Consider the following 56,671-nt stretch of genomic DNA (forward strand, 5'->3'; position numbering starts at 1 on the left):
ACGAGATCGGCATGGGCGACAACATCTGGCTCGGCGACCGCGACGCCGTACGCACCCCCATGCAGTGGACCCCCGACCGCAACGCCGGCTTCTCGACGTGCGATCCCGGCAGGCTCTACCTGCCGACCATCATGGACCCGGTCTACGGCTACCAGGTCACCAACGTGGAAGCCTCCATGTCCTCCCCGTCCAGCCTGCTGCACTGGACCCGCCGCATGATCGAGATCCGCAAGCAGAACCCCGCCTTCGGTCTCGGCTCGTTCACGGAACTGCAGTCCTCCAACCCGGCGGTCCTGGCGTTCCTGCGCGAGTACGGCGACGACCTGGTGCTGTGCGTGAACAACTTCTCCCGCTTCGCCCAGCCCACCGAACTCGACCTGCGGGCCTACGACGGACGGCACCCCGTCGAGCTGATCGGCGGAGTGCGTTTCCCCGCCATCGGTGAACTGCCGTACCTGCTGACCCTGCAGGGCCACGGCTTCTACTGGTTCCGGCTCACCCGAGTCGCATCCCGCATCGGCCGCCGCCGCTGACCCGTCCGGCGCCGAGGAAAGGACGCGTCACCCATGCCGAAGACCATCACACCCCGACCGCGCACAGCCACCGGCATCGACGGGCCCCTGGCCTCGCTGGGCGACCTCCTGCGCGAGTGGCTGCCGCGGCAACGGTGGTTCGCGGGCAAGGACCGGCCCGTCACCGATCTGTCGGTGCTGTCCACGACCGAGCTGTTCCCGGGGTGTCTGCACCTGCTGGTGCACGCCTCGCACGTGCCGGTGCCCACACCGGGCGGCACTCCCCCGCCCGGGGACTGCTACCAGCTGCTGCTGGGCCTGCGCCGGCACCTCGCGCCGCGCCTGGAACGGGCGTTCATCGGGCGCGCCCAGCAGGGCCCGCTGGCCGGGCTCGCGGTGTACGACGCGCTGCACGACCCGCGCTCCGCCGACCTGCTGCTGGAGCGGCTGCGGCAGCCCGGCACGGCGGGCCCGCTGCGGTTCGAGGCGGCACCGGGCGCCCAGGTGCCCGGCGGTCTGCCGCCACGGCTGCTGGACGCCGAGCAGTCCAACTCCTCCATCGTGTACGGCGACGCCTACATCCTGAAGGTGTTCCGGCGGATCCAGCCGGGCGTCAACCCGGACCTGGAGGTGCCGGCGGCACTGGCCGCGCAGGGCTGCGCCCGGGTGCCCGCGCCGGTGGCCTGGTTCACCACGACCGCACCGAGCCGGGCCACCCTCGGGGTGCTCCAGCCGTTCCTGCCGGACGCCACCGACGGCTGGTCGCTGGCGCTCAGCGCGCTCGCGGCGGGCGACGACTTCACCACCGAGGCCCGCGCGCTGGGCCGGGCCATGGCCGAGGTGCACCTGGCGCTGGCCGACGCCTTCCCGCCGGCCGGACCGGGCGAGAACGGCCGTACGGCCGAGGCGATGTGCGCGCGGCTGGACGCCGCCGCGCACGTGGTCCCCGGGCTGCTGCCCTTCGTGCCCGGCCTGAAGGCCGCGTTCGGGGCGCTCGCCACCTGCGACACCGGGCCGCCGGCCCAGCGCATCCACGGCGACCTGCACCTCGGGCAGGTGCTGCGGGCCGGCCGCGACTGGTTCGTCATCGACTTCGAGGGTGAACCGTCGCGTCCGCTCACCGAGCGCCGGGCCCCGCAGTCCCCCCTGCGTGACGTCGCCGGGATGCTGCGCTCCTTCGACTACGCGGCCCGGCAGCGCCGCCCCTGGCGACCCGAGTGGGCGCGCCGCTGCCGGGAGGCGTTCTGCGCGGGCTACGCGGCCCGCGCGGGCTGGGATCCACGCAAGAAGCACGCGCTGCTGCGCGCGCACGAGACGGACAGGGCGGTCTACGAGGTGCTGTACGAGGCGAGACACCGACCGGACTGGCTGCCGGTCCCGATGGCGGCGATCAAGCGGCTCGCCGTGTGGGGAGGCTGAACCATGGCACTGCGTGACACCACACGTCCCGAGGCCGCCGGGCCCGTGCCGCCCGCGACCGTCCCGCTGGACGCGGCGGACCGCGGCCGGCTGCTGGCCGGCGCGCACCACGACCCGCACGCCCTGCTGGGCGCCCACCCGGTGCCGGGCGGCACGCTGTTCCGGACGCTGCGCCCGAACGCCCGGGCGGTGAGCGTCGTGATCGACGGCGCGCGCACGGAGATGTGGTCGGAGGGCGACGGTCTCTTCGCCACCGTCCTGCCCTGCCCGGCGATCCCGGCGTACACCCTGGCAGTGACGTATGACGACGCCGAGCTGGAGGTGGAGGATCCCTACCGCTTCCTGCCCGCCCTCGGCGAGCTGGATCTGCATCTGATCCGGGAGGGCCGGCACGAGCAGCTGTGGCGGGCGCTCGGTGCCGAGCCGATGGTCCACGAAGGGGTGGCCGGCACCCGGTTCACCGTGTGGGCTCCGAACGCCCAAGGGGTGCGGGTGGCGGGGGACTTCACGTACTGGGACGGCACCCAGTACCCGATGCGCTCGCTCGGCGCGTCCGGGGTGTGGGAGCTGTTCCTGCCCGGGATCGGCGAGGGCACCCGGTACAAGTTCGAGATCACCTCCCGGTACGGTCACCGTTTCCTGAAGGCCGACCCGATGGCCCGGTGCACGGAGGTGCCGCCGGACACCGCGTCGGTCGTGACGGCCTCGCGCTACGAGTGGGGTGACACCGAGTGGATGACGCACCGCGGTGACACGCCCGTGCACCAGGCGCCGTTCTCGGTGTACGAGGTGCATCTGCCGTCCTGGCGGCCCGGCCTGTCTTACCGTCAGCTCGCCGAGGAACTCCCCGCGTACGTGAGGGGCATGGGCTTCACGCACGTGGAGCTGATGCCGGTGGCCGGACATCCCTTCAGCGGCTCCTGGGGCTATCAGGTCACCTCCTACTACGCGCCGACCCCGCGGCTCGGCACGCCGGACGACTTCCGGTACTTCGTGGACGCCTGTCACCGGGCCGGCCTCGGCGTGATCATGGACTGGGTGCCGGCGCACTTCCCGAAGGACGACTGGGCGCTGGGCCGGTTCGACGGGGACGCCCTGTACGAGCCGGGGAACGCCCTGCGGGCGGAGCACCCGGACTGGGGGACGTACGAGTTCGACTACGGCCGTACCGAGGTGCGCAACTTCCTCGTCGCCAACGCGGTGTACTGGTGCGAGGAGTTCCACATCGACGGGCTACGGGTCGACGCCGTCGCCTCCATGCTCTACCTGGACTACTCCCGTGACTCCGGCCAGTGGGAGCCCAACGTGTTCGGCGGCCGGGAGGACCTCGACGCGGCCGCCTTCCTGCAGGAGATGAACGCGACCGTGTACCGGCGCTGCCCGGGCGTGGTGACCATCGCCGAGGAGTCCACGGCCTGGGACGGCGTGACCCGGCCGACGGACGGCGGCGGCCTCGGGTTCGGGCTGAAGTGGAACATGGGCTGGATGCACGACTCGCTGGAGTACATCCAGAAGGAGCCGGTGCACCGCAAGTACCACCACGACGAGATGACCTTCTCGATGGTGTACGCCTACAGCGAGAACTACGTCCTGCCCATCTCCCACGACGAGGTGGTCCACGGCAAGCAGGCGCTGGTGTCGAAGATGCCCGGCGACTGGTGGCAGCGGCGCGCCAACCACCGTGCCTACCTGGGCTTCATGTGGGCGCATCCGGGCAAGCAGCTGTTGTTCATGGGGCAGGAGTTCGCCCAGGGGGCCGAGTGGTCCGAGGCGCACGGCCCCGAGTGGTGGCTGCTCGGCGACGACTACCACTCCGCGGGCGACCACCGGGGGGTCCAGGACCTGGTCCGGGACCTGAACACGGTGTACCGCGGGACGCCGGCGCTGTGGCAGCGGGACACCGACCCGGCGGGCTTCCGGTGGGTGCTGTGCGACGCGGCGGACGACAACGTACTGGCGTTCCTGCGGTTCGCCGCCGACGGCGGGCCGCTGCTCGCGGTGTCGAACTTCTCCCCCGTCGTCCGGCACGGCTACCGCCTGTGGGTGCCCGGCGACGTCCCCGCCTGGCGGGAGGAACTGAACACCGACGACGTCCGGTACGGCGGGAGCGGGGTCGGCACCGGGGCTCCGGTCAAGCCGCAGGACGGTTTCCTCGAAGTGACGCTGCCACCGCTCGCCACCGTCTGGCTGGCACCCGAGCGCTGAGGGCCGCAGGTGTCGGCGGCCGTCCGAGGGGCAGTCGGGGTCGTACAGATCCCTGACTGCCCCTTGTGGCACGGACAGAAGGGCGGCACGTGGTGCGCACCGTCGGAGTGGAGGAGGAACTCCTTCTGGTCGATCCGGACAGCGGCGAGCCGAAGGCCCTGGCGGCGGCCGTCCTCGCCCGCGCGGCCCAGGACGATCCCGGGCAGGACGTGTTCGAGAAGGAGCTGTTCGGGCAGATGCTGGAGTTCGCCACGCATCCGCAGTCGGACATGGGGGCCCTCGGCGAGGAGATCGTCCGCTGCCGCAAGGAGGCGGCCCGGCACGCCGGGCAGATCGGCTGCGGTGTCGCGGCACTGGCCACCTCGCCCCTGCCGGTCAGCCCCTCCCTGAGCGTGAACGAGCGCTATCAGTGGCTGGCCGAGCGGTACGGGATACCCACCTGGGACCAGCTCGTGTGCGGCTGCCATGTGCATGTGTCGGTCGAGTCCGACGAGGAGGGCATCGCGGTCCTCGACCGGATCCGCCCGTGGCTGCAAGTGCTGCGGGCGATCAGTGCCAACTCCCCGTTCTGGCAGGGCCGGAACACCGGTTACGCCAGCTATCGCAGCCGGGTGTGGAACCGCTGGCCGTCGGCCGGGCCGACCGAGCTGTTCGGGTCCGCCGAGCGGTACCACCGGCAGGTGGCCGACATGGTGGCCACCGGGGTCATCCTGGACGAGGGGATGGCGTACTTCGACTCGCGGCTGTCCGCCCGCTACCCCACCGTGGAGATCCGGGTGGCGGACGTCTGTCTGTGCGCGGAGACCGCCGTACTGATCGCGACGCTCGTCCGTGCCCTCGTGGAGACGGCCGCGGGCGAGTGGCGGGCGGGACGGCCGGCGCCCGATCCCCGGGTGAGCCTGCTGAGGCTGGCCGACTGGCAGGCCGCCCGGTTCGGGCTGGAGGAGGATCTGCTGGACCCGGTCACCCTGCGGCCGCGGCCCGCCGCCCGGGTGCTGGACTCGCTGCTGGAGTACGCCGGAGACGCGCTGACCGGGAGCGGCGACGCGGACCGCGCCGCGCGGGCCGTCGAGGAGCTGCTGCGCCGGGGCAACGGCGCGCGGGAGCAGCGCGCGCTGCTGGAGCGCACCGGCAGCCTGCGGGACGTCGTCACCGAGTGCGTGCGGCGTACGCAGGGGTGAGCGTCCCGCCGGGCGTGGTTCAGAGGATCAGGACGAGGGCGTAGACCAGGAAGAACGCCGCTATCAGCACGACCAGCAGCAGGATCAGCGTCAACGGTGTCCTGGCCCAGCCCCTGTGCCGGGCGTCCGGTTGACGGGGCCCGGCTTCGGGCAGGCTGCTCTCGGCGGGCGGGGTCTCACCCGGTGGCACGCCCCCGCCTGGCTCGAGACCGGTGGTCCGCTCGGGTTCCGGATCGGGGTTCACATGACTCATGTCTCCCGAGTCCCCAGAACACGCCCACATCATCAGCCGATCACGACTTCCCCGTTCCCGTCACCGAACGCGCTTACCTGGGCTACATTCGAGCACCGCCGACACCGAGCCGATCGGCGGAGTGACCCTCCGTACACCAGGAGCAGCGCATGCGCGACGTCGCCCTCGCTCCCGCTTTCACCCCGCCGCTCACCGGCGGCCTCGCCGACAGCGTCTTCGTGACGGCGGACCGGAATCCGACGCTGCCGGTGCTGGCGCGCCGCACCGGTCCCGCCGCGACCGGATGGGAGGAGGTGACGGCGGTCGAGCTGCGGGACGAGGTGGTCGATGTGGCCAAGGGCCTGATCGCCGCCGGAATCTCGCCCGGCCACCGGGTGGCCCTGATGGCGCGGACCCGTTACGAGTGGACGGTGCTGGCGCACGCGCTGTGGGCCGTGGGCGCCGAGGTGGTGCCCGTCCACCCGGCCTCCTCGCGGGACCAGGTCGAGTGGATCCTGCGGGACGCGGGCTGTGTGGCCGTGGTCGTGGAGGACGAGCAGGGCGTCATGACCGTCGGTACCGTGTGCACCCGGCTGCCGCGGCTGCGGCACGTCTGGCAGCTGGACGCGGGTGCCGTGTCCGACCTCGTCGAACGGGGCGCGGTGGTCCCGTACACCACGGTGGAGTCGCTGCGCCGGATCGTGCTGCCGGACTCCACGGCGGCCGTCGTGTACACCTCCGGCACGTCGGGGCATCCGATGGGCTGTGCGCTCAGCCACCGGGGCCTGGCCTACCCGTGCGACACCCTGCTGGCCGGCTGGGCGCACACCGCGGCACCCTCGGGGGAACAGCCGTCCGTGCTGGCCTTCCTGCCGTTCTCCCACGTCTACGGCATGATGATCATGCTGATGTGCGTGCGCGGCGGAGTGCTGATGGCGCATGAGCCGGAGCTGACCGAGACGGCGCTGGCGTCGGCCCTGAGCACGTTCCGGCCGACGTACCTGTACGGCGTGCCGTCGGTGTTCGAGCGGCTGTACAAGACGTTCCTGCGCACCGCCCAGGAGGCGGGCCGGGGCGCCCTGTTCGAGCGTGCCGCGCAGACCGCGCGGGAGTTCGCCGCGGCCGAGGAGCGCCGGCGGCTGGGCACCGGACCGGGCCCCGGGCTCGAACTCAGGCTGCAGCACGCCCTCTTCGAGCGGACGGTGTACCGCAGACTGCGGGCCGCGCTCGGCGGCCGGGCGGTGCGGGGCACCTCCGGCGGCTCCGCGCTGGGCCGCGAACTGTGCCTGTTCTACGAGGGCATCGGGATCTTCCTGCACGACGGGTACGGGCTCACCGAGGTCTCCGGCGGGATCACCATGCAGCCGCTCGGCCGGGAGAAGTCCGGGACGGTGGGGATGCCGCTGCCGGGCACCGAGGTCCAGGTGGCCGACGACGGGGAGATCCTGGTGCGCGGGCCGTCCGTGTTCCAGGGCTACATCAGCGACGAGGCGGCGACCCGGGCCGCGCTGCGCGGCGGCTGGCTGGCCACCGGTGACATCGGGCTGCTGGACTCCGAGGGCTATCTGACGATCACCGGGCGCAAGAAGGACATCATCGTCACCAGCGGCGGCAAGAGCGTGGCGCCGGCCCTGCTGGAGCAGCGGCTGCGCATGCACCCTCTGGTCCACCAGGCGGTGGTGATTGGCGACGACCGGCCCTGCGTCGGCGCGCTGATCACGCTGGACCCGGACTTCCTCGCGCACTGGCGGGGTTCCCTGGCGCTGCCGGGCGATCACCCGGGCCGGGAGGCCCGGGAGGAGAACGCGCTGCGCGAGGAGATCGCTCGGGCCGTGGCCTCGGCCAACAGCGCGGTGTCCCGCGCGGAGTCCATCAGGGTCTACCGTGTCCTCCAAGAACCGTTCGCACTGGACAACGGGCTGCTCACACCGTCCATGAAGCTGCGCCGGGACGCCGTCGTGCGGCACCACGCGGCCGAGATCGAGGCGATGTACCAGGCGCGTTCCCGGTCACGGCCGGTCGTGCGGGACCCGGCCGACTGGGACGAGACGGACGACGTCTTCCGTTGAGGAGGGGCAGCCGGGGGCGGACGGGCCGAGCGGAGACGGATAGTCCGCGCGGCGGGGGGAACCCGCAGCGGAGCGAGAGATCAGCAACGACGACCGTTCTGGTCGGATGGGCCGGTGGCCCTGCCCGGCCGGGGCCGGGGAATGCGAGATGGTGACGGAGCCGCGCTGGGACGACACACCTTCCTCGGAGGAGAGCTACGAGCGTTCGTTCTCCTTCCCCGGTGAGCTGCGCAATGTCACGGGGGCGCGGCTCGCGGCGGAGGAGTTCCTGTGCGCGCTCGCCCGGCACGCGCCGCCGGGCGCCCACGAGTACTGGGACGACATCCTGCTGGTCGTCACGGAGCTCGCCGCCAACGCGATCCAGTACGCGCCCGGCCCGTTCGATCTGCGGCTGCGCCGCACGTTCGACGGGGTGCATGTGACGATGCGCGACACGAACCGGACGGCACCGGAGCCGCGGCCCTTCCATCCGCACACCGGGGGCGGCGGCATCGGCTGGCACCTGGTGCACACGCTGTGCACCCAGGTCAGTGTCGTCGTGCACGACGCCGGCAAGGACATCCACGCGTTCCTGCCCTGGTGACGGGTGTTCGACGTGTAGGTGTGCGTCAACCGGTTACTCCACCCCGGGTGGGGGCATGTTGATCCCCACGCGTTCGTCTGCCTGCCGCGCACAGCTGGCGGAACGGCTGGAGGCACGGTGGGATCGGTGGGGTGCTCAGCGGTCCGGGGCGGGCGAGCGGCGTCGAGTCGGACCGCCTGGAGCCGCAGAAAGGGATGGACACCGTGACACGACCCAGGATCCTGGTGGTCGGCGCCGGTTTCGCCGGAGTCGATTGCGTCCGCCGCCTGGAGCGGAAACTCGCCCCTGACGAGGCCGACGTCACCCTGGTGACGCCGTTCGCCTACCAGCTGTATCTGCCGCTGCTGCCGCAGGTCGCCTCCGGCGTGCTCACGCCGCAGTCGATCGCCCTGTCCTTGCGCCGGAGCAAGAAGTACCGCACGCGGATCATCCCGGGCGGTGCGATCGGTGTGGACCTGAAGTCCAAGGTGTGCGTCATCCGCACCATCACCGACAAGATCGTCAACGAGTCCTACGACTACATCGTGCTGGCACCGGGCAGCGTGACCCGCACCTTCGACATCCCCGGCCTGACCGATCACGCCTTCGGGATGAAGACGCTCGCCGAGGCCGCCTACATCCGCGACCACGTCATCGCGCAGCTCGACCTGGCGGACGCCAGCGAGGACCCGGCCGAGCGGGCCGCGCGACTGCAGTTCGTGGTGGTGGGCGGCGGATATGCGGGCACCGAGACCGCGGCCTGCCTGCAGCGGCTGACGCACGCCGCCGTGCGGCGCTATCCGCGGCTGGACCCGGGGCTGATCCGGTGGCATCTGATCGACATCGCGCCGCGGCTCATGCCGGAACTGGGCGCCAAGCTCGGCCGCAGCGCCCAGGAGATCCTGAAGCGGCGCGGCATCGACGTCTCGCTCGGCGTCTCGATCGACAAGGCCGGCCCGGAGGAGGTCACCTTCACCGACGGCCGGGTGGTGCCGACACACACCCTGATCTGGACGGCCGGTGTGGTCGCCAGCCCGCTGATCGCCACGCTAGGCGCGGAGACGGTCAAGGGCCGGCTGGCGGTCACCGCCGAGATGTGCCTGCCGGGGCACGACGGGGTGTTCGCGCTCGGCGACTCGGCGGCCGTGCCGGACCTGGCGAAGGGGCAGGAGGGCGCCGTCTGCCCGCCCACCGCGCAGCACGCCATGCGGCAGGGCAGGAAGGTCGCCGACAACGTCATCGCCGCACTGCGGGGGCTGCCGCTGCAGCCGTACGAGCACAAGGATCTGGGGCTGGTGGTGGACCTGGGCGGCAAGGACGCGGTGTCCAAGCCGCTCGGCGTCGAGCTGCGCGGGCTGGCGGCGCAGGCGGTGGCCCGCGGCTACCACTGGTCGGCGCTGCGCACCAACGTCGCCAAGACCCGGGTGCTGACCAACTGGCTGCTGAACGCGGTCGCGGGCGACGATTTCGTCCGCACCGGCTTCCAGGCGCGCAAGCCCGCCCGGCTGAAGGACTTCGAGTTCACCGACTCGTACCTGACGCCGGAACAGGTACGGGCGCGCGTGGGCGACACCGCACCCGATCGGCCCTGAGGCGATCGGGATCACCCCGGGACCGCCGGTCATCGCGCACCGGACCGGCGGTCGTGTCGGGTGATCCACACGGCCGGTCGCCCGGCTGAGGCCGGAGCACGGACTCGGCCACGGCCATGCGGGCGCCCCGGCGGCCCGCGGTCCCGGCCGAGGGCGGGCAGGGCCCCTGGCTCGATCAGGCCGGGCGGCCCTGGCGCCGCTTCCCCAGTGCCTGCAACGGCGCGCGAGGTATCCCCATCACGGGACCCCGCTCCGTGCCCCGGCCGGTGCAGACGAAAGTCCCTCACCGGGGCCCGCGTGCGATGCTGGGGCGGAGATCGTTTTCTGGAACGGGAGAGAGCACGGCGGCGTGAGCGCAGCGGCACGGTCGGGACGGGTACGGATGTGGGACCGGCTCGCGGCGTCGGATCCGGGGCTGCTCCGGCTCACCGCGGGGCTGCGCACGGTCACCGCCATCGCCCTGACCCTCGCGGTCCTCGCCGTGCTGCGCGTCCCGGTGTCCCAGCTGGTCGCCGGGGCCATCGCGGCGATGGTCGCCACGTTCGCCATCCGGGAGAAGCAGTGGGGCCCGCAGGCCGTCACGCTCGCGCTGGGCCTGCCGATGGCGCTGGCCTCGGTGACCCTGGGCGCGTTGCTCAACCGATGGGCCGTCGTGGGCGACGTGTTCTTCGTCGTCCTCATCTTCTGCGCGGTCTACGGCCGCCGGTTCGGCGACCGGGGCACGGCGCTGGGGCTGATCGGCTTCCAGGTGTACTTCCTCTCCCTGTTCGTGGGGGCGACGCCCGCCGGGCTGCCCGCGCTGTACGGCGTCATCGGCGTGGCGTTCGTGTGCAGCGCCGTCGCCCGGTTCGTGCTGCTGCCGCAGACGCCGGCGGGCACGCTGGACCGGCTGCGGCGGGCCTTCCGCGCCCGGCTCGCCCAGCTGCTCGCCACGCAGGTCGAGTTGCTGGACGCCGGGCCCGACGACGTGGAGAAGGTGCTGGAGGAGCTGCGCACCGGTACCGCGCGGCTGCACGAGACGGCGCTGATGATCCAGGGCCGGCTGGAGGACGGCACATCGGACCCGGCCGTGGCCCGGCTGCTCCAGCGCCGCATCGCGGACGCCGAGATCGCCGCCGAGCGGCTCGGTCTGCTGCTGCTCACCGCGCGCAGTGCCGAGCGGACCGACACCCTCACCCTGCATCTGCCGGGTGCCCCGCTGCCCTCCGGCGGCGAGCTGCCGGTGCGGGACGAGGCCACGGCCGCGCTGCGCCGGGACCTGAAGGCGCTGCGGGTGCTGATGCTGCGGCCGGCCGGCGAGGCGTCGGGGACCGCGCTCGCCCAGGTGCGCAACCGGCTGCTCGGCTATCGCGAGGAGGAGAACCTGCCCGAGGCCGCCCCGGCCGTGCAGGACGTCTTCCGGGGCCTCGGCGAGGCCGCGCGGGCCGCGATGGGTCTGCGGGTCGCGCTGGAGGGGCCGCAGGACGAGTCGGACGACTCCCCGGCGACCGCCCGCTCGCGGGAGGAGCTGGACGCGGAGGACGCCGCGATCGAGATCAGCGAGGAGAGCGAACCGCAGGAGGCGGAGCCGGCCGGTCTGAAGCGGCCCACGACCCGGGCCGCGGTCCAGGTGGCCGTCGGCTCCTCGCTGGCCATCGCCGGCGGTGAGCTGCTGTCCAGCCAGCGCTGGTACTGGGCGGTGCTGACCTGCTGGATCGTGTTCATCAACACCGCCTCCACCGGGGAGATCCTGGTGAAGGGCTACCGGCGGCTGCTGGGCACGGTGCTCGGGGTGGTGGCCGGCATCGGGCTCGCCGGGCTGGTCGGGCACCACACCTGGACGGCGTTCGCGCTGGTGCTGGTGTTCATCTTCGTGATGTTCTACACCGCGCCCCTGTCGTACACCCTGATGTCGTTCTTCGTCACGGCGATGCTGGGGCTGCTCTACACCCTGCTGAACACGTACAGCACCTCGGTGCTGGTGCTGCGGATCGAGGAGACGGCGCTCGGCGCGGCCTGCGGGGTGATCGCGGCCGCGCTGGTGCTGCCGGTCCACACCGACCGCCGTACCAACGACCTCCTGGTGGCGGCGCTGAACCGGCTCGCCGAGGTCACCCGGGGCGCCGTCGACCAGCTGAGCGGCGGGACCGGCGGTGACCTGGTGGAGCAGGCGCGCGAGCTGGACCAGGCGCTGGCGGACCTGCGGGCGGCCACCCAGCCGCTGACCCATCCGATCACACCGCTGCGCTCACGCCGGGACACGGCCCGGTACGTGGTGGCGCTGCTGGAGACCTGCGCCTACCACGGCCGTTCCCTCGCGGCCACGGCCGAGCTGCTGCCGACGCATCCGTCGATCGCGGCGGATCCGCGGCTGCGCGGGGCGTGCGGGCGGATCGTGCACAACATCGAGGCGATCGCCGCGCATGTGGCGGACCCGCGGTCCGCCGAGGAGATCGAGACCGGCCCCAGCATCGCGTCGATGCTGGAGCCGGGCAGTCTGCGCACCCCGCGCTACGGCCGGGTGACCGACCGGGTGCTGCGGCATCTGCAGCGGCTGGACGAGGCGGTCTCGGGGCTGGCCCGCCCGCTGGGTGTGGCCGGCGGGCCCGCGCAGCCGCGGAGGTGAGCGCTCACCGCCGGTCGGCACCGGGGTGGCGGCTGCCCAGCACCTCGTCGCGGACGCGGGCGCAACTGCGGCTGATCAGCCGGGAGACGTGCATCTGGGAGATGCCGAGCCGGTCGGCGATGCGGCTCTGGGTCATGTCCTCGAAGAAGCGCATGTAGAGGATGGCCCGCTCGCGCTCGGGCAGCCGGCGCAACCCCTCCTTGGCGGCCTCGCGGTCGACCACCACGTCGTAGGAGGTGTCGGTCTCGCCGAGGGTGTCGGCGAGGCTGTAGCCGTCGTCGCCGGTGGACAGCTCGGCGTCCAGTGAGAGGGTGCTGAAGCTCTCCAGCGCCTCCAGTCCGGCGGTCACCTCTTCCTCGGTGAGGCCGGTGTGGGAGGCGATGGCCGCGACGGTGGGCTCGGGGCTGCCGGGGTGCTGGGTGAGTTCGCGCCGGGCCACCCGTACCCGGTTGCGCAGTTCCTGCACCCGGCGCGGCACCCTCAGGGCCCACATCCGGTCGCGGAAGTGCCGCTTGACCTCTCCGGTGATGGTCGGCACCGCGTAGCTCTCGAAGGCCCCGCGGGACGGGTCGAAGCGGTCGATGGCCTTCACCAGGCCGAGCGCGGCCACCTGCCGCAGATCCTCGACGGACTCGCCGCGGTCGCGGAACCGGCCGGCGATCCGGTGGGCCATGGGCAGCCAGGCGGTGACGAGTTCGTCGCGTAGGGCGTCCCGCTCCGGACCGTCGTCCAGTTCCGCCAGCCGGGCGAACTGCTCGGCGGTGTGGGGGGCGTCGTCGTGGTTCCGTCGACCGGACGCCGGGGCGCCGGCGGGGGCGGTCGCGCCGGGACGGCTTGTCGACATGTCGGTCAGCATGCGGAATCGCTCCTGAACGTGGTTTCAGGGCATGGACGGAACGCGGGTTCCGGGTCCTGGCCCGAACGGTGGTGTCAGGGGTCGCCACGGGGCTGAGCCGCCGGGTCCGCCGAGGAGCGGGCCCAGACAGCGGTCGTGTCTCCCCGCTGAGCGCGCGCCTCCGGTCCGAAGCACGAGGTTCCGTCTGCCCCCCGGTCATGCGCGCAAACGCCGAGCGGCGGAACTTCGGGTACCGCTTCAGTTCAGCGGTACGACGGCGGTGATGCACTTGCCGCCGCGGGGCAGCTCGGCCACCCGGACGTCGCGGGCCAGCCGGCATACGATGGGCCAGCCGCGGCCGCCCGGCCGGGTGCGGCCGCGCTCGTCGGCGGCCTGGAGGGCCACCGGCAGTTCGTCGCTGCGGTCGCTGACCGAGACCCGGACGCCACCGGCGTCGACCTCGACGTCGAAGCCGGTGATGCCGCCGCCGTGCAGCAGGGCGTTGGTGGTGAGTTCCGAGGTGACCAGCAGGGCGTCCGCCACCGCCTCGGGCGGACACGCGAGGGCGCGGGCCCGGCACCGTTCGTGCACCACCCGCTCCACCGTTCTGCGGGCCTCGGCCGGCCGGCCCGGCACCCGGCGGTGCGTGTCCGGCAGGGTCGCGGAGGAGCGGGTCCGGTGGTTGTCGAGCATCCTTTCCTCCCTGGACGGTGCCCGGGTTGTGTTGCTCTCTCCTTTCGGCTGACCTCCGAAGCCGCCCTCAAACACTCTCGGTGCCGCTGCCATCACCTGGATCGGGGCGGGTACCCGCCCCCGTATGACGGATGTGGTGGACGCGGACGAGTTGTTGCGGCGGATCCGGCGGGGCCGGGAGCACGCGGCCGCACAGGAGCGGGCCTGCCGGGAGCGGGCCCGGAGCCTGGCGGCGACGGACCCGGAGGGTGCGCGGGAGGCGGCGGACCGGGCGGTGGCCTTCGAGGCGGTGCTGCGGGTGCTGGAGGAGATCGTCCGCCCGGGCGGGGCGCCGGAGCGAGCGGACGGAGTGAAGCAGGTCACCTGACCCGTACTGAGTTACCGGTCAGTGCACAAGATGGTTTATTGTTCATCCATACGTGATGCGGGAGTGGCGCGGAACCGTCCTTCCCCCCTCCCACGCGTCACCGCATACGGCCCTGGCTGGCTTCCCCCGTCCAGCCAGGGCTTTTTGCCGCCCGGAGGGCGACAGGGGGCCGCCGGGCCGCCTCCTTCGAGGTGCTCGGGGCGGCGGCAGCGGCTGAAATGGGCTTAAGCACAGCACCGCAACCGCCGCCGGTGAGGAGCCCCGCGCCATGACCAAAGCGATCAAACTGCTCACCGCCCTCCCCCAGGCGCAGCGCGAGCGCCTCATGGAGGTGGCCAAGGAGGTGTCCTTCGCGGAGGACACCCGCATCTTCGAGGCGGGCGGCACGGCCGACCGGTTCTGGGTGATCCGCTCCGGTGCCGTCCATCTGGACCAGCAGGTCACCTCCCGGCAGCGGGTGACCGTGGCCTCGCTCGGCGCGGGAGACCTGCTCGGCTGGTCGTGGCTGTTCCCGCCGTACCGGTGGGACTTCGGCGCGGTGGCCTTCAGCAACGTAAGGGCCTACGAGTTCGACGGGCCGTCGGTGCTCGCGCTGTGCGTGGAGGATCCGCTGCTCGGGCTCTCGGTGGTCCGGACGGTGGCCGAGATCCTCGCCAACCGGCTGGAGACGACCCGCGGGAAGCTGATGGACCAGTACACGATGCGCCGGGCGCGGGGACCGCTGTAGGCCGTCAGACGCGGTAGCGGCGCAGTGCGGGGACGGCGCAGGCCAGGGCCAGCATCACCACGACGACCAGGGCTCCGCCGCCCGCGACGGCGGCGCGTGGGCCGAACGCCGCGCCGGCCGTGCCGTGCAGCACGTCGGCCAGGCGCGGGCCGCCCGCGACGACCACCGTGAACACCCCCTGCATCCGGCCGCGCATCTCGTCCGTGGCGGCCGACAGCAGGATGGCGCCGCGGAACACCATCGAGACCATGTCGGCGACCCCGGCCGCGGCGAGGAAGAGCACGGCGACCCAGAGGTTCCCGCTCAGTCCGAACCCGGCGATGGCCACGCCCCAGGCGACGACCGCCCCGATGACCATCGGGCCGTGCCGCCGGGCCCGCGAGAACACGCCGGAGAACAGGCCGCCGAGCACCGCGCCGACCGGGATGCCGGCGAACAGCACACCGAGGGCGACGCCCTCGCCCCAGGAGCCGTACGTCTGCGCCGCCAGCTGCGGGAACAGGGCACGGGGCATGCCGAACACCATGGCCACGATGTCGGCGAGGAAGGACAGCAGCAGCACCTTGTGCCGGGAGATGTACCGGAAGCCGGCCGCTATCTCGCGCACCCCGGCCCGGCGGGCGGCCGAGCCGTCGAGCGGCGGCAGCGCGGGCAGCCGGTGGACGGCCCACACGGTCACGCAGAGCGCCAGCGCGTCGACCAGATACAGCTCGGGCAGCCCGATCACCGGGATGAGCACGCCGGCGAGCAGCGGGCCGGCCACCAGGCCGGTCTGCATCACCGTCGAACCGAGCGCGTTGGCCGCGGGCAGCTGCTCCGCCGGCACCAGGCGGGCGATGGAGGCGGTGCGGGCGGGCGCGTTGAGCCCGAAGAACGCCTGTTGCAGCGCCAGCAGGACCATGAGGACGCCGACCGAGTCCAGGCCGGTGACGGCCTGCGCCCAGAACAGCAGCGAGGTCACCGCGATACCGGTGTTGGTCACCAGCAGCAGTTTGCGGCGGTCCACGGTGTCGGCGACCGCCCCGCCCCACAGCGCGAAGGCGACCATCGGCACCAGCCCGGCCAGGCTCGCGTAGCCGACCCAGGCCGAGGAGTGGGTGATGTCGTAGATCTGCTTGGGTACGGCGACGGCGGTGAGCTGGCTGCCGACGGCGGTGACGATGGTCGACGACCACAGGCGCCGGTAGGCGGGTATGCGCAGCGGGCGGGTGTCCATCGCCCAGCGGCGCCAGCCGCGCCGGGGCGGGGCCTCGTCCGCCGGCGCGTCGGTATCGGTCTCGGTGGTGCTCTCGCTGGTGTCCACGGATGTCCTGGTTGCTCGTTACATCTTTTCGCTTCGCGAACCTAACTATCACAGCAACACCCGTGTGCGACGAACGGATTCCTCAGGATCCGGCCACCAGGGTCGCGCCCAGGGCCAGCATGGTGACCGCGACCAGGCCGTCCAGGACGCGCCAGGCACCCGGGCGGGCCAGGAACCGGCCGAGGAGGCGGGCGCCGAAGCCGAGCGCGGCGAACCAGCACAGGCTGGCGAGCGCGGCGCCGAGCCCGAAGGTCCAGCGCAGCGGGCCCCGGTCGGCGGCGATGGAGCCGAGCAGGAACACGGTGTCCAGGTACACGTGCGGGTTCAGCCAGGTCATCGCCAGACAGGTGAGCACCGCCCGGCGGCGCGAGCCGGCCGCCTCGCCCTCCGCGCGCAGCCCGGTGCCGACGGGCCTGAGGACCCGGCGGGCGGCCAGGGCGCCGTAGCAGAGCAGGAAGACACCGCCGACGATCCCGATCGCCCGGAGCGCGCCCGGCCAGGCCACCACGACCGCGCCGACCCCGCCGACGCCGAGCCCGATGAGCAGCGCGTCGGACAGGGCGCAGATGCCGACCACGGCGAGGACCGCGTCCCGGCGCACCCCCTGGCGCAGGACGAAGGCGTTCTGGGCGCCGATGGCGACGATCAGGGAGAGGCCGGTGCCGAATCCGGCGGCCGCGGCGGTCAGGGCGTGGGTCATGCCCCCGACGGTAGAAAGACGCCGCGGACAAGTACAGCTAAAGATTTTTACGTACCCTTAGCGTTCATGATGACAGAGCTGCCCCTGGAGCAGGTGCGGACGCTGCTGGCCGTGGTGGACGAGGGCACCTTCGACGCGGCCGCCGTCGCCCTGCACGTGACGCCGTCGGCGGTCAGCCAGCGGGTGAAGGCCCTCGAACAGCGCACCGGCCGGGTACTGCTCCAGCGCACGAAGCCGGTGCGGCCCACCGAGTCCGGCGCGGTGCTGGTCCGGTACGCGCGCCAGCTCGCCCGGCTGGAACGGGACGCCTGGGGAGAACTGGGGCTGAGCGGCACCGGGGAGCCGACCCGGGTGTCGGTCGCGGTGAACGCGGACTCGCTGGCGACGTGGTTCCTGCCGGCCCTCACCCGGGTCGCGGGCCTCTGCTTCGAACTGCACCGGGAGGACGAGGACCACACGGCGGCGCTGCTGCGGGAGGGCCTGGTGATGGCGGCGGTGACCTCCTCCCCCGACCCGGTGCCGGGCTGCACGGTCCGTCCGCTCGGCCGGATGCGCTACCTGCCGGTGGCCGCCCCCGGGTTCATCACGGCCCATCTCGACGGGCGGCCCATGCCGGAGGCGCTGTCCCGGGCGCCGGTAGTGGCCTTCGACCGCAAGGACGACTTCCAGGACGGTTTCGCGCGCCGGCTCGGCGGGCGGCCGGCCGGCCCGTTCCGGCACCATGTGCCCACCTCGGAGGGGTTCCTGGACGCGGTCGCCGCGGGACTCGGCTGGGGCCTGGTCCCGGAGGTGCAGGCCGGCCCCCTGCTGGACCGGGGACGGCTGGCCCTGCTCACCCCCGGCGAGTACATGGACGTCACGCTCCACTGGCAGCAGTGGAGGCTGGACTCCCCCGCGCTGGCGGCCCTCGCCGACGCGGTGACCGCGACGGCGGCGGAGACACTGCGCCGCTGAGCCGCCCGGGGCCCGCGGCGCCGTGACGGGAAGGTCCCACGGCGCGACGAATTCGGGCGAGTCAGCACAAGGCGGGCGCTTGGCGGTCCGGGGCGGAGTACCGTGGTCGCGCGGTGGCGCGGCAGCCCGGGGGCAGGTGGCCCGCCGGTCCCAACTCCCCGTCACCGGTGCCCGGTCGGGCGGCGCCGTGCTCTGCGCGCCCCGCTTCCCGGCCTGTTGACCGCCCCCGGCCCCGCGCGGGCGTCGGCGCCCCGCGGCGACCGGCGCCCGATGGTCGCCCGATCCCCTCCGGTTGTCCCGTTTCACGTCTTGTCCCGTTTCACGTCGCGCCGACCGGTCACCCGACCCCGGAGAACGCATGCGGAACGCATGCCACAGGGCACGGACGACTTCGATCCGAATCAGGAGACTTCGATGGACAACTGGCGCACTCACGCCGCTTGCCGACACGAGGACCCCGATCTGTTCTTCCCGATCGGCACCACCGGGCCCGCCCAGGTGCAGGCCCAGCAGGCCAAGGCGGTGTGCGGGCGATGCCCGGTCCGCGAACAGTGCCTCGACTGGGCGCTGGACACGGGACAGAGCATCGGCGTCTGGGGCGGTACGACGGAGTTGGAGCGGCGCGCGCTGCGGCGCCGGGCACGCTCGCGCCCGCGCTCCGGCTGACCGGGCTCGGCCGGCCGGCTCCGGTACGGGCAGCCCTCAGGCCTCGTCGGCGGACGGCGCCATGGCCGGCAGCCGCAGCGTGAACACCGCGCCCGCCCCCGGCTCGCTCGCGGCCGCGGCCGTGCCGCCGTGCGCGGCGACCAGATGGCGGACGATCGGCAGCCCCAGGCCGCTGCCGCCGGTACGGCGGCTGCGGGACTTCTCCGCACGCCAGAACCGCTCGAACACGTGCGGCAGGTCCTCGGCGGCGAGGCCCGAGCCGGTGTCGGCGACGGTGAGGACGACGTCGTCCCCGTCCCGGCGGGCGGCCAGGGTGACGGTGCCGTCGGCGGGGGTGTGCCGCAGCGCGTTGGAGACCAGGTTTCCGAGGGCCTGCCGCATCCGCACCGGGTCGGCGTCCAGCCAAACGGCTTCGCCGGTCTCGGTGCGCAGGGCGACCCCGGCAGCGTCGGCGGCGACATGGTGGGCCGCGGCGACCTGGTCGAGCAGGTCACCGGCCCGCAGCGGCTCACGGTGCAGGCGCAGCGTCCCGGCGTCTGCCGCGGCCAGGTCCTGGAGGTCGTCGATGATCCGCTGGAGCACGAGCGCCTCCTCGTGCAGCGAGTCCAGCAGCGCCGGGTCGGGGTCGACGACGCCGTCCCGGACGACCTCCAGCCATCCCCGGATGTTGGTGAGCGGGCTGCGCAGCTCGTGCGCGATGTCGCTGACCATGGCCTTGCGCTGCGCCTCCAGACGCTCGCGCCGTTCGGCCAGGCCGTTGAACGCCTCGGCGAGGATGCCGGTCTCGTCCCGGGTGGTCACCGGCACCCGCACATGCAGCTCCGGCGGCTGCTGCGCGGCCACGGTGAGCGCGCGCAGGGGCCGCACCAGCCGGACGGCGACGACGGCGGTCACGGCGACGGTCACGGCGAGAACCAGCCCGGCCACGCCGACGACCTTGCCCTTGTTGGCCGTCGACATGTCGAACCGGGCCGGGTTCTGGTCGCCGATACCGAGGAACAGCTCGGCCGCCGGGGCGACGTAGGGCTCCAGCTGAGTGCGGCGGGCGGTCTGGACGCAGTCCTGGGCCGTCCGCTCCACCTCGCGGGTGGCGACCTTGGCGGCGTACTTGCCGAGCAGGTAGCCGCCGCCGAACGGGTCCTTGCCGGTGGGGTCGAAGGTGAGGAACAGCCGCCCGCCCAGATGCACTCCGGCCTGTTCCAGGCAGGGCCGGGCGAGTTCCGACAGCGCGTCCAGGGCCCTCCGTTCCGTCGGCGTGGGGGCGTTGAGCTCGCCGTCCTCGCACACCGTCGCGCCGTAGTCGGCCGGGTCGGCGTCGTCCGGCGTGGTGACCACCGGCCGCCCGTTCGTGATCCGTACGACAGTGGGCCGCAGGCCGTGACGTTCGTAGCACCGCCGGCGCTTGACGGCCAGCGCGTCCAGCCCGGCGCGTTCCTTCGCCGTCAGCCGGTAGGGGCCCTCCACGCGCGGGTCGATGCCGCTGAGCTGGGCGCCGCTCTCGGTGTAGGTGTCGGTGCGCAGCGGGTCGACGGTGGCGGCGGGCCGGGGCGGCAGCGGGGTGCCGCGGGACGCGGAGTCGGTGACGAAGGCGCGGTCGGCGGTGGTGAGGGCGATCCGGCGTCCGGTGCGGGCGGCCAGCTCCCGGACGGTGTGCCGGACGCCCGACCAGTCGGAGTGGGTGGCGGCGTAGCCGCTCAGCTCGGCGAGGATGCGGTTGTCGGCGGCCAGGTCCTGGCCCTGCTCCTCCTTGAGGGCGCTGGTGGTGGTGGTCACCGCGAGCCAGGCGGTGGCCGCGACCGAGCAGACGGCGATCAGCGCGGAGACGGACAGCAGCCGGACGAGCAGCCGTTTGCGCAGCGGGATCCGCCGCTTCACGGGCGCCGGCCGGCCGGCTCGCGGCCGGCCGCGCACCTCGGCGTCCGGCCGGTCCGGCCGCGGGTTCCCGCTCCGCTCGGCCGCCCGCCCGCCGGCCCCGGGCTCCCGGCGTCTCACGGCCGGGTGCCGCTCAGCTTGTAGCCGACGCCGAACACCGTCAGCAGCCGCACCGGGCGGCGCGGATCGGCCTCGACCTTGCGGCGCAGGTTCATGATGTGCACGTCGACGGCCCGTTCGGTGGAGGCCCGGTCGAAACCGCGGGTGCGGTGCAGCAGTTGCCGCCGGGTGAAGACACGGTCCGGCTCGCCCGCCATGGCCAGCAGGATCTGGAACTCGGCGGGCGTGCAGTCCACGGGTGCGCCGTCGCAGCGCACCTCGTGCCGCACCGGGTCGACGCTGATCCCGCCGGCGCGTACGACGGGGTCGTCGTCCCGGGCGCCGGCGCCCCGTCCGCCGCGCCTGAGGACCGTACGGATGCGGGCCATCAGCTCGCGCGGGCTGTACGGCTTGGTCATGTAGTCGTCGGCCCCGAGTTCCAGGCCGAGCAGCACGTCGTCCTCGGCGGAGCGGGCGGTGAGCATCACCACCGGTATGCCGGGCTGTTCCGCGTCACCGCGCAGGGCCCGGCACACGCCGAAGCCGTCGACGACCGGAAGCATGAGGTCGAGGACGACGAGGTCGGGGCTCAGCCGGCGGGCCGCGTCGAGCGCCGCCGCGCCGTCGTGCACCACCGTCGCGCTGTGCCCCTCGGCCAGCAGCGACCGGCGGATCAGCTCGGCCTGCTTCTCGTCGTCCTCGGCGACCAGCACGTGTGCGCACATGAGTTCGGATTCTATGACCTGTCAGCGGGCGAGCCAGTCCGCGTGGCCCATGACCACGACCGGGTGCCGGGCCGGGTCCAGGGTGCGCAGGAGGTCCTTCATATGGGTCTTGGCGACGCTGACGCAGCCGTGGGTGGGCCCGCCGTGGTCGACGTGCAGCCATACGCCGCCGCCGCGCTTCGGGCCGAGGGGCCGGGTCCAGTCCAGGGGCGAGGTGCCGGGCTCGCGGTTGTAGTCGATGGCGACGACGTAGTCGAAGGAGCCCTCCAGCGGTTCGCCCTCGAAGCCGGTGCCGGGCGAGTGGAAACCGCCGGAGTGGTGGTACGGGAGCCTGCTGCCGGGGTCCGGGAGCAGGCCGCCGGCGTCGGAGAGGGTGTAGACGCCGAGCGGGGAGCGCAGGTCGCCGATCATGTGGTGGGCGCTCCAGCCGCGCAGCGCGTTGTGGGCGGGCCAGGCGGGTCCCGGCTGCCAGCCGTCGGCGGTGCGCTGGTGCAGGACGGCCGTGCAGAGCGGGGAGTCCGGGCCGCGTCCGGTGACGACGACGGCCTGCCCGCAGCGCTCGGGTATGTCCGCCAGCCGCTCGGGGCCGAGGCCGGGTATGCCCCGCGGTGCCGGCTCCGTGGACGTCTCGGGGGTGGGCGCCGGCGCCGGACGGCGCGGTGACGTCCGGCGCTCGGTCGCCTCGGCTCCGCCGCCGCAGCCGGTGAGCAGCAGCGGGGAGGCGAGGAGTGCGACGGCGGTTCTGCGTTGGATCATGGGTCGACCTTGGCCGACAGTTGTTGGGAAGTGGTCAGGGCCCGGGCCGCCCGGATGCGGTCGGCGCGCGGGTCGTCCGGAAGTGGTGCCGCCTCAGGCGCTGTTCGGCTTGCCCGGCGTGTACAGCCAGGTCTGGAACAGCCCCTTGAGCGGTTTCCCCGACTTCGCCTCGGCAAGCCTGACGAACTGTGCCGTCGTACCGTGCCCGCCGCGGTGGCCGGCCGCCCAGGAGCGCAGGATCAGGAGGAAGTCCCGGTCGCCGACGGCCCGGCGCAGCTCGTGCAGGGCCATCGCGCCGCGCGCGTAGACGGGCGTGCCGAAGAGCCGGGCGCCGCTGCCCGGGTCGCCGGGCGGGTAGGCCCACAGACCGTCGCCGGCGGGCCGGGCGTAGAGGGCGTCGAAGGTCCGCTGGGCGCTGTCACCGCCGTGCTGCTCGGCGTAGAGCCACTCGGCGTAGGTCGCGAAGCCCTCGTTGAGCCATATGTCCTTCCAGGCGGTGAGGGAGACGGAGTCGCCGAACCACTGGTGGGCGCTCTCGTGGACGAGGGTGTCGAGCGTGGGTGCGGAGTCGTAGAGCGGCCGGGTCTGGGTCTCCAGGGCATAGCCGACGTCGGGGGCGTGGTCGACGATCGAGCCGGCGGCCCGGAACGGGTACGGCCCGAACAGCCGGCTTTCCCACTCCAGGACGGCGGGCAGCCGCTTCAGTACGGGTGCGGCGGCGCGCGCCTCGCGGGCGTCCACGGCGTTGTACACCTGGATGCCGTCGCGGGTGGTGTACCGCTCGACCCGGAATCGGCCGATGGTGGCGGTGGCCAGGTAGGCGGCCATGGGCTGGGTCTCGCGCCAGCGGAAGGTGGTCCGGCCGTGGGCGGTGCGCTGTCCGAGCAGGATGCCGTTGGCGACGGCGGTGCGACCTCGCGGCACGGTGATCGTGAAGTCGTACGACGCCTTGTCCTTGGGGTGGCCGTTGACGGGGAACCAGGTCATGGCGCCCTGCGGCTCGCCCGCGACGAACGCGCCGTCGTCGGTGGGGATCCAGCCGTCCGCCGAGCCGTCGGGGTCGGTGACCGGCTTCGGGGTGCCGTGGTAGGCGACCCTGACGCGGAACGGCTGTCCTGCGCGCAGGGCCCGGCGCGGGGTGACGACCAGTTCCTGGCCGTCGCGCCGGAAGGCCGCCGCCCGGTGGTCGACGGTGACGGCGGTGACCGTCAGGCCCTTCAGGTCGAGGTCGAAACGGGTGAGCCGTTCGGTGGCGCGGGCGGAGAGTTCCGCCGTGGCGTCCAGGCGGCGGGAGGCGGTGTCGTAGCGGAGCGTCAGACCGTAGTGGCGGACGTGGTATCCGCCGTTGCCGCTGAGCGGGAAGTACGGGTCGCCCGCTCCGGACCCGCCGGTGCCGCCCGGCGCCGCGGGTCCGGCGGCGCCCAGGAGGGCCGCCACGGCGACGGGGACGGTGGCGAGGGCGGTGGTACGGCGGCGCGCGGGCTGTCTGCGGGGTGGCGTCACATGCGCTCCTCGGGGAATGACCGGTGATCGACTGGCCGTCAGACTAGGGGCGGCGGTGCCCGGGGTTCCCCCTTGTTCCGGTCAAGTCATGCCGCGTCGCCGCCCGGTGGGCGCGGCGGAGCGCAGTACGCTCGCACCACCGTCCCCGACCCGGAAGGTCCCTGCCGTGAGTGTGCGCGTGCGCCGGATCTACGACCCGCCCGAGTCCGACGACGGCCTGCGCGTGCTGGTCGACCGGCTGTGGCCGCGCGGCCTCGCCAAGGACGCGGCGCGGATCGACGAGTGGCCCAAGGGGCTGACGCCGTCGAGCGAGCTGCGCACCTGGTACCACGGCGGCGGCTCGTACGAGGAGTTCCGCAGCCGGTACGAGGCGGAACTGGACGCGCCGCAGGCCGCCGAACTCCTCGACGGCCTGCGGAAGTCGGCCCGCGAGGGGCGCGTGACACTGCTGACGGCGTCGAAGAAGCCGGAGCAGAGCCACGCGACGGTGCTCGCCGGGCTGCTGGAGGACTGAGCCGGGGAACCGGGTTCAGGCGGTCTGCTTCGCGGCCGCACGCCCCGCGGCCCGCCCCGAGAACAGGCAGCCGCCGAGGAAGGTGCCCTCCAGCGCGTTGTAGCCGTGCACACCGCCGCCGCCGAACCCGGCCACCTCACCCGCCGCGTACAGCCCCTCGACCGGGGTGCCGTCGGCGCCGAGGGCGCGGGAGTCCAGGTCGGTCTGGATGCCGCCGAGGGTCTTGCGGGTCAGCACCCGCAGCCGGACCGCGATGAGGGGGCCCGCGGCCGGGTCGAGGACGCGGTGCGGGGCGGCGACCCGGCCGAGCCGGTCGCCGATGTAGCGGCGGGCGTTGCGGATGCCCTGGACCTGGGAGTCCTTGCTGTAGGGGTTGGCGATCTGCAGGTCGCGGGCCTCGATCTGGCGGCGCACCTCGGACGCGTCCAGCAGCGGCTTGCCGGTCAGGCCGTTCATCTTCTCGACCAGCTGCTCCAGGCTGCCCGCGGTGACGAAGTCCGCGCCCTTGTCGAGGAAGGCCTGCACGGGGGCCGGGGCGCCCTTGCCGAGCAGCCGGTCACGCAGTACGGCCTTGCGGTCCTTGGCGGTGATGTCGGGGTTCTGCTCGGAGCCGGAGAGCGCGAACTCCTTCTCGATGATCTTCCGGGTGAGGACGAACCAGGAGTGGTCGTGTCCGGCGATGTCCTCGGTGGTGCGCAGGTGTTCGAGCGTGCCCAGGGTGTCGTAGCCGGGCAGGCAGGGGTCGGGCAGCCGGCGGCCGAGGGCGTCCAGCCAGACGGAGGACGGCCCGGGCAGGATGCGGATGCCGTGGCCGGCCCAGATGGGGTCCCAGTTCTGCAGGCCCTCGGTGTAGTGCCACATGCGGTCGCGGTTCACGAGCCGGACTCCGGCCTCCGCGCTGATGTCGAGCATGCGGCCGTCGACGTAGGCCGGGACGCCGGTGACCATCTCGGCGGGGGGCGTGCCGAGCCGCTCGGGCCAGTAGCGGCGGACGATGTCGTGGTTGGCGCCGATGCCTCCGGTGGTGACGACGACGGCCTGGGCGGTCAGCTCGAAGTCGCCGGCGCGGTCGCGGCTGGAGGCGACACCGCGCGGGGAGTCGTCGGGGGCGAGGACGGTGCCGCGGACGCCGCGTGCCGTGCCGTCCTCGATGACCAGCTCGTCCACCTGGTGGCGATGGTGGAAGGTGAGCAGCCCGTCCCGGGCGGCCTGCCGGGCGTACCGGACGAACGGCTCGACGACTCCGGTGCCGGTGCCCCAGGCGATGTGGAAGCGGGGCACGGAGTTGCCGTGTCCGTCCGCCCGCAGGTCGCCGCGCTCGGCCCAGCCGACGGTGGGGAGCAGCTCGATGCCGTGTCCCTGGAGCCAGGACCGCTTCTCACCGGCCGCGAACTCGACGTAGGCGCGGGCCCAGCGCACCGCCCAGGAGTCCTCGTCGGCGAGCCGGTCGAACTGGGCGCTGCCCTGCCAGTCGTTCCAGGCGAGGCCGAAGGAGTCCTTGATGCCGAGGCGGCGCTGCTCGGGCGAGTCGACGAGGAAGAGCCCGCCGAAGGACCAGAACGCCTGGCCGCCGAGGTTGGCGGCGTTCTCCTGGTCGACCAGGGCCACCCGGCGGCCCCGGCTGGTGAGTTCATGCGCTGCGACCAGGCCGGCGAGGCCCGCTCCGACGACGATGACGTCCGCGTCCATGGCGTCCGTGTCCTTCCCTAGGGGTGCTCGTGACTGGCCCGTTCCAGGGCTATGAGGGGGTGCGGCTGCCGTCCGTCAGCAGCGCGGTGAGCAGCTGTTTGAGCCAGGTCCTGGCGGCCTCGACGTCCCGGTCCAGCAGCAGTTGGGTGGTGACGCCGTCGTACGCGGCGACCACGGCGTGCGCGGCGCCCTCCGCGTCGCCCAGGACGGCGGGCAGCGCGGTGTGGCCGCGGGCCCTCAGGAGCCGGTCGGCGACGGCCTCCCGGAGCCGGGCGCGGTGGTCGAGGAGGGTCCGGGCGACGGCCGGGTCACGGGCGGCGTGCACCAGGAAGTCGGTCTTCACCAGCAGCCAGTCCACGTCGAGCAGCAGCGCCTCGGTGACCCGGTCCACGGCGGCGGGCACGTCCAGGTCGGGGCCGTCCTGGGCGAGCGCGTCGGCCACCTGGGCCGCGATGAGGTCGGCGCGGTCCCGGTACAGGGCGAAGAACAGCTCGTCCAGGGTGGCGAAGTTGGAGTAGAAGGCGCCCCGGCTGAAGCCGGCCGCCTCGCAGACCTCCTCGATGGAGACCCGTCCGAAGCCCTTGGCCGCGAACACGGCGAACGCGGCGTCGAGCAGCCGGGCCCGGGTGCGGACCCGGCGCCGGGTGACGCGTCTGGGTGTCTCTTCGGTCGGTTCCACCGGTGCCGGCCTCCATTTCGATACACGAATGTATCGGATACACCGCTGTATCAAAAGCCCCTGGGAAGCCACGGACGCCCCCCCGTCGAATGGAACGTACTTTCGATTCGGGAGTACGCTGGGTCCATGGCCACGCACCTCCAGGGCTCCCTGTTCGACCAGACCGACGAGCTACGGCTCGGCCCGCTGGACGGGCTGCGCCGCACCGAGCTGGGCGCGGGCGCCTGGATCGACGTCCTGCCGGGCTGGCTGAGCGGGGCCGACACGCTGTTCGAACAGCTGGCGTCGGACGTGCCGTGGCGGGCGGAGCGCCGCAAGATGTACGACAACGTGGTCGCCGTGCCCCGGCTGCTGGCCCACTACGGGGCGCGGGACCCGCTCCCCCACCCCGTGCTGGACGAGGCCCGCGCCGCCCTGTCCCGGCACTACGCGGACGAACTGGGCGAGCCGTTCACCACCGCGGGACTGTGCTTCTACCGTGACGGCCGGGACAGCGTGGCCTGGCACGGGGACCGCATAGGGCGAGGCGCCCGCGAGGACACCATGGTCGCGATCCTGTCGGTCGGCGCGCCCCGGGACCTGCTGCTGCGCCCGGCCGGCGGAGGCGGCGCCACGCTGCGCCGGCCCCTCGGCCACGGCGACCTCATCGTGATGGGCGGCTCCTGCCAGCGCACCTGGGAGCACTGCGTCCCGAAGACCGGCCGGGCCACGGGTCCCCGCATCAGCATCCAGTTCCGGCCGCAGGGCGTGCGCTGAGGCCCGGCGGGCCGGTGTCCGGCGCACGACACCACGCGCCCCCTTGCGCGCGCAGCCACCCCGTCTGGTTGGCTGTCCCCGACGATTCGCCGCTGAGGGCTCGGGGAGATCATGCGGGCTGACGTACGACAAGTCGCCGACGGCACCTATCTGGTGCACGGCCACAACACCAACTGGGTCATCCTCAAGGACGGCGACGCCGTCACGCTGGTGGACACGGGGTATCCCGGGGACCGGCCGGGGCTGCTGGATTCCCTCGCGGCGGTGGGCGCCTCACCGGACGCGGTGACCGCCGTCCTGATCACCCACGCGCACAACGACCACCTGGGCTCCGCCGAGTACCTGCGCGCCGCCCACGGCACCCCGGTGTATCTGCACCCGGCCGAAGTCCCGCACGCACGGCGGGAGTTCCTGCAGCAGGCCGACATCCCCGGCGTGCTGCGCAACGCCTGGCGGCCCGGTGTCCTGCCCTGGGCGGTGCACGTGATGCGTGTGGACGGCCTGAAGAGCTACCCCGTCTCGGCGCCCGAGCCGTTCCCGGCCGACGGGCCGCTCGACCTGCCGGGCCGGCCGGTCCCCGTGCACACCCCCGGCCACACGGACGGCCACTGCGTCTACCACCTGCCCGACGCCGGCATCGTGATCTCCGGGGACGCCCTGGTCAGCGGGCACCCCACCACCCGGGTCAAGGGCCCGCAGATGCTGCTCGACTTCTTCCACCACGACCGCGCGCGGGCGCTGGACTCCCTGGAGCTGATCGGCGCGCTCGACGGCGACACCCTGCTGCCCGGCCACGGCCCGGTCCACCGGGGCCCGGTACGCGCCGCGGCCGACCTGGCCCGGGAACGGGCCTCGTAGAAACGGGCGGGGGCGTGCCATGGCCTACGTCGCGAACGTCCTGCCCGACGCCCGCGCCCCCTTGGAGCCGGACGGTCCCACGTGGCTCACTCGTGCGGGATCACGGCCACCGGGCAGCCGGCGTGGTGCAGCACCCCGTGCGCGACCGAGCCGATCCGGGCGCCGACCGCCGTGCGGCGCGCCCGGCGCCCGACGACCATCAGCTGGGCGCGGCCGACGACCGACAGCAGCACCTGGGCGGCGCTGCCCATCTCGACGTGCTCGGCCACGGGCACCTCCGGGAACCGCTCGCGCCAGGGCTGGAGGGCCTCGGCCAGCGCCTGCCTCTCGTACGGTTCGAGACCGCCCGCGTCGTCGAGGAGCTTGAGCGAACCGGGGCTGTAGGCGAACACGGGCGGCAGCGTCCACGCCCGGACGGCCCGGACGGCCGCGCCGCGGGCCGCCGCCGTCTCGAAGGCGAACCGCAGCGTCGCGGCGCTGTCCTCGGGGCCGCCGTGCTGGCCGACCACGACGTCCCGGCCGGCCGCCTCCGCGGTGGCCTCGTCCCCGGCGCGCACCAGGACCACGGGCCGGGCCGCCTCAGCGATCACCTGCTGGCCGACGGAGCCCAGCAGGAACCCCAGGACGCGCCCGTGCCCGCGTGAACCGAGCACCAGCATCTCCGCCCCGGCCGCCGCGCCGGCCAGCGCGTGCGCGGCCGCGCCCTCGACGACGTCGGTGGTCACGGTCAGCCCCGGATGGCGCTCGGAAACGGTGCGCACCGCCTCCGTCACCCCCTCGGACACCCATCCGCGCTGGGTGTCCCGGTCGGCGGCGGCGAGGGCCTCGGCGTACCGCCAGGCGTGCACCACGCGCAGCGGCAGGTCCCGGCGTACGGCCTCCCGGGCCGCCCAGTCCAGCGCGGCCCGGCTCTCCTCCGTACCGTCCACCCCTGCCGTGATCGGGCGTGTCATCGATGGGCCTCCTCGTGGTCGCCGCGTCCTTCGTCGTGCCGTTACCCGCTGACGGGCACCGCGCGCACGGTCATGATGATCTCTTCCGCGGGCCGCCGCACGCTCCGCCGGGAGGCGGGGCGCGCACGCACCACGGCCGCCTCCCCCGAGGCCCGGACATCCGGAAGCACGGGGTCCGCCCGTCCACGGACCGGCACGGGTGATCACGGCCGGTTCCTCGTCCCGGAGCGAACCCGGACGATCGAACATACGATGGGCTGGAACCGGTGCGGTGGTCCCCACGACACCGTCCCGTGGGATCCGGCACTCGGGTGGGGAGAGGCATGGCACAGGCCGCCGACGCAGCGCGGACCGTCATCCTGACCGTGGACGACGACCCGGGGGTCTCCCGCGCCGTCGCCCGTGACCTCAGGCGGCGCTACGGCGAGTCCTACCGGATCGTGCGCGCGGAGTCCGGGGAGTCGGCGCTGGACGCGCTGCGCGAGCTGAAGCTGCGCGGCGATCTGGTGGCGGTGATCCTGGCCGACTACCGCATGCCGCAGATGAACGGCATCGAGTTCCTGGAGCAGGCGCTCGACGTGTATCCGGGGGCGCGGCGGGTGCTGCTGACCGCGTACGCGGACACCGGCGCGGCGATCGACGCGATCAACGTGGTCGACCTGGACCACTACCTGCTCAAGCCCTGGGACCCGCCGGAGGAGAAGCTCTATCCGGTGCTGGACGACCTGCTGGACGCCTGGCGCAACAGCGCCTACCGGCCGGTGCCCGCCACCAAGGTCGTGGGTCACCGCTGGTCGGCGCGGTCGTCGGAGGTGCGCGAGTTCCTGGCCCGCAATCAGGTGCCGTACCGCTGGTACTCGGTGGAGGAGCCGGAGGGGCAGCGGCTGCTGGCGGCGGCCGGCCAGGACGGCCGGCGGCTGCCGCTGGTGATCACCCCGGACTGCACTGTCCTGGTGGAGCCCGAGGCGCCCGAACTGGCCGCGCGCGTCGGCCTCGCCACGAGTCCGGCGGCCGACTTCTACGACCTGGTCGTGATCGGCGGTGGTCCGGCCGGGCTGGGCGCCGCCGTGTACGGGGCCTCGGAGGGGCTGAGGACCGTGCTCGTGGAGCGGTCCGCCACCGGTGGCCAGGCCGGGCAGAGCTCACGGATCGAGAACTACCTCGGCTTCCCCGACGGCGTCTCCGGCGCCCAGCTCACCGACCGGGCCCGGCGGCAGGCGGCCAAGTTCGGCGCCGAGATCCTCACCGCCCGTGAGGTGACGGGTCTGGAGGTCAACGGCGCCGCGCGGGTCATACGGTTCGCGGACGGCTCGTCGATCGCCGCGCACAGCGTGATCCTGGCGACGGGGGTGCAGTACCGGCAGCTGGGGGCCGCCGGCTGCATCGACCTGACCGGCTGCGGGGTGTTCTACGGCTCGGCGCTGACCGAGGCCGCCGCCTGCCAGGGGCACGACGTGTACATCGTCGGCGGCGCCAACTCGGCGGGACAGGCGGCGATGTACCTGTCCCGGTTCGCCAAGTCGGTGACGCTGCTGGTGCGCGGTTCCGACCTGTCGGCGTCGATGTCGTACTACCTGATCCAGCAGATCAACGACGCTCCGAACATCTCGGTGCGCAGCCGCACGGTGGTCGACGCCGCGCACGGCACCGACCGCCTGGAGCAGCTGACGCTGCGCCATGTCGCCTCCGGTGAGACCGAACAGGTCGACGCGCAGTGGATGTTCGTGTTCATCGGCGCGGCCCCGCTGACCGGCTGGCTGGGCGAGACGGTGCTGCGCGACGAGCGCGGCTTCATCCTGGCCGGGCCGGACCTGACCGCCGACGGACGGCCGCCCGCCGGATGGGAGCTGGACCGGCCGCCGTACCACCTGGAGACCAGCATTCCCGGCGTGTTCGTCGCGGGCGACGCGCGCGCCGAGTCCGCCAAGCGGGTCGCGTCCGCCGTCGGAGAAGGAGCCATGGCCGTGATGCTCGTCCACCGGTATCTGGAGCAGTCATGAGCGGGCAGGTCATGCCGTGCAGCCCCCAGGAGATCGGCTCGCTGTTCCTCTTCGAGAAGCTGCGCCCCGAGCAGTTGGGCCGGCTGTGCGCGGCGGGCCGGGTGGAGCTGTTCCAGCCGGGCCCGGTGTACACCGAGGGCGACCCGGCCACCTGCTTCTTCGCGATGATCGAGGGCACGGTCGTGCTGTCCCGGCGGGTCGGCGGTGACGACGTGGAGGTCACCCGGACCTCGCAGCGCGGGGTGTACGCGGGCGCGATGCAGGCCTACCTCGGCGACCGGGTGCGGCAGGTCTACAACAACTCCATGCGGGTCACGGAGCCGACGCGGTTCTTCGTGCTGCCGGCCGATCTCTTCGCGGACGTCATGCGCGAGTGGTTCCCGATGGCCGTGCACCTGCTGGAGGGTCTGTTCTTCGGCGCGAAGAACACCCAGGCGATGATCGGGCAGCGGGAACGTCTGCTGGCGCTCGGCTCGTTGTCGGCGGGGCTCACGCACGAGCTGAACAACCCCGCGGCGGCGGCGGTGCGGGCCACCGCGACCCTGCGGGAGCGGGTCGCGAAGATGCGGCACAAGCTCGGCCTGATCGCCGAGGGGCCCTTCACCCGCGAGGTGCTGGCGAGCCTGGTCGAGATCCAGGAGCGCACCGCGGAGCGGGTGGCGAAGGCCCCGGTGCTCAGCCCGCTGGAGGCCACCGACCGGGAGGACCTGCTCACCGACTGGCTGGAGGACCACGGCATCGACTACGGCTGGCAGGTGGCGCCCACCTTCGTGCAGGCCGGGCTGGACGTCGACTGGCTGGAGCAGGTCGCGGCGGCGGTGGACGACGACATCCTGCCCAACGCGGTGGGCTGGCTCAACTACACCATCGAGACCGAGCTGCTGATGAACGAGATCGAGGACTCCACCACCCGTATCTCGCACCTGGTCGACGCGGCCAAGCAGTACTCGCAGCTGGACCGGGCGCCCTACCGGGTGGTGGACGTGCACGAACTCCTCGACAGCACCCTGCTGATGCTCTCCGGGAAGATCGGGGCGGGCGTCGAGGTCGTCAAGGAGTACGACCGTACGCTGCCGCCGGTGCCCGCCTACCCGGCGGAGCTGAACCAGGTGTGGACCAACCTCGTGGACAACGCCGTCTCGGCCATCAACGGCGCGGGCGGACAGGGCACGTTGACCGTGCGCACGGGGCTCGACCACGAGCGGCTGCTGGTGGAGTTCCGGGACACCGGGCCCGGTGTCCCGCCGGAGATCAAGGACCGGATCTTCGACCCGTTCTTCACCACCAAGCCGGTCGGCGAGGGCACCGGCCTGGGCCTGGACATCTCCTGGCGGATCGTCGTCAACAAGCACCACGGCGTCCTGCGGGTCGAGTCGGTGCCCGGCGACACCCGCTTCCAGGTGCTGCTGCCCCTGACCCCGGACACGCCCGACGAGGAGCCGGTATGAACGACGCCGACGGTATCGATCCGCACGTGCCGCCCAGCGGCCCCGGCTGCGTGGAGTGCGAGGAGGCGGGCGGCTGGTGGTTCCATCTGCGCCGGTGCGCGCAGTGCGGGCACATCGGCTGCTGCGACGACTCCCCCGCGAAGCACGCCACCGCCCACTACCGGGCCACCGGGCACCCGGTGATCCGCAGCTTCGAGCCGGGCGAGGCGTGGTTCTGGAACTACGCCACCGAGGAGTTGTACTCCTCCGGGCCCGAACTCGCCGCTCCCGTCAGCCATCCCGCCGGCCAGCCGGTCCCGGGCCCGGCGGGCCGCGTCCCGGAGGACTGGGCACGCACACTGCGCTGACACCCGCCGGGCAGGGTCCGGAGTCTTGGCTGCGTGGGCGTGGGGCACGGGGCCGGGACGCCGTTCACGGGGGTGGTGTCGGTGCCGCGTGTCAGGATGGGGCCGTGTCGCAGACCGTCTTCACCACAGCACCGTTGATCGGCCGGGACGAGGAACTCGCCCTCTCATGGGCGTGCTGGAGCGCGCCCGGGGCGGCGCGGCGGGTGCCGTGCTGCTCGCCGGGGACGCCGGGGTCGGCAAGACGCGGTTGCTCGACGAGGTCGCCGGGCGGGCTGCGCGGGCCGGCACGACCGTGGTCAGCGGGCACTGCGTGGACCTCGGCGACGTCGGCCTGCCCTATCTGCCGTTCACCGAGATACTGGGCGTGCTCGCCGCCGACGAGCGGTTCGCGGCCGCACTGGCGGCGCACCCGGCGGTGCACCGGCTGCTGGGCTCCGGCCCGGACGCGGCCGGGGACCCGGACGGGCGGCTCAGGCTCTTCGAGGACGTCGCCGGGCTGCTGACCGACCTGGCCGCCGTGGCCCCCCTGCTGCTCGTCCTGGAGGATCTGCACTGGGCCGACCAGTCCTCCCGGGACCTGCTGCGCTTCCTGTTCAGCCGGGGCGTGCTGCACCGGCCGGGCGGCGGCCCCGACCGGCGGCTCGCGGTCCTCGCCTCCTACCGCGCCGATGATCTGCACCGCCGCCACCCGCTGCGCCCCCTGCTCGCCGAGCTGGTCCGGCTGCCGGGCGTGGAGCGCCTGGAGCTGCGGCCGTTGCCGGATCCCGAGGTCGCACGGCTGGTGCGGGCCCTGGAGGACCGGCCGCTGCCCGACGCCGTCGTGCGCGGCATCGTCGCGCGCGCGGAGGGCAACGCGTTCTACGCGCAGGAGCTGTTCGCGGCGACCGAGGGCGGCTCCCCCTGCGCGAACGGAGCCGGGAACCCGGCGGAGGACACCGACGGGGTGCCCAGCGGGCTGGCCGACCTGCTGCTCATCCGGGTCGAGCAGCTGTCCGAGACCGCCCAGCAAGTGCTGCGGACCGCCGCCGTGGCCGGCCGGCGCGTGGAGCACGCGCTGCTGCGGGAGGCGGCCGGGCTGCCCGAGGACACGCTGGAGGCGGCCCTGCGGGCGGCCGTCGGCCACCAGCTGCTCTCCGCCCAGGACGACGGGACCTACGCCTTCCGGCACGCTCTGACGCGCGAGGCGGTCTACGCCGACCTGCTGCCCGGCGAGCGGTCCCGGCTGCACGGCGCCTACGCCCGGCTGCTCGCGTCCCGCGGCCGGACCCCGGCGACCGCGGCGGAGCGCGCCCACCACTCCCGGGAGAGCCACGACCTGCCCGAGGCGCTCGCGGCCTGTCTGGAGGCCGCCGACCACGCCCGGCGGCTGGGCGCGCCCGCCGAGGAGCTGCGGCACCTGGAGGCCGCCCTCGACCTGTGGGCGTCGGTGCCGGCGTCCGCCCGGCCCTCCGGGCAGGAGCAGGACCGGATCACGCTGACCCTGCGCGCCTCGGCCGCCGCGGCCCACGCCGGGGAGTTCCACCGCGCGGTCTCGCTGACCCGGGCGGCGCTCGCCGGGGTCGGCGAGGACGCCGACGACGAGCTGGCCGCCCGGGTCCGGTACACGCTGGCCGGGAACCTGCTGATCGTGGACAGCCTGGCCGCCGCGTTCCGCTACAGCAGCGAGGCGCTGGCGCTGATCCCCGCCGATCCGCCGTCGCGGACCTGGGTGTGGGCGGCGGCCACGCACGCCGTGGCGGCCCGTCAGGTCGGCGAGGAGGCCCTCGCGCTGCGGGTCGGCCGGCAGGCCCTGCGGGCGGCCGAGGAACTGGGCATGACCGCCGCCCGGGCCGATCTGCTGATATCCCTGGCGAACGCCGAGGGCGGCGGCCGGCGCTCCCGGGAGGGCCGGGAGCGGCTGCGGCAGGCCCGGGACCTGGCCCGTACCGCCGGGAACGCCCCGGTGGAGCTGCGCGCGCTGTTCGGCCTGGCGATGGGTGCCTTCGAAGCCGGCGACCTGGCGGAGTGCCTGCCCGTGCTGGCCGACGGCCTCGACCGGGCCCGCCGGGCCGGGCTGTCGTCCTCGGCGTATCCGCGGGAGATGCGCTTTCTCCAGCTGGTGGTGCTGTACACGCTGGGCCGCTGGGACGAGTGCGTGCGTATGGCGGCCGAAGCGATCTCCGGGCTGCCCGCGGCGGGCGGCGTCCGTGTCGCCGGCCCGGCTCTGTACGTGGCGCTGGCCCGCGGTGACGAGAGCGTCCCCGACCGAGCCCGTGCGCTGCTGGAGGGGCCGTTCGACTGGATGGGCTCGCTGGTCGCCGGGATCGTGCTCACCGACGACGCCGTGCGCCGCGGTGACGTGGCGGGGGCCATGGAGCGGATGCGGGAGGCGGTCGAGGCGCTCGGTGACGGTACGGCGCGCCGGCCGGGCGTAGCGGTCCGGCTCGCCGCGCTCTGCCTGACGGCGGTCGCCGACCGGGCCGTGGAGGCGCGCCGTACGGGCGACGCCGAGGGGGATCCGGCCCGCTGGGCGGAGATCGCGGCCGAGCTGGTGGAACTGGCGCGGGACACGGCCGGCCAGGACGCGGACGGCCGGGTGCAGGGCCCGGAGGGCCAGGCGTGGCTGGCCCGTGCCGAGGCGGAGTTCGCGACGGTCGTGTCGGGGCCGGATCCGGCGGCCTGGGAGAAGGCGGTCGCCGCGTTCGCGGCCGGCGATGTCTACGAGCAGGCGCGGTGCCGGCTGCGGTGGGCCTGGGCGCTGCTGGCCGTGGAGCGGCGGGCGGAGGCCGCGGAGCAGGTGCGGCTGGCCCGCGAGACGGCGGCCGGGCTGGGCGCCGTGGCGCTGCTGGAGCGTATCGACAGGCTGACCCGCCGGAGCCGTCTCGGGTCCGGCGCGGACGGTGCGGACGCCGTGCCGCTGACCGCGCGGGAGCGGGACGTGCTGGGGCTCCTCGCCCGGGGCCGCAGCAACCGGCAGATCGGCGAGGAGCTGTTCATCACCGGCAAGACGGCGAGCGTGCACGTCTCCAACATCCTCGCCAAGCTGGGCGTCGCGAGCCGCACGGAGGCGGTGGCGGTCGCCTATCGCCGGGGCCTGATCACACCGCAGCCGGCCGGCCCCGCGTGACGCTCCGCCTCGCGCGACGCCGCACGGCGGCCGCCCGGCCCACCTGATCAGGACTGCTGTCCGATCAGGAGTGCCTGATCAGGACTATAGGAACGGTCGGCGGGCACGCAGACAGACGGGACGGCTGTGCCGGTCGTTCGCCCCCCGGCGGCACGGTCACGGCCGGACCGACCGCTGAGGAGTGGGCGCGTGACCAGACCGGACGACGCTTCGGGCCCCGAGTTCGCGGGTGCCGTGCTGGGCAGCATCGGCGCGGGTGTCTTCACCATGGACGCCGACGGGCTCATCACGTATGTCAATCCGTGGGCGGAACGGCTGCTGGCCCGGTCGGCGGCGGAGATGCTGGGCCGCGACGGGCACGATCTCCTTCACCGTCGTCCCGACGGCGGGACGGTGCCACGGGAGCTGTGCCTGATGCGGGCGCCGTTGCGCAGCGGCCGGGATGCCGAGGAGGGCAGCGAGGAGTACTTCCTGCGGGGTGACGGCACCACCGTGCCGATCATCTGGTCGACGACACCCTTCGGGCTCGGGGGACACAGGAGCGGGCTGGTGGTCGTCTTCAGCGACTTCAGCCTGCATCGTGACGCCGAGGAGCGGGCCGCCGCCCACACGGCCGCCCTCGAAGCGCTGACCTGTCGGCTGAACCTGCTCGCGGACGTGTCGTCGGTGCTGATGTCGAGCATGGACGCCACCACCGCCGCGCGTCGGCTTCTCCCCCTGCTGGTTCCGGCCATGGGCGACTGGGCCGTGGTCGACCTGGTCGACGCGCGCTCCGCCGTGCTGGAGCGCGTGGCGGTGCGGCTCGCCGGCCACCCCCGCCGGGCCGGACGGCTGGAGGGGCCGCTGCCCGCCGGGGCGCCTCGGGGCGCGTCCGGTGACCGGCCGGTGCTGGTGAGCGCCACCGACCTGCGGGATCCGGAAGCGGCGTTCGCGGCCACCCACCGGATCCTGTTCGAGACGCTCGGCGGCCGTCAGGCGGCCGTGATCCCGATCCGTTCGCGTCACCACGACTACGGAACGCTGACCGTGGGCCGGGGCACGGACTCCCCCGGCCTCGCCGAGGCCGAGGTCCGGCTGCTGGCGGACATCGGCCGCCGCCTGTCCCTGGTGCTGGACAACACGCGGCTCTACGACGAGCAGCGCAACGTCGCCGAGACCATGCAGCGCCAGTTGCCGGCACCGCTGCCCCAGGTCGACCACCTGCGGATGGCGGCCCGCTATCTGCCCGCACAGAGCGCCATGGAGATCGGCGGCGACTGGTACGACGCCTTCCTGCTCCCGGACGGCGTCATGGCCCTGGTCATCGGAGACGTGGTCGGCCACGATCTGCAGGCCGCCGCCCACATGGCCGAGGTCCGCAACATGCTGCGCGCGCTGGCCTGGACCCTTGTGGAACCACCCAGCCTGATCATGTGCCGGCTGGACGAGGCGGTGACCCACACCAGCGACGCGCCCATGGCCACGCTGGTCTTCGCCCGCGTCGAAGGCCCCGAAGGGGGCCCCTGGCGGCTGCACTGGGTCAACGCCGGCCATCCCCCGCCGCTCCTGGTCACCCGGGACGGCGGCACCCGCTGTCTGACCGGCGGGCACGGACCGCTGATCGGCATGAGTGCCACCCTCCACCTGGGGCTGAGCTGGCCGGACACCTACGAGGAGCTGCCCGCCGAAGCCACCCTGCTCCTCTACACCGACGGTCTCGTCGAGAGCAGGGACCGCCCCATCGACGCCGGCATGGACAAGCTCCGCCACCACGCCTCCGTCCTCGCCCGGAGCCTTGCCGGGGAGAGCGTGGACGTCTTCTGCGACGAACTGCTGCAACGCCTCACGCCCCAGGGCGACGACACCGCCCTGCTCGCCCTGCGGCTGCCCACAGCCGGCGCCGGCTCCCCGGGTGACCAGAGTCCGCCGCCACCCCCGCAGGCGCCTCGCAGCCCCGCCGCTCCCGGCAGAGCCGCCCCCGGCTCACTGGAGGAACGGGCCCCGGTGAAGGACCCGACACGCGGCCCCCAACCGTGAGGCCCCGAACTGTGAGGCCCCGAACCCATGAGCCGGAGCCCCCGCCCGTGCTCGGCGACCCGGCGCCCGCGAGGACGAGTACGCGATCCGCTGTCCCGTGGCCCTGAGGTGATGATGAGATGACCGCATGTCTCCCGAAGCCATGCGGCCCGACGCCGAGCGACCGCAGGACCAGCCACCGCACCTCGCCCACCAGACCTGGTGGAAGGCGCCTCTCGTGGCCTCCCTGATCGCCCTGCCCTTCCTCGTGCTGGAGTACAAGTGGTTCCGGTCCGAGGACGGTGTCGACGCCTTCGGAGGAGCCTTCTACTGGTCGGTCGGCCTGCTCGCCGTCTCCTGGGCGCTGCCGCACCGCCGGTCCCTGCGGACACCGCGCGCGCTGGCCGCCGGCGCCGGACTCGGCTGCGTGCTCCTGCCGATGACGTTCGCGCTCGCGCTGGGGGCGGCCATGTCCGGGATCTGACGGGGCGGCGACTTCGGCCGGGCCGCGCCCGGCATGCGGATGCCCCGCGCGGGGCGGGGCATCCGGTGGTGCTGCTGAGCGTTGCCGTCCGTCAGTGGCGGGCGCTCGGCGTGTTGGCAACGGTGACGTTGACCGCGGCCCACGACAGGCTGACCGTCTTGTACTCGGTGCTGTTCGCGCCGTACAGGTCCTTGGCCGCCTTCAGGGTCGCGATGCGAGCCTGGTGGAAGTCGGTCGTGGAGACCATGTAGCGGGTGAGCGCACGGTAGTAGATGGCGGTCGCCTTGGTGCGGCCGATGCCCTTGACCGTGATGTTGTGGTAGGTCGGCGAGTTGTAGGTGACGCTGCCGATCTTCTTCTTGCCGCTTCCCTCCGCCAGGAGGTAGTAGGCGTGCGAGGAGACACCGGAACCGGCGTGCACCTCGGTGTAGAAGGTGTCCGGGGACCAGTAGTCGATCGTGCCCTCGAGCTTGTCGAGGGACGGCCGGTCCAGGCGGCGCAGGAACTTCTGCGCGAGGCCCAGCTTCTCACCGACCAGGTAGTCCGGCGTGTCCTTCGCGTTCTTGGCGTAGAACTCGACGTTGGAGCCGAAGATGTCCGCGAGCGACTCGTTGAGCGAGCCCGGCTCGCCGTACTGGTTGCCCTCGGAGTCGACGAAGGTCGGCTGCAGGTTGGCGGTCGCCTCGACCACGCCGTGGGTCAGCTCGTGACCGGTGACGTCGAGGACGACGAGCGGCTTCTTGAACATCTGGCCGTCGCCGTCGCCGTACAGCATGCAGTTGCAGGTCGGGTCCCAGAAGGCGTTGGCGACCTTCTTGCCCCAGTGGACCATCGCCAGCGCGGGCTTGCTGTTGTTGGCTATGCCCTTGCGCTTGAACGTGGACTTGTAGAAGTCCAGCGTCTTGGTGATGCCGTACTGGGCGTCGGCGGCGGCGCTGACCCGGCTGGAGGTCGCGTTGTTGCCCCACACGTTCGTCGTGCTGGTGAACCTGGAGCCCGCGCTGAACTTCTCCGTGTACGAGCCCTTGGCGTCCCGCGTCTCGGTGCCGTACCGGCTCGGGTCCTTGAGCTGGTAGTGACCGCGCGAGGTCGCCGTGGTGGTGAGGGCGACGTTGCCCACGAAGAGGGTCTTGCCGGTGCCCCTGGCGGACGTCGGGTAGTGCGTGACGCCGGAGAGACCCGAGCCGGCCAGGCCGGACGCGGTGGAGGCGGAACCGGCGCCGGTGGCCGGGTCGATGGTCTCGCCGCGCTCGCGCAGGGTGTCGAGCAGCTTGGGCGACAGGAACTCGTCCCGGTCGGGCGTGTTGCTGCGCACCTTGCCGGTGACCGCGTCGACGACGACAGTACGGGAGCTGTCCTGGTCGGTGACGGTCACCTGGTAGGCGAGGGCGGAGGCGCCACCGCGGGCGTCCACCACGAGCTGGGCGCTGCTCGCGTCGCCCTTGGCCGCCTTCGCGGCCTTCGCGGCGGCCTGGCCGGCGGTCAGCTTGGCCTTGGCGGCGGCCGGCTTGACGGAGTGGTCGGCCGCACGGGTCACGCCCGTGTAGGCCAGCTTGCCGTCGAGGTGGACGATGAGGTCGCCACCGAGCACGGGCAGGTCGTTGTGGGTGCGGACGAAGCGAACGTGCCGGGCGCCCTCGGGGTCGATCATGACGTCCTGGGCGAGCAGAGCATCGCCCTCCGAGACGCCGGTCGCCGAGGCGTGCGCGAAGGCCGCGGTGCGCGCCGCCTCCACCACCACCGTGGCGTTCGAGGCGGCGGAGGCGGCGGACCGCTCCACCTCCGAGGAGGGACCCGCGAAGGCCGTACCGGCCAGGCCTGTGGCAGCCGTCGCCACCGCGACGGCGACCGCCACGGTGCGTATGTGCGGTCTACGCAATCTGATCAGGGTTCCTTCGTTCGAAGGCGGAAGGGGTTGCCAACCGCCTTGAGGCATGGCCCAGTTGGGGGCCACGGGGGCCCGTCCGGCCCCGAGGGACAACCCTTGCGGATCAGTCATGCGCACGTAAAGCCGGAATGATCCATTTCGCGAACTTCTATGACAATCCTTTACGAATGGGCGCCATGGAGTGATCGCGGGACCACCGACTGTGTGTCGGCTGTGGAGACGCCATCACCATCCCCTAGGTTCCGTGGACGGAATGTGACCGAAATCGCATCAGACGCCGAACGACAGGAGTGACAGGGGATGGTCTCAGCAACGGTGGGCCGGGGGGCGGTCCTTGGAGCGGTCGCGCTGTCGCTCCTCGCGGTCCCCGCGCGGGCCGCGACCCAGGAACCGCACACCCCGGCGGCCGCGCTCCCGGCGCCCGACCTCGCGGGCCTGTCCACGGTGCTCCGGTCGGCGGTGGCCCAGGGCGCGCCCGGCGCACTCGTCCGGATCGACGACCACGGGCTGACCTACCGGGTCACGCACGGCGTCGCCGACCGGGACACCCGGCGGCTCATCTCCACGGACGACCGGTTCCGGGTCGGCAGCATCACCAAGACGTTCTCGGCCGTCGTGCTGCTCCAGCTCGTCCACGAACACCGGCTCTCGCTCGACGCGCCGGTCAACCGCTATCTGCCGGAGCTGCTGCCGGACGACCGGATCACGGTCCGTCAGGTGCTGAGTCATCGCAGCGGCCTGGCCGACTACACGAACGACATGTTCGCCGACAGCGTCAAGGGCTTCGAGGCGGTCCGGAACAAGGTCTTCACCTACCGGCAGCTGGTCGCCCTCGCCCTGCAGAAGCCCCGTACCAACGCCGCCGGCGCCGCCTACTCGTACTCCAACACCAACTTCGTCGTCGCGGGCATGCTCATCGAGAAGCTCACCGGGCAGCCCGTGCGGACCGCGTACGACAAACGCATCATCGGGCCGCTGGGACTTCAGGACACGTTCTACGTCCATCCCGACACCGCGATTCCGGGCCGGTACGCCCGCGGGTACCTGACCCCGGACAAGGCCGGCGCCCCACTGGTCGACGCGACCGCGCAGACCGTGTCCTGGGCGCAGAGCGCGGGGGCCGTCATCTCCAGCGCGCGGGATCTCGACGTCTTCTACGGTGCCCTGCTGGGAGGGAAGCTGCTGCCGGCCGCGCGGCTCGCCGAGATGGAGCGGTTCACCAAGGTCGACGGCACGACGGCGTACGGGCTCGGGCTGCGGCGGCGTGACCTGTCCTGCGGGGTGTCGGTGTACGGGCACACGGGGGCGGTGCAGGGGTACTACTCGTACGCGTTCGCCACGAAGGACGGCGGGCGGAGTCTCACGGCCGTGGCCAACACGTCGAACAACGGGAAGGTGCTGGGCACGTTGGCAGGGGTCCTGGAGTCGGCGTTCTGCGGGGAGCCGAAGGCGGCGAAGCGGTAGGGGGAGCGGGCCGTCGCCGGATGCGGGGTGCGGGGGGGCTGGTCGCGCAGTTCCCCGAGCCCCTTTGGGTGGCCTTGCGGGGACCTCGTTGTCGGTGCGCGGTGATGGGATGCCGGTTCGTTGCCGGGTGCGGGAGAGCGGGGGGCGTCGCGCGGTTCGCCGCGCCGCCTTGGGGCGGGCCGCGGGAACTTGGTTGGGGGGTTCGGCGTTGTGTCGGTGACATGGTCGGACGCCGGGCGGTGGCGATGGGTGAGCTTGTGCCCGGGGGGAACGTGATCCTTCCCGGCGGGGCGGTGCGGCTGCGGGTGGCCGGTGACTTCGATGTGTCCGCACTGGTGACGGGGGCCGGTGGAAAGGTCGGCGGGGACGCCGACTTCGTGTTCTACAACCAGCCCGACGCGCCCGGCGTGCGGCTGCGCGGTGACACCCTGACCGTCGATCCGGCCCGGCTGCGCGGCGGCGCGTGCCGGGTCACGGTCGTGGTGAGCGCGGCCGCGCCCGGCACCCCGCTCGGCCGGCTGCCGGCGCCCCGGCTCGACGTCACCGACGGCACCGGCCGTGCCGTGGCCGGCTTCGCACCGCCGAGGCCGGGTCCGGAGACCGTCCTGCTGCTCGCCGAGCTGTATCTGCGTCCCGGCGCCGGCTGGAAGCTGCGGGCGATCGGGCAGGGGTACGCCGACGGACTGGCGGGACTCGCCCGGGACTTCGGTGTGGACGTGTCGGACGACGGCGGACGGACCCCGGCGACGGCGCCCCAGCGCTCCCCCCGGCGCTCGGCGCCCCAGCAGTCCCCCCGGCACTCCCCCGATTCCGAGGTCCCCCCGGCCTCCGACGACTTCACCCGCCTGGTCAACACCGCCCGCGCCCGCACCGGCGCACCGCCCGTCGCACCCGACCCTCGTCTGCTCTCCGCCGCACGTGCGCATGCCCGGGCCATGGCGGACGCGGGCCGCCTCGGCGTGGAGGGGCCGGACGGCATGTCGGTCCACCAGCGGATCTCGGCGGCCGGTTACGCGTACCTCTTCGTCGGCGAGCATCTCGTCTCCGGGCCGCGCACCCCGGCCGAGTTCGTGGAGTACTGCCTGGGCGCGGAGGGGACCCGGCGCACCCTGCTCGACCCCGCCTGCCGGCATGCCGCCCTGGCCCACGCGGACGCCGGTGACCGGTTCTGGACCGCGCTGTGGGCCTCGCCCCTGACGCCGGCCGGGCTGACGCGTACGGCCGCCGAGGTCCTCGCCCTCACCAACGCCGAACGCGGCCGGGCCGGGCTGCCCCCGCTGGCCGCGGACCCGCTGCTGACGGCCGCCGCACAGGCGCACAGCGCGGACATGGTGGCCCGGGACTTCTACGCGCACACCTCACCCGACGGCGGCGAGCCCTGGGACCGGGCCGCCGCCGCGGGAGCCCGGCGGCGCACGGTCGGCGAGAACATAGCCTGCGGCCAGCGCTCACCCGGCGAGGTCGTGGCGGGCTGGATGAACAGCCCCGGCCATCGCGCCAACATCCTCGGGCGGGAGTTCACCCACCTCGGCGTCGGCTTCGCGGGCGGCGGCCGGGCGGGCACGTACTGGACACAGCTGTTCGGTGGCTGAACCGGTACCTTCCGCGATCTTGGCGGAATGCCGCCGTCCGGGTCACCATGCCCCGCATGAAGGGTGACCTCTTTTCCAGTCAGCACGTGGTGCAGCCGCCCGCAGTGCCGGGCATGTCCGTGGAGAACGCCAAGTGCATCCGCTACACGGTCGACGGCGAGATGCACGCCCGGCAGGGCGCGATGGTCGCCTACCGCGGCAACCTCCAGTTCGAGCGCAAGGGGCAGGGCGTAGGCGGCATGCTCAAGCGTGCGGTCACGGGTGAGGGGCTGCCGCTCATGGCGGTGCGCGGGCAGGGTGAGGCATGGTTCGCGCACGAGGCGCAGAACTGCTTCATCGTCGACGTCGAGGCCGGTGACCGGTTCACCGTGAACGGCCGCAACGTCCTGTGCTTCGACGCCTCGTTGTCGTACGAGATAAAGACGGTGAAGGGATCGGGCATCGCCGGCGGCGGCCTCTTCAACAGCGTGTTCAGCGGCCAGGGCCGGCTCGGCCTGGTCTGCGACGGCAACCCGCTGGTCATCCCGGTCTCCGCGCAGGCGCCCGTGTACGTCGACACGGACGCGGTGGTGGGCTGGACCGCGCACCTGCAGACCTCGCTGCACCGCTCGCAGTCCATCGGCTCCATGCTGCGCGGCGGTTCCGGCGAGGCCGTGCAGCTGATGCTCCAGGGAGAGGGCTTCGTCGTGGTGCGGCCGAGCGAGCTGACGCCCCAGAAGGCGCAGCAGCACTGAACCTTCACATGTGATCCGTACCCCACGGGCAACCCCCGTCGCGGTAGCCGCGTCTTGATCGACAACAGACCGGGCCCCGGCCCCTCAGGGCCGGGGCACATTTTCTAGACGCTATACACGACATGTATACACTCCGTGTATAGAAGGGTACGCATGTACGGCAAGGCTTTCGCCCCGGAGTACCAGGGCGCCCTCACCACCCTGTCCGTGAACTCCTCGCTGGTCGACGTGCTGGCCGAGGCCACCGAGCGGCTGCGCGAGGCCGAACGCGCCGGGAGCCCCGGCGAGGCGGCGCGCTGCGGGCTCGCCGTCGCCGAGGCGCACCGGCGGCTCGGCCACGTCCAGGACGCCGACCGGGCCTGGAAGGCGAGTTACCGCACCGCCCGAAAGGCCGGCGACACCGCCGCGATGGCCTGGGCGCTGTGGAGCGGCGGCACGCTGGCCCGGCAGCGCGGGGCGTTCCCACTGGCCTGGCGGCTGCTCGGGCTCGCGGCGGAACTCGGCGAGCGCGGCGGGGACGTCGTCGTCCGCGGCTACTCGCTGGCCGGGCTCGCGGAGACCGGCCGGATCCAGGGCGACTACGCGGCGGTCGGCCGGCTGCACGAGCGGCTGCTGGCCGAGGCACGCAAGCGGGGCGAGGCCCGGCACACCGTCTGGGCACTGGAGGGCATCGCCCAGATGCACCGCAACACCGGCGAGTACGACCAGGCGTACGCCCTGTTCGAGGAGGCGGCGGAGATAGCCGGCCGGGCCGACGACCGGCGCGGGCACGCCTGGGCGCTGCGCGGACTCGCGGACGTGCTCTCGGTGCGCGACGGCGCCACCGAGCGGGCGCTGGAGCTGCTGGCCGAGGCGGAGGCGACCTGCCGGGAGATGAACCTCTCCAGCGCCCTCGCCTACAACCACAAGATGCAGGGCAACGTCCTGTACCGCGCCGGCCGTCACTCCGAGGCCCGCGACCGGTACGAGCTGGCGCTGACGGAGTTCCGGACGATGAGCGAACCGCGCGGCGAGGCGCTGTCCCGGCTGGGGCTGGCCAAGTCCCTGGCCCGGCTGGGCCGCGACCGCGCCGAGACCGCGGCCGAACTCGCCGGCCTGGCCCGGACGCTGGAGCGCAGCGGGCTGCGGCACGCCCGCGAGATGGTGGCCCGGGCCCAGCGGGAGTTCGGCCTCGACGCGGAGGCCGCGCGATGACGGCGCTCACCTCTCCGGTGCGCGAGTCCGCTCCCCGGACCCTCGCCCGGTGCCGGGACCTGGTGCGGCCCCGGCTGCGCGAGGCGGTGGAGCGGCTGCATCCCTGGACGGCCGAGATGGCCGCGTACTCCTTCGGCTGGTGCGAGGTCGGCGGGGCACCCGCCGAGGCGCCGGGCGGCAAGGGTGTGCGGCAGGCGCTCGCCGTCCTCGGCGCCGAGGCCGCCGGTGCCGACGGACAGGCCGGCGTCCCGGCGGCGGTGGCCGTCGAGTTGGTGCACGCCTTCTCGCTGCTGCACGACGACATCATGGACGGCGACGCGACCCGGCGCCGCCGCCCGGCGGTGTGGCGGGCGTACGGCACGGGGCCGGCCGTACTGGCCGGGGACGCCCTGTTCGCGCTGGCGGTGGACACCCTCGCCGTCGTGCCCGAGGGCCCCGGAGCGCTGCGGCTGCTCTCCTCCGCCCTCGCCGACCTGGTCCGCGGGCAGGCCGACGACCTGCTGTTCGCCACCCGGCCCTGGACCGGCCCGGACCGGGTGACGCCACAGGAGTACCGGGCGATGGCGGAGGGCAAGACGGGCGCGCTGCTGGGCTGCGCCGCCGCGCTCGGCGCCACCCTCGGCGGGGCACCGCAGGACACGGCCGACGCCCTGGACCGGGCCGGGCGGCACCTCGGAATCGCCTTCCAGCTGGTCGACGACGTGCTCGGCATCTGGGGCGACCCGGCCGTCACCGGCAAGCCCGTGGGCGGCGATCTGCGGGAGCGGAAGAAGACGTTCCCGGTGCTGGCCGCGCTCGGCTCCCCGGCGGCCCGGCGGCTGCCCGCGCTACTCGGCGACCCCGGGCACGCCCAGGAGGCCGCCGCGCTGATCGAGGCGGCGGGCGGCCGTGCGGCGGCGCTCGCCGAGGCCCGTAACCACACGGCCGCCGCGCGGCGGCTGCTCGGCACCGCACCGCTGGCCGCCGGCCCCGCCGGGGAACTGACCCGGTTGCTGGACCACCTGGTGGGCCGCGCGCTGTAGCCGTGATCCGTGATCCGAAACGGCGTTGACCACCGCCCTGCCGGCGGGCCAAGGTGCGAGCGGCGCGGTTCCCGGTCCGTGCCGGAAGGGTGAGACGCCTTGATCGACATCTCGGACATCGAAGCCGCCGCGCGGCGGATCGCCGGACACGTCGTACGGACGCCGACGGTGCCGAGCCCCGGCCTCGGGGCGCTGCTCGGCGTCCCGGTCACCGCCAAGCTCGAACTGCTCCAGCGCACCGGCTCGTTCAAGGCGCGCGGGGCCACGGCCAAGCTGCTGTCGCTGAGCGGGGCCGAACGGGCGGCGGGCGTGGTCGCGGTCAGCGGCGGCAACCACGGGATCGCGCTCGCCGTGATGGCGGCGGCCCTGGACGTGAAGGCCACCGTCGTCATGCCGCGCTCCGCGCCCGCGCGTTCCATCGCGCTCGTCGAGGACGCCGGGGCGTCGGTGCGGCTGACCGACGGCATGGACAGCGCCTTCCGGTTGGTGACGGTGCTGCGGGACGAGGGCCTGACCCTGGTCCATCCCTTCGACGACCCGGTCGTGATCGCCGGACAGGGCACCGTGGGACTGGAGTTGGCCGAGGACGCAGGCGAGCTGACGGACGTCGTCGTCAGCGTCGGCGGCGGGGGCCTGATCGCCGGCGTGGCGGCGGCCCTGCGCGCCCGCCGTCCGGGGGTGCGCGTATGGGGCGTGGAGACCGTGGGCGCGCAGGCGATGTCCGGCGCGCTCGGGGCCGGCGCTCCGGTCCCGGTGCCGCTGTCCTCCCTCGTCACCACGTTGAGCGCGCCCTCGGTGTCGCGGCTGACGTACGACCATGTGTCCGCGCTCGTCGAGGAGGTCCTGGTGGTCCCGGACCGGGACGCGGTGCAGGGCTGCCTGGACCTCGCCGACCACGCCAAGGTGTGGGCCGAGCCGGCCGCGGGCTGTCTGCTGCCGGCGGCCCGGCAGGTGGCGGCGCGGATCGGCGCGGACGCCAGGATCGGGCTCGTGGTGTGCGGCGGCAACACGACGCCCCGAGAACTCACCGGCTGGGCCGACCGCTTCGGGCTGCTGTGAGCCACGGCGGGCATCCCGAAATCGCAAGCCCCTTCGAACGTTTGAATAAAAGGCAAGAAGGGGCCTGAATCGAGGATTCTTTGAACGCTCCCCCGCGGGCCCCGCGTACCTCTGGGAAAGTCGAGGCAGGGGTTTCAGCGAGGGATGACCATGGTCAAGGCGCACGTCTCCGCACATGAGTTGGTCGCCGGGCGGTACCGGCTCCTGGAGGTCTTCTCCCGCGAGACGAACCGTCTGTGGTGGTACGCCGAGGACGTCGCGGCGGAGCAGCCCCGGCTGGTGGCGCAGACCGCTCTGCCGGAGCCCGTCGCCGAGGACACCGCGCGCCGGGCCACGGCCCGGGTCGTCCGCACCAGCGAGACCATGCGGCCGCTGCGCCCGGGCCAGATCGCCGCGGTCGTCGACGCCGCGGTGGAGGCGGGCACCCTGTGGACGGTGACCGAGTGGATCGACGGCGTGCCGCTCGGCGAACTCCTCGCCCGGGAGGGCTCGTTCCACCCGGTGCGGGCGGCCCGGCTCGGCCTGGAGCTGCTCGACGTGCTGCAGGCCGCGCACGACGAGGGCATCACGCACGGCGAGCTGAGCCCCGGACAGGTCTTCGTCAGGGAGGACGGGCCGGTGGTCGTCACGGGGTTCGGGCTGGCCGGCACCACACTCGTGCCCCGGCTCACGGCTCCCTCGTACGCCTCCCCGGAGCAGGCCCGCGACGAGCGGATCGGTCCGGCCGCCGACCTGTGGGCGCTGGGCGCGCTGCTCTACACCATGGTCGAGGGGCGGCCGCCGTTCAGGGACCGCGGCCGGGCCGAGGCCACTCTGAAGGCGGTGGACCGGCTGCCGCTGCGCACCCCGCTGCGCGCCGGCCCGCTCGCCCAGGCGGTGCAGGGGCTGCTGCGCAAGAACCCGCGGGAACGGCTGACCCGGCCGGTGGTCCGGGAGGCCCTGACCCGGGCGCTGAGCGAGGACTACGACGCGGACCGGCGGCCGGCCCCCGAGCCCCGGCTACGCGGGGCGTACGCGGGCGTGCGTCATGCTGTGCCGCTACGGAGCAGCCGGATGCTGGCCGCCGGCACCGCGCTGGCCGTGGTCACCGTGGCCGCCGCGGTACTGGCCGCGACCGACGCGCTGCCGGGCAGGGACACGGCCGAGGCCCCGCCGCGGGCCACCGTGCCGACCGCTCCCACCGCCCGGCACACTGGCGACGGCACCGCGCCCACCCCGGCGCCGACCGCCTCGGCCTCCCCCGCCCTGCCGGCCGGTTACCAGCGGTACAACGCTCCCGAGGGCTTCTCGGTGGCGCTGCCCGAGGGCTGGGAACGGCTGGCCACCGCCCGGTCGGCCGACCGCGCCTACCGCGTCACCTTCGGCCGGGGCGGCGCCGCGCCCACGCTGGCCGTCACCTACACCGAGCGCGTCGACCGCGCCCCGGTCGCCGTCTGGCGGGACGACGTCGAACCCGAGCTGGCGAAGCAGCCGGGCTACCGCCGGGTCGGCACGCTCCGGGCCACCACCTATCAGGGCCGCGAGGCCGCCGACCTGGAGTGGCTGGCCGGCTCCGGCGCCGCCCGGGTGCACACCTTCGGACGCGGCTTCCTGCTGGGCGGCCGGCGCGGATTCTCCCTGCGCTTCACCACCCCGGCGGCGGCCTGGGACGACGCGGCGAGCCGGCAGGCCCTGCGGACGTTCCTGCGGACGTTCCGGGTGCCGAAGGACTGACCGGGACCGCCGGCCGTTTTCCCCACGTCCAGCCGGGGACTCGCCCGTCATGGTGCAAATCGGATACACGATGATGACCGAGCAGGCCGGCCCCCGGGACCTGGTGGATCACGTGGTGGGAGCCGAAGAGGCGGGTTTCGACTTCTCGGTGATCTCGGACCACTACTTCCCGTGGCTGCGCGCCCAGGGGCACTCCTCGTACGCGTGGAGCGTGCTCGGCGCCGCCGCACAGGCCACCTCGCGGATCCCGCTGATGACCTACGTGACCTGCCCCATCCTGCGCTATCACCCGGCGATCGTGGCGCAGAAGGCGGCGACCGTGCAGTTGCTGTCGGAGGGCAGGTTCCGGCTCGGCCTCGGCGCCGGCGAGAACCTGAACGAGCATGTCGTGGGCGGCGGCTGGCCCCCGGTGGACGTCCGCCACGAGATGCTCGAGGAGGCCGTCGAGATCATCAGGGCGCTCTTCGAGGGTGGCCATGTCACCCATCACGGACAGCACTACGACGTGGAGTCGGCCCGGCTGTGGGACCTGCCGGACGAGGCGCCGCCGATCGGCATCGCCGTCTCCGGCGACCAGTCATGCAAGCTCGCCGGGCGCCTCGCCGACCTGGTGATCGCGACCGAGCCGAAGGCGGGCCTGCTGGAGGCCTTCGACCGGCACGGCGGCGGCGGCAAGCCCCGGGTCGGCCAGCTGCCGGTCTGCTACGACCCCGACCGGGACACGGCCGTCAAGCGCGCCCACTCCCAGTTCCGCTGGTTCGGCCTGGGCTGGAAGGTGAACGCCGAGCTGCCGCACCCCGACTCCTTCGAGGCCGCGACCGGGTTCGTGACCGAGAACGACGTCGCCGGCTCCATCCCGTGCGGTGACGACCCCGACGCCTTCGTGGAGGCCGTACGGCCCTACGCGGAGGCCGGGTTCGGGGAGATCGCCCTGGTGCAGATCGGCGGCGAGTCACAGCGGGACTACCTGGACTGGTCGGCGAAGACCCTGTTGCCGGCGCTGCGGGAGGCGTTCGCCTGACGCCTCGCGGCCGCCGCAACACGGGTCGGCCAAAGCATGGCACAGGCCGCCGCCGGCACGCCGAAGGTGTCGGCGGGGCGTGGACCTGCCGGACGCCGACGTCCGGCCGAGCCACTACGTCTCCCGCTCCAGCGCCTCCTCCGAGCCCGGCACCGCGATCACGCAGTCCGCCGAGGCCGAGGGCATTCGCCCCACCAAGGCCCTGGACGCCCGGAGGAACTCCAGCGGGCCGTCGGCGGCTGGCCGGCCGCGCTGCGCGCAGCCCGCGGGAATCAGTCGCACGGGTGAGCATCCCGGGCGCTGCCGGGGTACTAGAGGGCCCTACGCCGTTTGTTTGCGAAAGGTCCCCGCGTGAACTCGTTCGTGCACAAGACCCTGGTGGTGCAGCTCCTCGCGCCCGGCACCGGCCGCTGTCCGGTGCTGGCCCATCTCGGCTACGACGCCGACGACCCGTTCGCCGTCACCGCCGTCTTCGCCCACGACGGCCATGTGCTGGCCTGCTGGCGGCTGGACCGGGAGATGCTCTGCGCGGGGCTGGACGGGCCGGTCGGCATCGGTGACGTACGGCTGCGGCCGGCCGACACCGGACTCTGGCAGGAGCTGCGCATGGAGTTCCTCGGGGACGCGCGTCCGGACGGCAGCCGGCACCGTGCGGTGGTGTTCGTCTGGGCGCCCGCGATCGCCGCGTTCCTGCGCGAGACCCACCTGCTCGTCCCGCCGGGACGGGAGCACGTCCCGGTGGACGAGTTGCTGGCGGACATCCTCTCCGCGGGCTGAGTAGCCGTACTCATGTCCGCGGACCGGGCCCGGCGCCACGATGAGGTGCCTACGACGCCCTCAGTCAAGGAGCCCCGCCGTGACCGCAGTGCACTCCGCCCCGCTCCCGGCGCCGCGCCGCGTGCCGCCCGCCCTCTTCGCCGGCGTGGTGGCCCTGGGGCTGGCCGTGTCGGCGTGGGGCGCGCGCGACCGCGCCACCTGGTTCCTGGAGACCGTGTGGGCGCTGGTGGGCCTCCCCCTGGTGGTGCTGGCCTGGCGGCGCTTCCCGCTGACGGGACTGCTGTGCGGCCTGCTGACCGTGCACGCGCTGGTCCTCGCGCTCGGCGGCCACTACACCTACGCGCAGGTCCCGCTGGGCGACTGGGTGCGCGACACCTTCGGCCTCGACCGCAATCCGTACGACCGTTTCGGGCATCTGATGCAGGGCTTCGTACCGGCGGTGCTGGTCCGTGAACTGCTCAGCCGCACCTCGCCGTTGCGTGGCAGCCGCTGGCTCGCGCCGCTCACCGTGTGCGCCTGTCTGGCCTTCAGCGCCTGCTTCGAGCTGCTGGAGTGGCTGGCGGCCGAGATCGGCGGGCACGGCGCGGACGCCTTCCTCGCCACCCAGGGCGATGTCTGGGACACCCAGTGGGACATGTTCTGCGCGCTGATCGGCGCCGTGCTGTCGCTGCTGCTGCTCAGCCGGCCGCACGACCGTCAGCTCCGCGCCCTGGCGGGCGTTGCGCCTGCGGACCATGATCGGTAAGGTCATCCGGGTGACTGCCGGGTCGGCCATGGGCCATACACGAGTGAGGGTCCCGGCCTCGGCGTGAGCGCGAGGCGGGCGAGAGGCCCGCCGTCGTCTCCGAGTTCGTGCCCCGGCGCCCGCGAAGGCGCCCGTCCAGCAGATCTCATGACCGGAGACGCAGCCACCCCATGCAGGCCACCCCTCAGCACTCCCCGTCGACCGCCGTACGGCTCGACCACACCGCCGTCCTCGCCCGCGACCGGCGGCTGTCGGCGGAATTCCTCGCCGCCGTCCTCGGACTGACGGTCGGCGCCCCGTTCGGACCGTTCCTGCCCGTCGACCTCGGCAACGGCGTGACGCTCGACTACTACGAACAGCGCGAGGAACCCATACAGTCGCAGCACTACGCGTTCCTCGTGCCCGAGGAGCAGTTCGACACCATGATCGCCCGGCTGGAAGCGCTCGACGTCACGTACTACGCCGATCCGCACCACACCGATCCGGGCCGGATCAACCGTCTCTTCGGGGGCCGCGGCGCCTACTTCACCGACCCGTCCGGCCACAACATGGAGATCATGACCCGCCCCTACGTCCGCCCCTAGGGGGACGGCCGTCGCGGGCACCCGGCCGGACGGAGGACCTCAGTCGTCCGACCGGCTCGTGTGCCTGCGGCGGGCCCACAGGGGCAGGCCGTACCAGCACACGAGGTACCAGGCGACGACGCCGGTCACCAGATAGGGCACATAGCCGTCGTGCGTGGCCACCCGGAGGATCAGCAGCAGCGACGACGTCATCGTGGCCAGCAGCAGGACCAGGCCGACGAACGTCATCCGGGAGGCCAGCCGCACGGCCTGCGGCTTGACCCGGCGGCCGGAGACCAGGCGGTGCAGTGACACCGGACCGATCAGGGCGCCGGTCGCGCAGGCGCCCAGGACGACGGTCACGATGTAGATCGTCTGGTCGGGGAGGGCCAGGCGGCCGTACTTGGGCTGGAAGACGACGGTGAGCAGGAAGCCGAACAGGATCTGCACGCCCGTCTGGGCCACCCGGACCTCCTGGATGAGCTCGCCCCACATCCGGTCGGCCCGCTCTTCCTCGGACTCGTCACGCCCCTTGCGCCGCCCTTCCTGTGTCATGCGGTGCGTGTAACCGCCCGGCCGTTCGTTCAAACGGTCGGCGGTCGCCCGCTCACCAGCGGTGCTCGACCTGGTCCTTGATCCGGCGGTCGTACAGCTCGCGGATGGCGGTGCGGGTCTCCTCCGGCAGCGGCGGCAGCTTGGCCGCGGCGGCGTTGGCGCGGGCCTGCTCCGGGCTGCGGGCACCGGGGATCACCGTGGTCACGCCGTCCTGCTCGATGATCCAGCGCAGCGCCAGCTGGGCCGGGGTGTACCCCTCGGGGGCGAGCGCGGCGAACTCGGCGGCGGCCTCCACGCCCGCGCCGTAGTCGACGCCGGAGAAGGTCTCGCCCTGGTCGAAGGCCTCGCCGTGACGGTTGTAGGTGCGGTGGTCGTCGGCCGCGAACACCGTGTCCCTGGTGTACTTGCCGGACAGCAGGCCGGAGGCGAGCGGCACGCGCGCGATGATGCCGACGCCGGCCTCGCGGGCGGCGGGCAGGACCTCGGTCAGGGGCTTCATCCGGAAGGGGTTGAGGATGATCTGCACGCTCGCCACGTTCGGCCGGGCGATCGCGGTCAGCGCCTCGGCACACGTCTCCACGCTCACCCCGTACGCGGCGACGCGCTCCTCCTCGACCAGGGTGTCCAGGGCGTCGAACACGGCGTCCGAGGAGTAGACCGGGGTGGGCGGGCAGTGCAGTTGCACCAGGTCGACGCGGTCGACGCCGAGGTTGCGGCGCGAGCGGTCGTTCCACTCGCGGAAGTTGTCCAGGATGTAGTTCCCGGGGATCTGCTCGACCCGGCGGCCCATCTTGGTGGCCACGAGCACGTGCAGGTCGGGGCGGCCGCGCAGGAACGAGGCGATGGTCTCCTCGCTGCGCCCGTCGCCGTACACGTCGGCCGTGTCGAAGAAGGTGACCCCGGCCTCCGCCGCCGTCTCCAGGACGGACAGGGCCACCTTGTCGTCCACGTCGCCCCAGTCGGCGCCCAGCTGCCATGTGCCGAGACCGACGACCGACGCCCACTGACCCGACCTGCCGATTACGCGTTCGTCCATGGCGCCAGTCTGTCACCCGGCCCGGCGCCCCGCGGGACCGGCCGCTCCGCCGGGGGTACGGGTTCGCGCGCCGGCCGGACGGCGGCTGTCACCCGGTGGTACCGGGCCCGCCGGGCGTCAGCTGAGCCTGTACGGCGGGCCCGTAGCGGTCGGCGACGGCGTCGGCGCCGGTGCCGCGCAGGTGCGGGCCGCGGGCGATGCCGTACATCACGCCGAGGCCGACCAGGGCGGCGACCGCGAGTTCGGCGCGCAGGCCGGCGTCGGGGCCGGTGAGCCGGGCGGCGAGGCGCTCGGTCACCTGGGCGCGGAAGTTGGCGCGCAGCACGTCGCCGTGGTCGCCGTGCAGCGGGGCGAAGGCGATGCGCAGCAGCGGGTCGGCGCCCCGGTCGCGCTGGCTGGACAGCACGTGCCGGACCATGTGCCGGCCGAGGTCGTCCAGCGGGGCGTCCAGCAGGGCGTCGGCGTCGGTGTCGAAGGACATCACGCGGGCGAAGAGGGTGTCCTTGTTGCCGAAGTACTTCAGGATCAGCGGTGGGCTGACGCCGGCCCGGTCGGCGACCGCCTTGAGGGTGATGTCGGCGTGCGCGTGCCGGGCCAGCAGGAAGCGGGCGGCCTTCAGGATGGCTGCCTTGGTGGCCTCGGCGTCCCGGCGAGCGGGGGCGGGCGCCTGACCGGGTGGCGTGGTCACGGCCCTCCCGCTCCCCGCGTCGTCGCCATGGTCCTCATGGGCCGTGCCCCCTCCGTCGCCCTGCCCCTCATGCTCCCTCCAGCGCCTCGTCGCGTGCGCCCCGGGTGGCGCCCCGGGCCCGCCGGGTGGCCCCGGCGCCGCCGTCGCCCGGGATGGACAGGGCCGCCGCGCAGGCCACGAGGGCGATGGCACCGGCCATGGCGAAGGCGAGCAGGTAGCCGTCCAGGGTGGGTACGGGAACACCGCCCAGAGGGCTGCTGTGGTGGACGAGGACGGCCGCCACGGCCGCGCTGGAGACGGCCTGGCCGATGGTGCGCATGAGGACGTTGACGCCGTTGGCGGAGGCGGTCTGGGCGGCCGGTACGGCGCGCAGGATCAGGGTCGGCAGCGCCGAGTAGGCGAGCGTCGTGCCGGTCGCCACCACGGTGGCGCCCAGGATGATCATCCACAGGTCGCGGCTGTCGGTGATGCGCAGCGCGTACCCGCAGGCGATGACGGCGGCGCCCAGCGCGAGCGTGATGCGCGGGCCGCGCGCGGCCGAGATACGGGCCGACAGCGGGGAGAACAGCAGCATGGTGACGCCGCCGGGCAGCAGGCAGAGTCCGGTGGCGACGATGGACAGGCCGAGGCCGTACCCGGTGGCCTTCGGCGCCTGCACCAGCTGGGCGGTGACCAGGGAGTTGGCGTAGAAGGCGAACCCGGTCAGCAGGGCCGCCACATGGGACAGGCCCACCCGCGGCCGGCCGACCAGCCGCAGGTCGACCAGCGGCTGCGCGGTGCGCAACTGCTGCCACCACCACAGGGCGAGGACGACGAGGGCGCCGAGGAACAGGCCGAGGACCCGTGCGCTCCCCCAGCCCCAGGTGCCGCCCTGGGAGACACCGAGCAGCAGGCAGACCAGCCCGGCGGCGAGGCCGAGCGAGCCGAGGACGTCGAACCGTCCGGGCTCACGGACCGGCGACTCCTTCACCGCCCACCAGGTCGCCGCCACACCCGCCGCGCCGAGGGCGCTGGTCAGCCAGAACATGGTGTGCCAGTCGGCGTACTGCACGACCAGCGCGGCGAGCGGCAGGCCGAGCGCCGCGCCGATGCCGACGGTGGAGCTCATCAGTGCCACCGCGGAGCCCCGCCGCTCCGGCGGGAGTTCGTCGCGCAGGATGCTGATGGAGAGCGGAACGACGGAGGCCGCGGCGCCCTGGAGCGCGCGGGCGGCGATGAGCACGCCGATGTCGGAGGAGAGCGCGCACAGGACGGAGCCGACGGTCATCAGGGCGAGCGCGGCGGTGAGCACCCGGCGCTTGCCGTACATGTCGCCGGCCCGGCCGAGCACGGGGGTGAGGACGGCTCCGGAGAGCAGGGTCGCGGTGACCGTCCAGGAGACGGCGGCGGCCGACGCGCCGGTGAGCCGGGGCAGGTCGGGCAGCAGGGGGACGACCACGGTCTGCATGACCGCCATGAGGATGCCGCCCGACGCCAGCACCGGGATGGTGAGCCGGTCGCGCAATCGGGGCGCCGGCGTGCCGGTGCCGGGCGGCGGGGATATCGGGGCCGGCTGGTCCATCGGCGCTCCTGCGGGCGACACGGATACGAGGTGAATTTAAATTCACCCTATCGAGTGAATGAGCATTCACCAACCGGCGCCGGGCACGCGGGTGACGGCTCGGGCCGGGGTCCGCTCCGGGACGGCCGGGCAGTGGCCGGGGGCGGGCGGAGGAGCGGCTAGCGGTGGCGGGCGTGCAGGGCGCGGGCCGCGCGGGGGCCGAGCCAGCGCTTGAGCCTGCGCAGCGGCTCCAGCTGTCCGGCCGCCTTGTCCAGGCCGTAGTACAGCTGCGGCGGGACGTGCGGCAGCAGCGGCGAGTGGCGCTGGCCGAGGAGGGCGAACATCCGGTGCGGGGGCAGGTGGATGTAGCGGGGCAGGTTCTCGTACCACTGGGCGCTGTAGCGGGCCGCGCTCTGGACGGCCACCAGTTCGGCCCGGCGTCGGCGCCCGTACTCGGTGAGGGCCTCGGGCAGGCCGGCGTGCGTGCGCAGGGCGCCGGCGAGGCACATGGCGTCCTCCAGGGCGAGCGTGGTGCCGGCGCCGACGGAGTAGTGGGTGGTGTGGGCGGCGTCGCCGAGGAGGACCAGGTTGCCGTGGTGCCAGGTGTGGTTGGTGAGGGTGCGGAAGTTCTGCCAGGAGGCGCCGGAGCGGGCGATGAGGGGATGGCCGTCGAG

At 73.5% G+C, this 56,671-nt stretch carries 50 protein-coding genes and 1 pseudogene (1 of these 51 cut by a window edge); 32 read left to right on the forward strand and 19 right to left on the reverse strand.

Going from position 1 to position 56,671, the window contains the following annotated elements; genetic code table 11:
- The 4 genes from FHS34_RS04540 to FHS34_RS04555 all read left to right on the forward strand — a co-directional run.
- Positions 1–533: alpha-glucosidase C-terminal domain-containing protein (locus FHS34_RS04540; protein WP_245002113.1), on the forward strand; the 533-nt coding region annotated here is incomplete at its 5' end.
- A gap of 33 nt (positions 534–566) precedes the next feature.
- On the forward strand, positions 567–1,931 hold the full coding sequence (locus tag FHS34_RS04545; RefSeq protein ID WP_184961366.1) for a maltokinase N-terminal cap-like domain-containing protein: 1,365 nt from the start codon (positions 567–569) through the stop codon (positions 1,929–1,931).
- Between the two features lie 3 nt (positions 1,932–1,934).
- On the forward strand, positions 1,935–4,136 hold the full coding sequence (gene glgB / locus FHS34_RS04550) for a 1,4-alpha-glucan branching enzyme (protein WP_184961368.1): 2,202 nt from the start codon (positions 1,935–1,937) through the stop codon (positions 4,134–4,136).
- A gap of 92 nt (positions 4,137–4,228) precedes the next feature.
- A complete protein-coding gene (locus FHS34_RS04555) occupies positions 4,229–5,317 on the forward strand; it encodes a glutamate--cysteine ligase 2 (RefSeq protein WP_184962817.1) in 1,089 nt (362 codons plus the stop codon).
- A 19-nt stretch (positions 5,318–5,336) separates the two neighbouring features.
- Here FHS34_RS04555 and FHS34_RS04560 read toward each other — a convergent pair whose 3' ends face one another.
- A complete protein-coding gene (locus tag FHS34_RS04560; protein ID WP_184961370.1) occupies positions 5,337–5,570 on the reverse strand; it encodes a DUF6480 family protein in 234 nt (77 codons plus the stop codon).
- Positions 5,571–5,719: 149 nt separating this feature from the next.
- On the opposite strand from FHS34_RS04560, the gene FHS34_RS04565 reads away from it, so the two are divergent.
- From FHS34_RS04565 to FHS34_RS04580, 4 genes are all read left to right on the forward strand, one after another.
- Positions 5,720–7,618 carry an AMP-dependent synthetase/ligase gene (locus tag FHS34_RS04565; protein WP_184961372.1) on the forward strand — a complete coding sequence of 633 codons (1,899 nt, stop codon included), beginning with the start codon at positions 5,720–5,722 and terminating at the stop codon, positions 7,616–7,618.
- A gap of 148 nt (positions 7,619–7,766) precedes the next feature.
- On the forward strand, positions 7,767–8,201 hold the full coding sequence (locus FHS34_RS04570) for an ATP-binding protein (protein ID WP_184961374.1): 435 nt from the start codon (positions 7,767–7,769) through the stop codon (positions 8,199–8,201).
- Between the two features lie 194 nt (positions 8,202–8,395).
- Positions 8,396–9,772 (forward strand): NAD(P)/FAD-dependent oxidoreductase, encoded by a 1,377-nt coding sequence (locus tag FHS34_RS04575; protein WP_184961376.1) that lies wholly within the window; start codon positions 8,396–8,398, stop codon positions 9,770–9,772.
- Positions 9,773–10,154: 382 nt separating this feature from the next.
- The gene (locus FHS34_RS04580) at positions 10,155–12,377 is read left to right on the forward strand and encodes an FUSC family protein (protein WP_184962819.1); all 2,223 of its coding nucleotides are present in this window, start codon (positions 10,155–10,157) and stop codon (positions 12,375–12,377) included.
- 4 nt (positions 12,378–12,381) lie between these two features.
- Here FHS34_RS04580 and FHS34_RS04585 read toward each other — a convergent pair whose 3' ends face one another.
- Together FHS34_RS04585 and FHS34_RS04590 are read right to left on the reverse strand one after the other, a co-directional pair.
- Positions 12,382–13,233: a SigB/SigF/SigG family RNA polymerase sigma factor gene (locus tag FHS34_RS04585; RefSeq protein WP_184961378.1), complete on the reverse strand. Its 852-nt coding sequence runs from the start codon at positions 13,231–13,233 to the stop codon at positions 12,382–12,384.
- Positions 13,234–13,470: 237 nt separating this feature from the next.
- Positions 13,471–13,905 (reverse strand): ATP-binding protein, encoded by a 435-nt coding sequence (locus tag FHS34_RS04590; protein WP_184961381.1) that lies wholly within the window; start codon positions 13,903–13,905, stop codon positions 13,471–13,473.
- 124 nt (positions 13,906–14,029) lie between these two features.
- On the opposite strand from FHS34_RS04590, the gene FHS34_RS04595 reads away from it, so the two are divergent.
- Positions 14,030–14,272, forward strand: a complete 243-nt coding sequence (locus tag FHS34_RS04595; RefSeq protein ID WP_184962960.1) for a hypothetical protein — start codon at positions 14,030–14,032, stop codon at positions 14,270–14,272.
- A gap of 268 nt (positions 14,273–14,540) precedes the next feature.
- Positions 14,541–14,999: a cyclic nucleotide-binding domain-containing protein gene (locus tag FHS34_RS04600; RefSeq protein ID WP_184961383.1), complete on the forward strand. Its 459-nt coding sequence runs from the start codon at positions 14,541–14,543 to the stop codon at positions 14,997–14,999.
- A 4-nt stretch (positions 15,000–15,003) separates the two neighbouring features.
- On the opposite strand, the gene FHS34_RS04605 is transcribed toward FHS34_RS04600, so the two are convergent.
- Together FHS34_RS04605 and FHS34_RS04610 are read right to left on the reverse strand one after the other, a co-directional pair.
- Entirely contained in the window at positions 15,004–16,302 is a 1,299-nt protein-coding gene (locus tag FHS34_RS04605; protein ID WP_184961385.1) for an MFS transporter, read from the reverse strand.
- Between the two features lie 82 nt (positions 16,303–16,384).
- Positions 16,385–17,002 carry a LysE/ArgO family amino acid transporter gene (locus FHS34_RS04610; protein ID WP_184961387.1) on the reverse strand — a complete coding sequence of 206 codons (618 nt, stop codon included), beginning with the start codon at positions 17,000–17,002 and terminating at the stop codon, positions 16,385–16,387.
- A gap of 66 nt (positions 17,003–17,068) precedes the next feature.
- Between FHS34_RS04610 and FHS34_RS04615 the strand changes: the two genes are divergently transcribed.
- Positions 17,069–17,956, forward strand: a complete 888-nt coding sequence (locus FHS34_RS04615) for a LysR family transcriptional regulator ArgP (RefSeq protein ID WP_184961390.1) — start codon at positions 17,069–17,071, stop codon at positions 17,954–17,956.
- Positions 17,957–18,370: 414 nt separating this feature from the next.
- Entirely contained in the window at positions 18,371–18,622 is a 252-nt protein-coding gene (locus FHS34_RS04620) for a WhiB family transcriptional regulator (RefSeq protein ID WP_184961392.1), read from the forward strand.
- Between the two features lie 36 nt (positions 18,623–18,658).
- Here FHS34_RS04620 and FHS34_RS04625 read toward each other — a convergent pair whose 3' ends face one another.
- The 4 genes from FHS34_RS04625 to FHS34_RS04640 form a co-directional block, all read right to left on the reverse strand.
- Positions 18,659–20,497 carry a HAMP domain-containing sensor histidine kinase gene (locus tag FHS34_RS04625; protein WP_184961394.1) on the reverse strand — a complete coding sequence of 613 codons (1,839 nt, stop codon included), beginning with the start codon at positions 20,495–20,497 and terminating at the stop codon, positions 18,659–18,661.
- Between the two features lie 113 nt (positions 20,498–20,610).
- Positions 20,611–21,318: a response regulator transcription factor gene (locus FHS34_RS04630; RefSeq protein ID WP_184961396.1), complete on the reverse strand. Its 708-nt coding sequence runs from the start codon at positions 21,316–21,318 to the stop codon at positions 20,611–20,613.
- Positions 21,319–21,339: 21 nt separating this feature from the next.
- Positions 21,340–22,074, reverse strand: coding sequence for a L,D-transpeptidase family protein (locus FHS34_RS04635; protein WP_184961398.1), 735 nt, complete (start codon positions 22,072–22,074; stop codon positions 21,340–21,342).
- Between the two features lie 93 nt (positions 22,075–22,167).
- Positions 22,168–23,577: a M1 family metallopeptidase gene (locus FHS34_RS04640; RefSeq protein WP_184961400.1), complete on the reverse strand. Its 1,410-nt coding sequence runs from the start codon at positions 23,575–23,577 to the stop codon at positions 22,168–22,170.
- 166 nt (positions 23,578–23,743) lie between these two features.
- Between FHS34_RS04640 and FHS34_RS04645 the strand changes: the two genes are divergently transcribed.
- Positions 23,744–24,091 carry a DUF488 domain-containing protein gene (locus FHS34_RS04645; RefSeq protein ID WP_184961402.1) on the forward strand — a complete coding sequence of 116 codons (348 nt, stop codon included), beginning with the start codon at positions 23,744–23,746 and terminating at the stop codon, positions 24,089–24,091.
- Between the two features lie 15 nt (positions 24,092–24,106).
- Here FHS34_RS04645 and FHS34_RS04650 read toward each other — a convergent pair whose 3' ends face one another.
- Positions 24,107–25,780, reverse strand: a complete 1,674-nt coding sequence (locus FHS34_RS04650) for an FAD-binding dehydrogenase (protein WP_184961404.1) — start codon at positions 25,778–25,780, stop codon at positions 24,107–24,109.
- A gap of 49 nt (positions 25,781–25,829) precedes the next feature.
- Positions 25,830–26,459 carry a TetR/AcrR family transcriptional regulator gene (locus FHS34_RS04655; protein WP_184961406.1) on the reverse strand — a complete coding sequence of 210 codons (630 nt, stop codon included), beginning with the start codon at positions 26,457–26,459 and terminating at the stop codon, positions 25,830–25,832.
- A 126-nt stretch (positions 26,460–26,585) separates the two neighbouring features.
- Between FHS34_RS04655 and FHS34_RS04660 the strand changes: the two genes are divergently transcribed.
- A complete protein-coding gene (locus tag FHS34_RS04660) occupies positions 26,586–27,215 on the forward strand; it encodes an alpha-ketoglutarate-dependent dioxygenase AlkB (protein WP_184961408.1) in 630 nt (209 codons plus the stop codon).
- Positions 27,216–27,326: 111 nt separating this feature from the next.
- Positions 27,327–28,073: an MBL fold metallo-hydrolase gene (locus FHS34_RS04665; protein ID WP_184961410.1), complete on the forward strand. Its 747-nt coding sequence runs from the start codon at positions 27,327–27,329 to the stop codon at positions 28,071–28,073.
- Positions 28,074–28,159: 86 nt separating this feature from the next.
- On the opposite strand, the gene FHS34_RS04670 is transcribed toward FHS34_RS04665, so the two are convergent.
- Positions 28,160–29,026 carry a universal stress protein gene (locus FHS34_RS04670; RefSeq protein WP_184961412.1) on the reverse strand — a complete coding sequence of 289 codons (867 nt, stop codon included), beginning with the start codon at positions 29,024–29,026 and terminating at the stop codon, positions 28,160–28,162.
- A gap of 323 nt (positions 29,027–29,349) precedes the next feature.
- Between FHS34_RS04670 and FHS34_RS04675 the strand changes: the two genes are divergently transcribed.
- From FHS34_RS04675 to FHS34_RS04700, 6 genes and pseudogenes are all read left to right on the forward strand, one after another.
- Entirely contained in the window at positions 29,350–31,026 is a 1,677-nt protein-coding gene (locus FHS34_RS04675; protein WP_184961414.1) for an NAD(P)/FAD-dependent oxidoreductase, read from the forward strand.
- Positions 31,023–32,474, forward strand: a complete 1,452-nt coding sequence (locus FHS34_RS04680) for an ATP-binding protein (protein WP_184961416.1) — start codon at positions 31,023–31,025, stop codon at positions 32,472–32,474. Before FHS34_RS04675 ends, FHS34_RS04680 begins: the two co-directional genes overlap by 4 nt.
- Positions 32,471–32,821, forward strand: coding sequence for a UBP-type zinc finger domain-containing protein (locus FHS34_RS04685; RefSeq protein ID WP_184961418.1), 351 nt, complete (start codon positions 32,471–32,473; stop codon positions 32,819–32,821). Before FHS34_RS04680 ends, FHS34_RS04685 begins: the two co-directional genes overlap by 4 nt.
- A gap of 104 nt (positions 32,822–32,925) precedes the next feature.
- Positions 32,926–35,927 (forward strand): annotated as a pseudogene (locus tag FHS34_RS04690) (helix-turn-helix transcriptional regulator).
- 189 nt (positions 35,928–36,116) lie between these two features.
- The gene (locus FHS34_RS04695) at positions 36,117–37,943 is read left to right on the forward strand and encodes a SpoIIE family protein phosphatase (protein WP_184961422.1); all 1,827 of its coding nucleotides are present in this window, start codon (positions 36,117–36,119) and stop codon (positions 37,941–37,943) included.
- A gap of 127 nt (positions 37,944–38,070) precedes the next feature.
- The gene (locus FHS34_RS04700; RefSeq protein WP_184961424.1) at positions 38,071–38,406 is read left to right on the forward strand and encodes a hypothetical protein; all 336 of its coding nucleotides are present in this window, start codon (positions 38,071–38,073) and stop codon (positions 38,404–38,406) included.
- 91 nt (positions 38,407–38,497) lie between these two features.
- On the opposite strand, the gene FHS34_RS04705 is transcribed toward FHS34_RS04700, so the two are convergent.
- Positions 38,498–40,285 carry a M4 family metallopeptidase gene (locus FHS34_RS04705; protein ID WP_184961426.1) on the reverse strand — a complete coding sequence of 596 codons (1,788 nt, stop codon included), beginning with the start codon at positions 40,283–40,285 and terminating at the stop codon, positions 38,498–38,500.
- A 309-nt stretch (positions 40,286–40,594) separates the two neighbouring features.
- Between FHS34_RS04705 and FHS34_RS04710 the strand changes: the two genes are divergently transcribed.
- From FHS34_RS04710 to FHS34_RS04745, 8 genes are all read left to right on the forward strand, one after another.
- Positions 40,595–41,758 (forward strand): serine hydrolase domain-containing protein, encoded by a 1,164-nt coding sequence (locus FHS34_RS04710; protein ID WP_184961428.1) that lies wholly within the window; start codon positions 40,595–40,597, stop codon positions 41,756–41,758.
- Positions 41,759–42,003: 245 nt separating this feature from the next.
- Positions 42,004–43,350 (forward strand): CAP domain-containing protein, encoded by a 1,347-nt coding sequence (locus tag FHS34_RS04715; RefSeq protein WP_184961430.1) that lies wholly within the window; start codon positions 42,004–42,006, stop codon positions 43,348–43,350.
- Positions 43,351–43,406: 56 nt separating this feature from the next.
- Positions 43,407–44,084: an AIM24 family protein gene (locus tag FHS34_RS04720; RefSeq protein ID WP_184961433.1), complete on the forward strand. Its 678-nt coding sequence runs from the start codon at positions 43,407–43,409 to the stop codon at positions 44,082–44,084.
- 153 nt (positions 44,085–44,237) lie between these two features.
- Complete coding sequence (locus tag FHS34_RS04725; RefSeq protein ID WP_184961435.1) at positions 44,238–45,278, forward strand: tetratricopeptide repeat protein; 1,041 nt, start codon at positions 44,238–44,240, stop codon at positions 45,276–45,278.
- Complete coding sequence (locus tag FHS34_RS04730) at positions 45,275–46,300, forward strand: polyprenyl synthetase family protein (protein WP_184961437.1); 1,026 nt, start codon at positions 45,275–45,277, stop codon at positions 46,298–46,300. Before FHS34_RS04725 ends, FHS34_RS04730 begins: the two co-directional genes overlap by 4 nt.
- A 99-nt stretch (positions 46,301–46,399) precedes the next feature.
- A complete protein-coding gene (locus FHS34_RS04735) occupies positions 46,400–47,359 on the forward strand; it encodes a threonine/serine dehydratase family protein (RefSeq protein WP_184961439.1) in 960 nt (319 codons plus the stop codon).
- A gap of 144 nt (positions 47,360–47,503) precedes the next feature.
- The gene (locus FHS34_RS04740) at positions 47,504–49,072 is read left to right on the forward strand and encodes a serine/threonine protein kinase (protein ID WP_184961441.1); all 1,569 of its coding nucleotides are present in this window, start codon (positions 47,504–47,506) and stop codon (positions 49,070–49,072) included.
- Between the two features lie 49 nt (positions 49,073–49,121).
- A complete protein-coding gene (locus tag FHS34_RS04745; protein ID WP_184961443.1) occupies positions 49,122–50,093 on the forward strand; it encodes an LLM class F420-dependent oxidoreductase in 972 nt (323 codons plus the stop codon).
- 114 nt (positions 50,094–50,207) lie between these two features.
- Here the strand turns inward: FHS34_RS04745 and FHS34_RS04750 are convergent, their stop codons facing one another.
- Positions 50,208–50,375, reverse strand: a complete 168-nt coding sequence (locus FHS34_RS04750; protein ID WP_184961445.1) for a hypothetical protein — start codon at positions 50,373–50,375, stop codon at positions 50,208–50,210.
- Between the two features lie 69 nt (positions 50,376–50,444).
- Between FHS34_RS04750 and FHS34_RS04755 the strand changes: the two genes are divergently transcribed.
- The 3 genes from FHS34_RS04755 to FHS34_RS04765 all read left to right on the forward strand — a co-directional run bounded on the left by FHS34_RS04755 (position 50,445) and on the right by FHS34_RS04765 (position 52,199).
- The gene (locus FHS34_RS04755) at positions 50,445–50,870 is read left to right on the forward strand and encodes an SsgA family sporulation/cell division regulator (RefSeq protein ID WP_184961447.1); all 426 of its coding nucleotides are present in this window, start codon (positions 50,445–50,447) and stop codon (positions 50,868–50,870) included.
- A 121-nt stretch (positions 50,871–50,991) separates the two neighbouring features.
- Complete coding sequence (locus FHS34_RS04760; protein ID WP_184962821.1) at positions 50,992–51,615, forward strand: DUF2238 domain-containing protein; 624 nt, start codon at positions 50,992–50,994, stop codon at positions 51,613–51,615.
- A gap of 170 nt (positions 51,616–51,785) precedes the next feature.
- Positions 51,786–52,199: a VOC family protein gene (locus tag FHS34_RS04765; protein WP_184961449.1), complete on the forward strand. Its 414-nt coding sequence runs from the start codon at positions 51,786–51,788 to the stop codon at positions 52,197–52,199.
- Positions 52,200–52,238: 39 nt separating this feature from the next.
- Here FHS34_RS04765 and FHS34_RS04770 read toward each other — a convergent pair whose 3' ends face one another.
- From FHS34_RS04770 to FHS34_RS04790, 5 genes are all read right to left on the reverse strand, one after another.
- Positions 52,239–52,733 carry a DUF6328 family protein gene (locus FHS34_RS04770; protein ID WP_184961451.1) on the reverse strand — a complete coding sequence of 165 codons (495 nt, stop codon included), beginning with the start codon at positions 52,731–52,733 and terminating at the stop codon, positions 52,239–52,241.
- A gap of 52 nt (positions 52,734–52,785) precedes the next feature.
- Complete coding sequence (locus FHS34_RS04775; protein ID WP_184961453.1) at positions 52,786–53,769, reverse strand: aldo/keto reductase; 984 nt, start codon at positions 53,767–53,769, stop codon at positions 52,786–52,788.
- Positions 53,770–53,857: 88 nt separating this feature from the next.
- A complete protein-coding gene (locus tag FHS34_RS04780) occupies positions 53,858–54,457 on the reverse strand; it encodes a TetR/AcrR family transcriptional regulator (RefSeq protein ID WP_184961455.1) in 600 nt (199 codons plus the stop codon).
- A 67-nt stretch (positions 54,458–54,524) separates the two neighbouring features.
- On the reverse strand, positions 54,525–56,018 hold the full coding sequence (locus FHS34_RS04785; protein ID WP_184961457.1) for an MFS transporter: 1,494 nt from the start codon (positions 56,016–56,018) through the stop codon (positions 54,525–54,527).
- A 158-nt stretch (positions 56,019–56,176) separates the two neighbouring features.
- Positions 56,177–56,671, reverse strand: the 3' end of a protein-coding gene (locus FHS34_RS04790) for an FAD-dependent monooxygenase (protein ID WP_184961459.1). Its footprint extends 696 nt past the window's final position; only the last 495 of its 1,191 coding nucleotides appear in the window; its start codon lies off the right edge, out of view — the gene reads right to left on this strand; the stop codon is at positions 56,177–56,179.

Source organism: Streptomyces echinatus (genome assembly GCF_014203595.1).
In the GTDB taxonomy this organism is placed as follows: domain Bacteria; phylum Actinomycetota; class Actinomycetes; order Streptomycetales; family Streptomycetaceae; genus Streptomyces; species Streptomyces echinatus.

Excerpts from the sequence above, each read along its gene's own strand:
- FHS34_RS04570 (WP_184961374.1), top strand. The coding sequence starts at position 7,767 with ATGGTGACGGAGCCGCGCTGGGACGACACACCTTCCTCGGAGGAGAGC.
- FHS34_RS04770 (WP_184961451.1), bottom strand. The coding sequence starts at position 52,733 with ATGACACAGGAAGGGCGGCGCAAGGGGCGTGACGAGTCCGAGGAAGAG.
- FHS34_RS04740 (WP_184961441.1), top strand. The coding sequence starts at position 47,504 with ATGACCATGGTCAAGGCGCACGTCTCCGCACATGAGTTGGTCGCCGGG.
- FHS34_RS04580 (WP_184962819.1), top strand. The coding sequence starts at position 10,155 with ATGTGGGACCGGCTCGCGGCGTCGGATCCGGGGCTGCTCCGGCTCACC.
- FHS34_RS04685 (WP_184961418.1), top strand. The coding sequence starts at position 32,471 with ATGAACGACGCCGACGGTATCGATCCGCACGTGCCGCCCAGCGGCCCC.
- FHS34_RS04565 (WP_184961372.1), top strand. The coding sequence starts at position 5,720 with ATGCGCGACGTCGCCCTCGCTCCCGCTTTCACCCCGCCGCTCACCGGC.
- FHS34_RS04585 (WP_184961378.1), bottom strand. The coding sequence starts at position 13,233 with ATGCTGACCGACATGTCGACAAGCCGTCCCGGCGCGACCGCCCCCGCC.
- FHS34_RS04650 (WP_184961404.1), bottom strand. The coding sequence starts at position 25,780 with ATGGACGCGGACGTCATCGTCGTCGGAGCGGGCCTCGCCGGCCTGGTC.
- FHS34_RS04730 (WP_184961437.1), top strand. The coding sequence starts at position 45,275 with ATGACGGCGCTCACCTCTCCGGTGCGCGAGTCCGCTCCCCGGACCCTC.
- FHS34_RS04710 (WP_184961428.1), top strand. The coding sequence starts at position 40,595 with ATGGTCTCAGCAACGGTGGGCCGGGGGGCGGTCCTTGGAGCGGTCGCG.
- FHS34_RS04715 (WP_184961430.1), top strand. The coding sequence starts at position 42,004 with ATGGGTGAGCTTGTGCCCGGGGGGAACGTGATCCTTCCCGGCGGGGCG.
- FHS34_RS04725 (WP_184961435.1), top strand. The coding sequence starts at position 44,238 with ATGTACGGCAAGGCTTTCGCCCCGGAGTACCAGGGCGCCCTCACCACC.
- FHS34_RS04630 (WP_184961396.1), bottom strand. The coding sequence starts at position 21,318 with ATGTGCGCACACGTGCTGGTCGCCGAGGACGACGAGAAGCAGGCCGAG.
- FHS34_RS04775 (WP_184961453.1), bottom strand. The coding sequence starts at position 53,769 with ATGGACGAACGCGTAATCGGCAGGTCGGGTCAGTGGGCGTCGGTCGTC.
- FHS34_RS04620 (WP_184961392.1), top strand. The coding sequence starts at position 18,371 with ATGGACAACTGGCGCACTCACGCCGCTTGCCGACACGAGGACCCCGAT.
- FHS34_RS04615 (WP_184961390.1), top strand. The coding sequence starts at position 17,069 with ATGATGACAGAGCTGCCCCTGGAGCAGGTGCGGACGCTGCTGGCCGTG.
- FHS34_RS04635 (WP_184961398.1), bottom strand. The coding sequence starts at position 22,074 with ATGATCCAACGCAGAACCGCCGTCGCACTCCTCGCCTCCCCGCTGCTG.
- FHS34_RS04595 (WP_184962960.1), top strand. The coding sequence starts at position 14,030 with ATGACGGATGTGGTGGACGCGGACGAGTTGTTGCGGCGGATCCGGCGG.
- FHS34_RS04590 (WP_184961381.1), bottom strand. The coding sequence starts at position 13,905 with ATGCTCGACAACCACCGGACCCGCTCCTCCGCGACCCTGCCGGACACG.
- FHS34_RS04575 (WP_184961376.1), top strand. The coding sequence starts at position 8,396 with ATGGACACCGTGACACGACCCAGGATCCTGGTGGTCGGCGCCGGTTTC.
- FHS34_RS04680 (WP_184961416.1), top strand. The coding sequence starts at position 31,023 with ATGAGCGGGCAGGTCATGCCGTGCAGCCCCCAGGAGATCGGCTCGCTG.
- FHS34_RS04600 (WP_184961383.1), top strand. The coding sequence starts at position 14,541 with ATGACCAAAGCGATCAAACTGCTCACCGCCCTCCCCCAGGCGCAGCGC.
- FHS34_RS04720 (WP_184961433.1), top strand. The coding sequence starts at position 43,407 with ATGAAGGGTGACCTCTTTTCCAGTCAGCACGTGGTGCAGCCGCCCGCA.
- FHS34_RS04700 (WP_184961424.1), top strand. The coding sequence starts at position 38,071 with ATGTCTCCCGAAGCCATGCGGCCCGACGCCGAGCGACCGCAGGACCAG.
- FHS34_RS04785 (WP_184961457.1), bottom strand. The coding sequence starts at position 56,018 with ATGGACCAGCCGGCCCCGATATCCCCGCCGCCCGGCACCGGCACGCCG.
- FHS34_RS04560 (WP_184961370.1), bottom strand. The coding sequence starts at position 5,570 with ATGAGTCATGTGAACCCCGATCCGGAACCCGAGCGGACCACCGGTCTC.
- FHS34_RS04665 (WP_184961410.1), top strand. The coding sequence starts at position 27,327 with ATGCGGGCTGACGTACGACAAGTCGCCGACGGCACCTATCTGGTGCAC.
- glgB (WP_184961368.1), top strand. The coding sequence starts at position 1,935 with ATGGCACTGCGTGACACCACACGTCCCGAGGCCGCCGGGCCCGTGCCG.
- FHS34_RS04545 (WP_184961366.1), top strand. The coding sequence starts at position 567 with ATGCCGAAGACCATCACACCCCGACCGCGCACAGCCACCGGCATCGAC.
- FHS34_RS04660 (WP_184961408.1), top strand. The coding sequence starts at position 26,586 with ATGGCCACGCACCTCCAGGGCTCCCTGTTCGACCAGACCGACGAGCTA.
- FHS34_RS04745 (WP_184961443.1), top strand. The coding sequence starts at position 49,122 with ATGGTGCAAATCGGATACACGATGATGACCGAGCAGGCCGGCCCCCGG.
- FHS34_RS04610 (WP_184961387.1), bottom strand. The coding sequence starts at position 17,002 with ATGACCCACGCCCTGACCGCCGCGGCCGCCGGATTCGGCACCGGCCTC.
- FHS34_RS04765 (WP_184961449.1), top strand. The coding sequence starts at position 51,786 with ATGCAGGCCACCCCTCAGCACTCCCCGTCGACCGCCGTACGGCTCGAC.
- FHS34_RS04670 (WP_184961412.1), bottom strand. The coding sequence starts at position 29,026 with ATGACACGCCCGATCACGGCAGGGGTGGACGGTACGGAGGAGAGCCGG.
- FHS34_RS04675 (WP_184961414.1), top strand. The coding sequence starts at position 29,350 with ATGGCACAGGCCGCCGACGCAGCGCGGACCGTCATCCTGACCGTGGAC.